Origin of the sequence: Saccharospirillum salsuginis (assembly GCF_014651855.1) — a bacterium.
GTDB lineage: Bacteria > Pseudomonadota > Gammaproteobacteria > Pseudomonadales > Natronospirillaceae > Saccharospirillum > Saccharospirillum salsuginis.
Genome location: NZ_BMXR01000002.1, coordinates 411,867 through 469,095, shown reverse-complemented (window position 1 = coordinate 469,095; position 57,229 = coordinate 411,867). Strand labels below are relative to the sequence as shown.

The 57,229-nt window shown below is 61.3% G+C and carries 53 protein-coding genes (1 of these 53 running past the window's edge); 20 read left to right on the top strand and 33 right to left on the bottom strand.

Going from position 1 to position 57,229, the window contains the following annotated elements; all coding sequences use genetic code 11:
• Window positions 1-1,024, bottom strand: partial view of a 5-methyltetrahydropteroyltriglutamate--homocysteine S-methyltransferase gene (gene metE / locus IE111_RS05235; protein ID WP_189607441.1) — the beginning only. It extends 1,268 nt beyond the left edge of the window; 1,024 of the gene's 2,292 nt are visible here — the first part of the coding sequence; it begins with the start codon at window positions 1,022-1,024; the stop codon falls past the left edge of the window.
• A gap of 101 nt (window positions 1,025-1,125) precedes the next feature.
• Here metE and IE111_RS05230 point away from each other — a divergent pair, with 101 nt between their 5' ends.
• Complete coding sequence (locus tag IE111_RS05230; protein ID WP_189607440.1) at window positions 1,126-2,067, top strand: LysR family transcriptional regulator; 942 nt, start codon at window positions 1,126-1,128, stop codon at window positions 2,065-2,067.
• A gap of 6 nt (window positions 2,068-2,073) precedes the next feature.
• Here the strand turns inward: IE111_RS05230 and IE111_RS05225 are convergent, their stop codons facing one another.
• Both IE111_RS05225 and djlA read right to left on the bottom strand, forming a co-directional pair.
• Complete coding sequence (locus tag IE111_RS05225; protein ID WP_189607439.1) at window positions 2,074-3,435, bottom strand: leucyl aminopeptidase family protein; 1,362 nt, start codon at window positions 3,433-3,435, stop codon at window positions 2,074-2,076.
• Between the two features lie 140 nt (window positions 3,436-3,575).
• Window positions 3,576-4,373 (bottom strand): co-chaperone DjlA, encoded by a 798-nt coding sequence (gene djlA / locus IE111_RS05220; RefSeq protein WP_189607438.1) that lies wholly within the window; start codon window positions 4,371-4,373, stop codon window positions 3,576-3,578.
• A 143-nt stretch (window positions 4,374-4,516) separates the two neighbouring features.
• On the opposite strand from djlA, the gene IE111_RS05215 reads away from it, so the two are divergent.
• The 6 genes from IE111_RS05215 to IE111_RS05190 all read left to right on the top strand — a co-directional run bounded on the left by IE111_RS05215 (window position 4,517) and on the right by IE111_RS05190 (window position 12,172).
• Window positions 4,517-7,084, top strand: coding sequence for an LPS-assembly protein LptD (locus IE111_RS05215; RefSeq protein ID WP_189607437.1), 2,568 nt, complete (start codon window positions 4,517-4,519; stop codon window positions 7,082-7,084).
• A 447-nt stretch (window positions 7,085-7,531) separates the two neighbouring features.
• Window positions 7,532-8,752, top strand: coding sequence for a peptidylprolyl isomerase (locus tag IE111_RS05210; RefSeq protein WP_189607436.1), 1,221 nt, complete (start codon window positions 7,532-7,534; stop codon window positions 8,750-8,752).
• Between the two features lie 2 nt (window positions 8,753-8,754).
• Window positions 8,755-9,741, top strand: a complete 987-nt coding sequence (gene pdxA, locus IE111_RS05205; RefSeq protein WP_189607631.1) for a 4-hydroxythreonine-4-phosphate dehydrogenase PdxA — start codon at window positions 8,755-8,757, stop codon at window positions 9,739-9,741.
• On the top strand, window positions 9,734-10,528 hold the full coding sequence (rsmA, locus tag IE111_RS05200; RefSeq protein ID WP_229805232.1) for a 16S rRNA (adenine(1518)-N(6)/adenine(1519)-N(6))-dimethyltransferase RsmA: 795 nt from the start codon (window positions 9,734-9,736) through the stop codon (window positions 10,526-10,528). Before pdxA ends, rsmA begins: the two co-directional genes overlap by 8 nt.
• The gene (locus IE111_RS05195; protein WP_189607435.1) at window positions 10,525-11,349 is read left to right on the top strand and encodes a symmetrical bis(5'-nucleosyl)-tetraphosphatase; all 825 of its coding nucleotides are present in this window, start codon (window positions 10,525-10,527) and stop codon (window positions 11,347-11,349) included. Before rsmA ends, IE111_RS05195 begins: the two co-directional genes overlap by 4 nt.
• A gap of 76 nt (window positions 11,350-11,425) precedes the next feature.
• Complete coding sequence (locus tag IE111_RS05190; protein WP_189607434.1) at window positions 11,426-12,172, top strand: substrate-binding periplasmic protein; 747 nt, start codon at window positions 11,426-11,428, stop codon at window positions 12,170-12,172.
• Window positions 12,173-12,341: 169 nt separating this feature from the next.
• Here the strand turns inward: IE111_RS05190 and IE111_RS05185 are convergent, their stop codons facing one another.
• On the bottom strand, window positions 12,342-13,580 hold the full coding sequence (locus IE111_RS05185) for a flagellar assembly protein T N-terminal domain-containing protein (RefSeq protein ID WP_189607433.1): 1,239 nt from the start codon (window positions 13,578-13,580) through the stop codon (window positions 12,342-12,344).
• A 36-nt stretch (window positions 13,581-13,616) separates the two neighbouring features.
• Window positions 13,617-14,225, bottom strand: a complete 609-nt coding sequence (locus tag IE111_RS05180; RefSeq protein ID WP_189607432.1) for an LPP20 family lipoprotein — start codon at window positions 14,223-14,225, stop codon at window positions 13,617-13,619.
• Window positions 14,226-14,772: 547 nt separating this feature from the next.
• Between IE111_RS05180 and traF (IE111_RS05175) the strand changes: the two genes are divergently transcribed.
• The 7 genes from traF (IE111_RS05175) (at window position 14,773) to IE111_RS05145 (ending at window position 23,818) form a co-directional block, all read left to right on the top strand.
• Complete coding sequence (gene traF / locus IE111_RS05175) at window positions 14,773-16,218, top strand: conjugal transfer protein TraF (RefSeq protein WP_189607431.1); 1,446 nt, start codon at window positions 14,773-14,775, stop codon at window positions 16,216-16,218.
• Window positions 16,219-16,244: 26 nt separating this feature from the next.
• Window positions 16,245-17,858, top strand: a complete 1,614-nt coding sequence (locus tag IE111_RS05170; RefSeq protein ID WP_189607430.1) for a hypothetical protein — start codon at window positions 16,245-16,247, stop codon at window positions 17,856-17,858.
• 185 nt (window positions 17,859-18,043) lie between these two features.
• Window positions 18,044-19,825 carry a conjugal transfer protein TraF gene (gene traF / locus IE111_RS05165; protein WP_189607429.1) on the top strand — a complete coding sequence of 594 codons (1,782 nt, stop codon included), beginning with the start codon at window positions 18,044-18,046 and terminating at the stop codon, window positions 19,823-19,825.
• A gap of 156 nt (window positions 19,826-19,981) precedes the next feature.
• A complete protein-coding gene (locus IE111_RS05160) occupies window positions 19,982-21,217 on the top strand; it encodes a multifunctional CCA addition/repair protein (protein WP_189607428.1) in 1,236 nt (411 codons plus the stop codon).
• Window positions 21,199-21,960, top strand: coding sequence for a pteridine reductase (locus tag IE111_RS05155; protein WP_189607427.1), 762 nt, complete (start codon window positions 21,199-21,201; stop codon window positions 21,958-21,960). Before IE111_RS05160 ends, IE111_RS05155 begins: the two co-directional genes overlap by 19 nt.
• A gap of 230 nt (window positions 21,961-22,190) precedes the next feature.
• On the top strand, window positions 22,191-22,508 hold the full coding sequence (locus IE111_RS05150; RefSeq protein ID WP_229805230.1) for a helix-turn-helix domain-containing protein: 318 nt from the start codon (window positions 22,191-22,193) through the stop codon (window positions 22,506-22,508).
• On the top strand, window positions 22,505-23,818 hold the full coding sequence (locus tag IE111_RS05145) for a type II toxin-antitoxin system HipA family toxin (RefSeq protein WP_189607425.1): 1,314 nt from the start codon (window positions 22,505-22,507) through the stop codon (window positions 23,816-23,818). Before IE111_RS05150 ends, IE111_RS05145 begins: the two co-directional genes overlap by 4 nt.
• 297 nt (window positions 23,819-24,115) lie before the next feature.
• On the opposite strand, the gene IE111_RS05140 is transcribed toward IE111_RS05145, so the two are convergent.
• The 6 genes from IE111_RS05140 to IE111_RS05115 form a co-directional block, all read right to left on the bottom strand.
• Window positions 24,116-24,799, bottom strand: a complete 684-nt coding sequence (locus IE111_RS05140; protein WP_189607424.1) for a KilA-N domain-containing protein — start codon at window positions 24,797-24,799, stop codon at window positions 24,116-24,118.
• 399 nt (window positions 24,800-25,198) lie between these two features.
• Entirely contained in the window at window positions 25,199-26,206 is a 1,008-nt protein-coding gene (locus IE111_RS05135) for a nucleotidyl transferase AbiEii/AbiGii toxin family protein (protein WP_189607423.1), read from the bottom strand.
• The gene (locus tag IE111_RS05130) at window positions 26,199-26,804 is read right to left on the bottom strand and encodes a DUF6088 family protein (RefSeq protein WP_189607422.1); all 606 of its coding nucleotides are present in this window, start codon (window positions 26,802-26,804) and stop codon (window positions 26,199-26,201) included. The genes IE111_RS05135 and IE111_RS05130 overlap by 8 nt, the downstream gene beginning before the upstream one ends.
• 197 nt (window positions 26,805-27,001) lie before the next feature.
• Entirely contained in the window at window positions 27,002-28,105 is a 1,104-nt protein-coding gene (locus IE111_RS05125) for a tRNA-queuosine alpha-mannosyltransferase domain-containing protein (RefSeq protein WP_189607421.1), read from the bottom strand.
• Window positions 28,106-28,109: 4 nt separating this feature from the next.
• Window positions 28,110-28,742: a flavin prenyltransferase UbiX gene (locus IE111_RS05120; protein ID WP_189607420.1), complete on the bottom strand. Its 633-nt coding sequence runs from the start codon at window positions 28,740-28,742 to the stop codon at window positions 28,110-28,112.
• Complete coding sequence (locus IE111_RS05115) at window positions 28,739-29,608, bottom strand: acyl-CoA thioesterase (RefSeq protein ID WP_189607419.1); 870 nt, start codon at window positions 29,606-29,608, stop codon at window positions 28,739-28,741. The genes IE111_RS05120 and IE111_RS05115 overlap by 4 nt, the downstream gene beginning before the upstream one ends.
• Window positions 29,609-29,841: 233 nt before the next feature.
• On the opposite strand from IE111_RS05115, the gene IE111_RS05110 reads away from it, so the two are divergent.
• Complete coding sequence (locus IE111_RS05110) at window positions 29,842-30,435, top strand: hypothetical protein (protein WP_189607418.1); 594 nt, start codon at window positions 29,842-29,844, stop codon at window positions 30,433-30,435.
• Window positions 30,436-30,441: 6 nt separating this feature from the next.
• On the opposite strand, the gene IE111_RS05105 is transcribed toward IE111_RS05110, so the two are convergent.
• Complete coding sequence (locus IE111_RS05105; protein ID WP_189607417.1) at window positions 30,442-31,065, bottom strand: alpha-ketoglutarate-dependent dioxygenase AlkB family protein; 624 nt, start codon at window positions 31,063-31,065, stop codon at window positions 30,442-30,444.
• Between IE111_RS05105 and IE111_RS05100 the strand changes: the two genes are divergently transcribed.
• On the top strand, window positions 31,064-31,387 hold the full coding sequence (locus IE111_RS05100; RefSeq protein ID WP_189607416.1) for a hypothetical protein: 324 nt from the start codon (window positions 31,064-31,066) through the stop codon (window positions 31,385-31,387). The genes IE111_RS05105 and IE111_RS05100 overlap by 2 nt on opposite strands.
• 5 nt (window positions 31,388-31,392) lie before the next feature.
• On the opposite strand, the gene IE111_RS05095 is transcribed toward IE111_RS05100, so the two are convergent.
• Together IE111_RS05095 and IE111_RS05090 are read right to left on the bottom strand one after the other, a co-directional pair.
• Window positions 31,393-31,995 carry a DUF305 domain-containing protein gene (locus tag IE111_RS05095; RefSeq protein WP_189607415.1) on the bottom strand — a complete coding sequence of 201 codons (603 nt, stop codon included), beginning with the start codon at window positions 31,993-31,995 and terminating at the stop codon, window positions 31,393-31,395.
• Window positions 31,996-32,081: 86 nt separating this feature from the next.
• A complete protein-coding gene (locus IE111_RS05090; protein WP_189607414.1) occupies window positions 32,082-33,005 on the bottom strand; it encodes a LysR substrate-binding domain-containing protein in 924 nt (307 codons plus the stop codon).
• A 134-nt stretch (window positions 33,006-33,139) separates the two neighbouring features.
• Here IE111_RS05090 and IE111_RS05085 point away from each other — a divergent pair, with 134 nt between their 5' ends.
• Entirely contained in the window at window positions 33,140-34,591 is a 1,452-nt protein-coding gene (locus IE111_RS05085) for an aspartate ammonia-lyase (RefSeq protein ID WP_189607413.1), read from the top strand.
• On the opposite strand, the gene IE111_RS05080 is transcribed toward IE111_RS05085, so the two are convergent.
• Window positions 34,569-35,819 carry an FAD-dependent oxidoreductase gene (locus IE111_RS05080; RefSeq protein ID WP_189607412.1) on the bottom strand — a complete coding sequence of 417 codons (1,251 nt, stop codon included), beginning with the start codon at window positions 35,817-35,819 and terminating at the stop codon, window positions 34,569-34,571. The genes IE111_RS05085 and IE111_RS05080 overlap by 23 nt on opposite strands.
• 163 nt (window positions 35,820-35,982) lie before the next feature.
• Between IE111_RS05080 and nhaR the strand changes: the two genes are divergently transcribed.
• From nhaR to IE111_RS05065, 3 genes are all read left to right on the top strand, one after another.
• Entirely contained in the window at window positions 35,983-36,897 is a 915-nt protein-coding gene (gene nhaR, locus IE111_RS05075; RefSeq protein WP_189607411.1) for a transcriptional activator NhaR, read from the top strand.
• Window positions 36,894-37,370, top strand: a complete 477-nt coding sequence (locus IE111_RS05070; protein WP_189607410.1) for a phosphate-starvation-inducible PsiE family protein — start codon at window positions 36,894-36,896, stop codon at window positions 37,368-37,370. The genes nhaR and IE111_RS05070 overlap by 4 nt, the downstream gene beginning before the upstream one ends.
• 81 nt (window positions 37,371-37,451) lie before the next feature.
• Entirely contained in the window at window positions 37,452-37,994 is a 543-nt protein-coding gene (locus IE111_RS05065) for a DUF2058 domain-containing protein (protein WP_189607409.1), read from the top strand.
• Window positions 37,995-38,164: 170 nt separating this feature from the next.
• Here the strand turns inward: IE111_RS05065 and IE111_RS05060 are convergent, their stop codons facing one another.
• From IE111_RS05060 to nirD, 18 genes are all read right to left on the bottom strand, one after another.
• On the bottom strand, window positions 38,165-39,799 hold the full coding sequence (locus IE111_RS05060; protein WP_189607408.1) for a thiamine pyrophosphate-binding protein: 1,635 nt from the start codon (window positions 39,797-39,799) through the stop codon (window positions 38,165-38,167).
• Between the two features lie 22 nt (window positions 39,800-39,821).
• Window positions 39,822-41,288, bottom strand: coding sequence for an aldehyde dehydrogenase (locus IE111_RS05055; protein WP_189607407.1), 1,467 nt, complete (start codon window positions 41,286-41,288; stop codon window positions 39,822-39,824).
• A gap of 16 nt (window positions 41,289-41,304) precedes the next feature.
• Complete coding sequence (locus IE111_RS05050) at window positions 41,305-42,099, bottom strand: aspartate dehydrogenase (RefSeq protein WP_189607406.1); 795 nt, start codon at window positions 42,097-42,099, stop codon at window positions 41,305-41,307.
• A 202-nt stretch (window positions 42,100-42,301) separates the two neighbouring features.
• Window positions 42,302-43,096, bottom strand: coding sequence for an SDR family oxidoreductase (locus tag IE111_RS05045; RefSeq protein ID WP_189607405.1), 795 nt, complete (start codon window positions 43,094-43,096; stop codon window positions 42,302-42,304).
• A gap of 12 nt (window positions 43,097-43,108) precedes the next feature.
• Window positions 43,109-43,912: an alpha/beta fold hydrolase gene (locus tag IE111_RS05040; RefSeq protein ID WP_189607404.1), complete on the bottom strand. Its 804-nt coding sequence runs from the start codon at window positions 43,910-43,912 to the stop codon at window positions 43,109-43,111.
• A gap of 8 nt (window positions 43,913-43,920) precedes the next feature.
• Window positions 43,921-44,442 carry a cupin domain-containing protein gene (locus IE111_RS05035; protein WP_189607403.1) on the bottom strand — a complete coding sequence of 174 codons (522 nt, stop codon included), beginning with the start codon at window positions 44,440-44,442 and terminating at the stop codon, window positions 43,921-43,923.
• 54 nt (window positions 44,443-44,496) lie between these two features.
• On the bottom strand, window positions 44,497-45,426 hold the full coding sequence (locus IE111_RS05030) for a VOC family protein (RefSeq protein WP_189607402.1): 930 nt from the start codon (window positions 45,424-45,426) through the stop codon (window positions 44,497-44,499).
• Window positions 45,427-45,547: 121 nt separating this feature from the next.
• Window positions 45,548-46,354, bottom strand: a complete 807-nt coding sequence (locus IE111_RS05025) for an IclR family transcriptional regulator (RefSeq protein WP_189607401.1) — start codon at window positions 46,352-46,354, stop codon at window positions 45,548-45,550.
• 844 nt (window positions 46,355-47,198) lie between these two features.
• Complete coding sequence (locus IE111_RS05020) at window positions 47,199-48,773, bottom strand: sulfatase family protein (protein ID WP_189607400.1); 1,575 nt, start codon at window positions 48,771-48,773, stop codon at window positions 47,199-47,201.
• Between the two features lie 24 nt (window positions 48,774-48,797).
• Window positions 48,798-50,117 carry a TRAP transporter large permease gene (locus IE111_RS05015; RefSeq protein ID WP_229805228.1) on the bottom strand — a complete coding sequence of 440 codons (1,320 nt, stop codon included), beginning with the start codon at window positions 50,115-50,117 and terminating at the stop codon, window positions 48,798-48,800.
• A 42-nt stretch (window positions 50,118-50,159) separates the two neighbouring features.
• Window positions 50,160-50,672, bottom strand: coding sequence for a TRAP transporter small permease (locus tag IE111_RS05010; RefSeq protein WP_189607399.1), 513 nt, complete (start codon window positions 50,670-50,672; stop codon window positions 50,160-50,162).
• Window positions 50,673-50,742: 70 nt separating this feature from the next.
• A complete protein-coding gene (dctP, locus tag IE111_RS05005; RefSeq protein ID WP_189607398.1) occupies window positions 50,743-51,720 on the bottom strand; it encodes a TRAP transporter substrate-binding protein DctP in 978 nt (325 codons plus the stop codon).
• Window positions 51,721-51,763: 43 nt separating this feature from the next.
• Complete coding sequence (locus IE111_RS05000) at window positions 51,764-52,891, bottom strand: FAD-dependent monooxygenase (protein WP_189607397.1); 1,128 nt, start codon at window positions 52,889-52,891, stop codon at window positions 51,764-51,766.
• A gap of 436 nt (window positions 52,892-53,327) precedes the next feature.
• Window positions 53,328-54,536, bottom strand: a complete 1,209-nt coding sequence (locus IE111_RS04995; protein WP_189607396.1) for an NAD(P)/FAD-dependent oxidoreductase — start codon at window positions 54,534-54,536, stop codon at window positions 53,328-53,330.
• A 36-nt stretch (window positions 54,537-54,572) separates the two neighbouring features.
• Window positions 54,573-55,328: an SDR family oxidoreductase gene (locus IE111_RS04990; RefSeq protein ID WP_189607395.1), complete on the bottom strand. Its 756-nt coding sequence runs from the start codon at window positions 55,326-55,328 to the stop codon at window positions 54,573-54,575.
• A complete protein-coding gene (locus tag IE111_RS04985; RefSeq protein ID WP_189607394.1) occupies window positions 55,321-56,358 on the bottom strand; it encodes a Rieske 2Fe-2S domain-containing protein in 1,038 nt (345 codons plus the stop codon). Before IE111_RS04985 ends, IE111_RS04990 begins: the two co-directional genes overlap by 8 nt.
• Before the next feature lie 12 nt (window positions 56,359-56,370).
• A complete protein-coding gene (locus tag IE111_RS04980) occupies window positions 56,371-56,676 on the bottom strand; it encodes a recombinase-like helix-turn-helix domain-containing protein (protein WP_189607393.1) in 306 nt (101 codons plus the stop codon).
• A 5-nt stretch (window positions 56,677-56,681) separates the two neighbouring features.
• A complete protein-coding gene (gene nirD, locus IE111_RS04975; protein WP_189607392.1) occupies window positions 56,682-56,999 on the bottom strand; it encodes a nitrite reductase small subunit NirD in 318 nt (105 codons plus the stop codon).
• Window positions 57,000-57,229 lie beyond the last annotated feature (230 nt).

Genomic DNA, 57,229 nt, shown 5'->3' with positions numbered 1-57,229 from the left:
CCCCGTCCAGTTCCGTTTCCTGATTCAGGTCGACCGGTACGTGCAACAAGGAACAGGACGGCGCCACCCAGAGGCGGTCCCCCATCTTGGCCTTAATCGGTTCCAGGGTCGCCAGGGCCGCATCCAGATCGGTGCGCCAGATGTTGCGTCCGTTGATCAGGCCGACCGACAGCACCTTGTGCGACGGCAGCCAGTCCGCGACCTGAATCAGCTCATCGGGCGCACTGACCGCATCGATGTGGATACCGGCTACGGGCAATTCGCAGGTCAGGGTGATGTTGTCTTCCAGCGCCCCGAAATAGGTCGCCAGCAGCAGCTTGACCGGCGTCGCCTTGAGCCGGTGGTACGCTTGCTCATAGGCCGATTTCCAGGCTTGCGGCAGGTCCAGCACCAGAGCCGGTTCGTCGATCTGGACCCAGTCGACACCCAGATCGGCCAGGCGATTCAACTGCTCGGCGTAGGCGTCCAGCAAGGGTTCCAGCAGCGTCAGGCGATCGAAATCGCCGACCGGCCGGGCCAGCCACAGCCAGGTAAGCGGGCCGAGCAACACCGGTTTGGGCGTGAAACCGGCCTGTTTCGCCTCGGTGACCTGCTCTTCCAGATCGGTACGGGCCAGCTCGAAGCGCTGATCGGCGGACAGTTCCGGGACCAGATAGTGGTAGTTGGTGTCGAACCACTTGGTCATGGTGCAGGCGGCAGCCGATGGTCCGCTGGGGGCACGGCCCCGGGCCATGCGGAAATAGGTATCGAGATCGACATCGCCGCCGGCCCAGTCGAACCGTTCGGGCACAACGCCGAGTCGGGCGGATGCGTCCAGCACCTGGTCGTAATAGGTGAAGTCGCCGACGGTCACGACGTCCAGACCGGCCTCGGCCTGTTGCTGCCAGTATTTGAGGCGCAGGGTACGCGCCGTCTCTTCAAGCGCCTGCTTTGATGTCTCGCCGTTCCAGTAGGATTCCAGGGCGAACTTCAGTTCGCGGCGGGCGCCGATGCGCGGAAACCCGAGGGTGTGGGCCAATGTCATGTGAATCTCCCTGTGAGTGATGACTTGGCGAAACAGTGTGCGCGCGGCTAGTATTCAATGCTATCTCATGTTTCTCACACTTTTTACAAGCGAAATTCATAATGTTTCTTGAGCGTCGTCATCTGCAAAGTCTTCAGGCCATCCAGGAGGCCGGCAATCTGGCCCGGGCGGCCGAACGCCTGCACATCACCCAGTCCGCCCTCTCCCACCAGATCAAGACACTGGAACACTATTTCGACGTGCCGCTGTTCCTGCGCCACACCAAACCGATTCGGCTGTCACCGGCCGGGCTCAAGCTGGTGCAACTGGCGGGTCAGGTGCTGCCGCGCATGGCCGGGGTCGAGGACGAACTGAGCCGCATGGCGTCCGGTGAGATCGGCCGGCTGTACATTGCCATCGAATGCCACGCCTGCTTCGACTGGCTGATGCCGGTACTGGAACGGTTCAAGGCCGACTGGCCGGCGGTGGAAATCGACATCCGCCTGGGTCTCAGCTTCGATTCGATGACCGCTCTGCGCGCTGGCGAGCTGGACCTGGTGATCTCCTCCGACCCGTTCGAGGCCAGCGACCTGCAGTTCCGCCCGCTGTTCGACTACGAAGGGCGCCTGGTCATGGCGAAGGATCATCCATTGGCTGAACGCGACTTTGTCGACCCCGAGGATCTGCGCGAGGAGTTATTGATCACTTACCCGGTATCCCGCGACCGGCTGGACGTGTTCAAGCATTTTCTGACACCGGCGGGTGTGGAACCCAGGGCGATCCGACAGTCGGAGTTGACTGCGGTGATCCTGCTGTTGGTGGCCAGCGGTCGGGGTCTGTCAGCACTGCCGGACTGGGTGCTGCGCTATTCGCAGCAACCGACGTCGTTGACCTCGCGGCCGTTGGGGGAAAACGGGATGAAAGGGACCTTGTACGCCGCCATACGTAGCGTTGATGAGGCGTCGCCGTATTTGAACGAGTTTGTGGCGTTGGCGGGGGAGTTTGGGCCCGGGGGTGGTGAAGGTGCCCCCGGTTCCAATGTTGGATTACGCCCTTCGGGCTAATCCAACCTACGCATACCGCGCCTCCAACATCGCCAACACGGCCCGCACACCGAAGGCTTCACCGCCCACCGGCCGGCCCGGCAATGCCCGCTGGTTCCACGCCATGATGTCGAAATGCACCCAGGGGCTGTTGTCGACGAAGCGTTTCAGATACAGGCCGGCGGTAATGGCTCCGCCAAACGGCGACACCGGACAATTGACCAGATCCGCAATATCGCTCTTCAACATGTCCTCATACTGCTCGAACAAGGGCAACTGCCACACCGGGTCCTGACTGGCCTTGCCGCCTTCAACCAATTCCCGGGCCACGTCGTCCTGATCACAGAAAAACCCGGGCAACTCGGTGCCGAGCGCCACCCGGGCGGCACCGGTCAGGGTGGCGAAGTCGACGATCAGCTCCGGATTCTCGGTATCGGCCTCGGCCAGGGCGTCGCACAGCACCAGCCGGCCTTCGGCGTCGGTGTTGTCGACCTCGACGGTCAAGCCCTTGCGCGTGGTCAGCACATCGCCCGGACGGAAGGCATTACCGGCGACGGCGTTTTCCACGGCCGGGATCAGTACCCGCAGTTGAATGGGCAGGTTCAGCGCCATGATCATCTGCGCCAGACCGAGCACGTGAGCCGCACCGCCCATGTCCTTCTTCATCAGCCGCATGTTGCTGGCCGGTTTCAGGTCCAGGCCGCCGCTGTCGAAACAGACGCCTTTACCCACCAGGGTGATTTTCGGGTGGTTTTCATCCCCCCAGCGCAAGTCCAACAGACGCGGGGCATGGACCGAGGCGCGGCCGACCGCGTGAATGGTCGGGTAGTTCCGGGTGAGCAAGTCCTCACCGACGATCTCGGTGAATTCGGCACCGAAGGTCTTGGCCAGGTCCGCCATCCGTTCGGACAGGTGCTCGGGCATCATGTCGGCGGCGGGCGTATTGACCAGATCGCGCACCAGGGCGACGCCGTCCGCCAGCTTGCGCACCCGCTCGACCTGCGCCGGGCTGTCGATCACCAGGGTCGCCTCAACCGGCTCCGCTTTCTTGTAGCGGTCGAACCGGTAAGCGCCCAGCAGCCAGCTCAAGGCGGCCCGCTCACGCGCTTCGGAATCGATGTCGAGATGATAGCGACCGGCCGGCAGCTTGTTGACCACATCGCCGAGCAGCCAGGCGTCCCGCAGGGACTTCACGCCCACCACCACCGCGGACAAGCCATCGTCACCCGGCACCAGAGCGTGCCCTTTACCTTTGAAGCCGCTGGCGTTCAGCCAGCGAACGCGCTCGGCCGGTTGCTCGGCCAGCCAGGTTTCAAATTGGTCGGTTTCGATCAGGATGAGAGGCGTGCCGTCCTGTCCGGCCTGGAGTAACTCAGTGGAAATGGGCATGATGTGTCTCGTTATTCGTATTCATGGAACTTCCATGAATAGCGACGAATCCCGGGGTTTCAAGACACAGGTCTCTAACGTAGGTTGGATCGGTCCGACGCTTCGGTAGGCCCGCAGGGCCGTAATCCAACACATACACCCTACCCGGTTTTCCGCTCCCGCTTGATCAATTCGTAGGCTTCCTGAATCTCCTGCGTCTTTTCCTTGGCGATCGACATCATTTCCTCCGGCAGCCCCTTGGCGACGAGCTTGTCCGGGTGGTGCTGGTTCATCAGTCGCCGGTAGGCTTTCTTCAGATCGGCCTCGCTGGCGGACGATTCCACACCCAGCACCTTATACGCCTGCTCCAGGCTCGGTCCGCGCGCCCGTGTGGCGCCGCCGCTCCGGGCAAACTGCATCTGCGCCCGAATGCGCTGGTTAATCAGCTCGAATTGCAGCTTGTTGATGCCAAGCGCCTTGCAGATCAACTGAATCACCCGCTGTTCGCTGGCGCTCAGTTCGCCATCGGCGTAAGCCGTCTGCAACTGGATTTCGAGGAATATCTGCGCCAGGGAGGTGCGCCGGCCGATCACTTCATGCAGCTCGTCGAGCATCGGCATGATGTCGTATTCCGGCGTCTTGCCTTCGTTGAACAACCGCATGGCTTCGAGCCGCTGGGTTTCATCCAGGCCCATGCGCGACATGATGTGACGGGCGACTTCAATCTCCGACTCGCTGATCCGGCCATCGGCCTTGGCCAGCTTACCCATCACCCGGAACGTGGCCTGGAAGAAAACGGTCTGCAACACACCGCGGCGGGCCCCGCGTACGAATCTTTCGGCCTGGCCACCCTGTACCCGGTCAAATGCATTGCCCAACAGCACGCCCAGCGCCAGGCCGACCACGCCGCCCGTGTAAAGCCCGATCGCACCGCCGACTACTTTGCCAAACCACCGCACGGCTGTTGTCCTCCGTCGAACACCGATGTAAAAGGTCCGTCAGCTTACCCCGAAGGACCCGCTTTGCCTACCGCCCCGGTCTGTCGTGCCCTCATCCTTTCCGGTATCATGCCGCTTCCTTGTTTGGCCAGTCTTCGGGGCACATGCCGATATCCAACCGTCCAACCCTGCCGTCGTTCCGGGCCTTGCTGCTGGCAGCCTGTGTACCGTCCGTGGTCACGGCCGAGGACAATCCCGTGTTGGAAGACTGGCGGCCGTTCGAGGCACTGCCCGCCAGCGAACAGGTCGGCATCGCGCCATATTGTCCGGGCGGTTTCGTCGACCCGCTCAAGCTCGATCCCACTGTAGACCCGAACCTGCCGAATGAGCAAAGCCCGATCACCTTCCTGTTCGACTACAGCCGGGAGATCTCCGAAGACGGCGCGGCCCTGGTCGGCAACGTCAGCGCCCGCCAGAACACCTTCCGCGCTCAGGCCGATGAATTCATCTACGAACGACCCAGCAACAGCGGCGAACTGCTGGGCCATGTCCGGCTGCGCACCATCGGCATCCTGGTCACCGGCGAGGAAGCCGACCTCAATTTCGACGACCAGACCTCGACCGTCGACAACGCCCATTTCGCCCTGCACGAACAGGACATGCACGGCTCGGCCCGGACCTTGTACCGCAGTGGCGGCAACTACCTCGAAGGCCAAAGCGCCTCCTTTACCCGCTGCATGCCGCAGGACCCGCAATGGCAGATCCGCGCCGCCTCCTTCGAGGTCGACCGAGACACCGGCATCGCCAAAGCCTGGCACGCCCGCTTCGAAATCAAGTCGATTCCCGTATTCTACTTCCCCTATGTGTCGTTTCCGATCGACGACCGTCGCCGCAGCGGCTTTTTGACCGCCACCTACGGCCTCGGCGAAGGCCCGAGCTTCAGTGAACTGGCGGTGCCCTACTATTTTAATCTGGCGCCCAATTTCGACGACACCCTGACGCTGCACTACTTCTCGGATCTCGGCTGGCTGGCCCGCAACGAATTCCGCTTCCTGACCGAAAACCACAACGGCATCTCGGACATCGACTGGCAATTGCGCAACGACGCCGAACTCCAGGACGAGACCGCGAACGCCGAGGACGTCCAGCGCTGGGCCGTGCGCCACCGGCAAAACGGCCAACTGACCGACAGCACGAGCTACAACCTCGATACCCGCTGGGTCAGCGACATTCAGTACGACCAGAATTTCAACAACGGCGGCGACCCGGTCGAAGACCAGAAACTGAACCTGGGGCTTATCCAGCAGGTGCCCACGGGCACGGTGCGGGTCAACACCAAGGCCACGACCCCGGTGCAGGACAGCGAATCCAAATTCCACACCGCTTCGGTCAACGCCTCCACCCGCATCGGTCAGTTCTCGCCGTCGATTCTCGGGGAATGGCAGGAACCGAAGGACGACACCGTCACCGCCGCCCAGCACGGCCTCAAACGACTGCCCGAGGCCAGCCTGCGCTACCAACCACTCGGTTTGCCCGGCTCGCTCACGTTCAACAACACCCTGACCTACAGCCGCTTCACCCGTGAACTGGATGAAGAACGGCTCGATGCCCTGACCGGCAACCAGGTCACCTACGCCACCACCACGCATCGTTACTACGCCAATGCCGGCCTGTCCTATCCGTTCGACGTCGAATGGGGTTACCTGCGCCCGGAAATCGAAGGCATCTACTGGGCCTACGACCGCATCAACGAACTCGACCCCAATTTCAGCTTCGAGGACGAGGACTTTCAGAAAAGCCCGGACGCCGAGGCCTGGCGCTTCACCACCGACAGCCGCATGATCCTGGAACGGCCCTATGCCACGGCCGACGGCCTGGTCGTCCACTCGCTCGAACCCCGGCTGCATTACACCTACACGCCCTACGTCGACCAGGACCACCTGCCCGACCTCAACACCAGCGCCGTGGACAACGACTTCAAGCTGTTTACCAAGAGCCGCTTCAGTGGCCTCGACCGCGTCGGCGACATGAACCGGGTCAGCGCCGCCCTCGACACCCGGCTGCGGGATCGGGAAAGCGGCAGCGAAATCGTCTTTCTGGGGGTCAGCAAGGGCCTGAAACTGAGCCAGGAACGCGTCACCGAGGGAGACGCCGAAGAGATCGACCCGGATTTCGTACCCGAATACAGCCCCAATTACCTCGACGCCCGCTGGACACCGGAACGCCACCTCCAGATCAACGCCTCGGCCCAATGGGAACACCGTACCTGGGACCTGGACGGCTACTCGCTGGATGTGACCCTGCTGCCGCCGAATCGCAGTTTCCTGCGCGTCGGCATTACCGGCGATAATCTGACCGAGGGCGAAGGTACCCAGAGCCTGGCGGTCTCGACTTATTGGCCCTTGCGTGAAAACCTGGCGGTCATTGGTTACGCTAACTGGGAAAAGCCGTTGGAGGATGGCGTTGAAACGGACGATTTCCGTTACACGGATCTGGTGTACGGCCTAGACTATGACAGTTGTTGCTGGAATGTACGTTTGGTGGGGTTCAACAGCGTTCCGGACGAGGATGACGAGGAAACCACCGAAACCGGCTTGTTCGCCAGCCGCACCGACAGTGGCATCAAGTTCGAATTCACCCTCAAGGGCCTCGGCGGCAGTACCGGTACCGTCGAATCCCTGCTGGACGAGAAAGTGCCCGGGTATCGGGGGCGGTTGTTTACTTACCGTTGATGGTTTGATTGGTTGCCCGGGTTGGCCACGGCACGGTTTAATTGAGTGCCTGGAATACGTGTCAGGAGCCGGGGTAGCTTATCCAGGGTCGCTGTGAATACCTCCCTGTAAGCTAGACCGCAGCATCCATGCTGCGGACTCCCCTGGATAAGCTACCCCGGCCCCTGACACTCGAACCTCAGCCAAAATCATGACAATCCAACTGGAACCTGTAGGGTGGGCACTGCCCACCATCCTTGAGATACAAACACGGGAAACAATGATCGTCCGGTGGGATAATTCAACGTCAACTTATTCTTCCATGGTAGGCAGTGCCCACCCTACTGGAAAAGTGATCTGATGCGACCCCGCACGACAGTGTCGGGGGCCACAACCACAAAATAGGATTAAGCCGCCCTGGACAAACCACAGTAGAACCCAGGGCCTAAAAACTCAGGAGCAATCACCTTGCGAATATTGAGAACGTGCGCAATCACCCTTGGACTGGCATTCGCGACTGTCATCCAAACCCAGGCGGCCGAGCTGCTGGATCGGATCGTGGCCGTGGCCAATGAGGATGTGGTAACGGCGCGGGAACTGAGTCAGCGGTTGCAGCAGATCCGTCGACAGTATCAAAGCAACCCACAGGTGTTGCCGCCGGACGAGGTGCTGCGCGAGCAGGTGCTGGATGCGTTGATTCAGGAACGGCTGCAACTGCAATTGGCCGAGCAGATGAATCTGAACATCACCGACAGCCAGGTGAACGATGCCGTTCGCCGGCTCGCCCAGCAGCAGAACATGAGCATCGAACAGTTCGTGACCGCCGTTCAGCAAAGCGGTCAGGATTATCAGACCGTGCGCGAGCAGATCCGGCAGGAGCTGACCATCAGCCAGGTTCGGCGTCAGCATGTGGGGCGCAGCATTAATGTGACCGAGGGCGAGGTCGAGCGGTATTTGAAGACACTGGCCGGCCAGTCGTTGCAGGAGGCGGAATTCGAATTGGTGTATCGGCGGTTCAGCGTCGATGAGCGTGCCGAAGCGGAAGCCTTGAAGGCCGAGCTGGATGCCGGCGCGGATCTCTCGCGGGAGCCGGAGGCGCGCAACCTGGGCCTGCGGACCGTGGACAACCTGCCCAGCGTGTTCCGCACCGTGGTGCCGGTTCTGGAACTGGGCGAGGCGGTGTTGATCGAACAGGGCGACGCCTTGCACATGGCGCAACTGGTCGACAAGAAAGAGCGCAAAGCGGTGCAAGTGACGCAATACAAGGTCCGGCATATTCTCGTGAAACCGGACGTGCTGCTCAATGAACAACAGACGCAGGCCCTGCTCGACGACCTGCGCAACCAGATCCAAACCGGTGCCAGCATGGCGGAACTGGCCAATCAATTCACCGACGATCTCAGCAGCAAGGGGGACGGCGGCGATCTGGGCTGGCGCCAGCCCGACGAATTCGTATCGGCCTTTGCCCGCATGGTGCGCGAAATCCCGGAAGGCGAGGTCAGCCCGGTGTTCGAGTCCCAGTTCGGTTTCCACATTTTGCGTGTCGAGGGCGAGCGGACTCAGGACGTGGGCCTGGATGTGCTGCGCCAGCAAGTCCGCCAGACGTTGTCGGAGCGTAAATACGAAGAGTCGTTACAGCGTTGGCTGGTGGAACTGCGCGCCCAGAGCTTCGTGGAGGTTCGGTTGTGACTATGCCCCTGGCCGTAACTCCCGGCGAACCGGCCGGCATCGGCCCGGACCTGGTGTTGAAACAGGCCATGAACGCGCTGGATCGACCGATGTTCGCCATCGCCGATCCCGACCTGCTGCGCGACCGGGCCCGCCAATTGGAATTGTCCGTCGAGATCGCCGAAATCGCCGATCCCGACCACCTGACGGCTCATACAGCGGGCGTTTTGCCGGTTTGGCCGGTCAAACTGCGGGCTCCAAGCGAGGCCGGGAAACTGGACCCGGCCAACGCACCCTACGTGCTGGACACCCTGGATGCCGCGATCGATCTGGCCCTGAACCACCGGGCGGCGCTGGTCACCGGCCCGGTCCACAAGGGTGTGATCAATGAGGCCGGCATCCCCTTCACCGGTCACACCGAATATCTGGAACAGAAAAGCGGCGTCGAACAGGTGGTGATGATGCTCGCCACCGAAGGGTTGCGTGTCGCTCTGGTGACCACCCATCTGCCGTTGGCCGACGTGCCCGCGGCGATCACCCCCGAACGGCTGAAACGGGTGACGGCCGTGCTGCACGCCTCGCTGCAGCGGGATTTCGGCTGCGCCGAACCGCATATTCTGGTCGCCGGGCTGAACCCTCACGCCGGTGAAGGCGGTCACCTTGGCCGCGAGGAAATCGAGGTCATCGAACCGGCGCTTGCCGAATTGCGGGCGCTGGGCTGGGATCTGGAAGGCCCGCTGCCGGCCGATACGCTGTTTCAGCCGCATTATCTGGACCGCGCCGACGCCGTGCTCGCCATGTATCACGACCAGGGCCTGCCCGTATTGAAATACAAAGGCTTCGGCGCGGCGGTCAACATTACACTGGGCTTGCCCTTTATCCGCACGTCGGTCGATCACGGCACCGCGCTGGATCTGGCCGGCACCGGTCGCGCCAGCGACACGTCCCTGGGTGTGGCGCTGCGCACCGCCGCCGACATGGCGTTTTATCGGAGTACAACACATGCATAGAGCGCGCAAACGCTTTGGCCAGAATTTCCTGCACGACGCCGGCATCATCGATCGCATCGTGGGCAGTATCGCACCCAAACCGGGTCAGCATATGGTCGAGATCGGCCCCGGGCGCGGTGCGCTGACCGAACCGCTACTGGAAGCGACCGGCGGCGAGCTGGATGTGGTCGAACTGGACCGAGACCTGATCCCGATTCTGAAAACCCAGTTTTTCCGCCACGAGAACCTGCGCATCCACGAAGCCGACGCCCTGACCTTCGATTTCAACACCCTGGTCACCGACGACCGGCCGCTGCGTCTGGTGGGCAATCTGCCCTACAACATCTCGACGCCGTTGATGTTTCACCTGCTCGACTACTCGGACCACATCCACGACATGCACTTCATGCTGCAAAAGGAAGTGGTCCAGCGGCTCTGCGCCGCGCCCGGCGACAACGCCTACGGTCGCCTGGGCATCATGATCCAGTATTATTGCGAGGCCCGGTATCTGTTCACCGTCCCGCCCGGGGCTTTTGCGCCGCCACCCAAGGTCGAGTCGGCCATTGTGCGACTGAACCCGCGCACCACCATCGAATACCCGGCGGACGACCCGGACAAGCTGGCGGTTGTCGTTCGCACGGCATTCAATCAGCGCCGGAAGACGCTGCGCAACAACCTCAAACCGCTGATGTCGGCGGAGGCGATCGAATCCCTGGGTCTGAATCCGGGCGAACGGGCCGAGAACCTCAGTATTCGAGATTTTGTTATGCTGGCCAATCATCTCAGCCGTACGGAGTCCTCCGCATGACACTCTACGCCGTGGGCGACTTGCAAGGGTGCCGCGAGCCCCTGGAAATCCTGCTGGAGAGCGTCAAATTCGACCCCGCCCTGGATCAGCTCTGGCTGGCCGGAGATCTGGTCAATCGCGGCCACGACTCACTCGGCAGCCTGCGCCTGGTCCGTTCGATGGGTGCGTCAGCGCGCACCGTGCTTGGCAATCACGATCTGCACCTGGTCGCGTTGGCCCTGGCCGACGAGCCGTTGAAGAGCAACCCGGACCTCGATGCCGTGCTCGAGGCCCCTGATGGCCCCGAACTGATCGAATGGCTGCGTCACCAGCCGCTGCTGCTGCGCGACGAACAGCGCCGGGTGATCATGACCCATGCCGGGATTCCGCCCATCTGGAGCGATGAGGAGGCGATCGATCGGGCCTACGAACTGGAGTGCGTCCTGGCGGACCCGGACCGGTGCAAGACCTTCATCAACGCCATGTACGGCAACGAGCCGGAACGCTGGCGCAACGACCTGACCGGCATCGAACGCTGGCGCTACATCACCAACGCCTTCACCCGCATGCGCTTTTGCGGGCAGGACGGCCAACTGGAACTGAAAACAAAGACTGAAGCGGACAAGCCGCCCGAGGGCATGAAACCCTGGTTCGAATGGCCGGTGCAACGCAACCACACCCTGTTGTTCGGCCACTGGGCGGCGTTGATGGGCCGTACCGGCGACGACGATTTCGTCGCGCTCGATACCGGCTATGTCTGGAACAACTATCTGACCATGCTCAATGTCGACAGCGGCCTGAAACTGTTTTGCGATACGGCGGGGGTGGTCTTCAGTCAGTAATATTTACCGGGTGTGACTGTCACGGAAGGCCTTGCCCTTCTATACTGTTCAGACAAGCCATACGGTCTGTTGTCTCATGCCGAAACCGCGCCATCTCTGGGCTGCCCTGACATTGCTGTTCCCGCTGGTCACCGCGGCCGATCGACTGAACGTCGGTCTGGGCGAACTGGATTATCCCCCTTTTTACTTCGTCGAAGACGATGAACTGCGCGGTGCGGCGGTGGAGATCGCCGAACACGTGGCCGACTCCCTCGATTACGACCTGGAATACCACCGATTCCCCTGGGCCCGGGTGCAGTACTTCCTGCGCATCGGCCAGATCGACATGGTCATTCTCTATTTTAAAACAGAAGAGCGCGCCCGGGACGTCGTCTACACCGATGCTCCTCACCTGTTCGAGAGTTCCTACCTGGCCGTGCCCAAGCATCTGAACGTCGAATTCGACGGCGACCTGAGGGACCTGGCGGACTTCAGTTTCCTGGCCGTGCGCGGCTACTGGCACGGTGAACAGTTCGATCAGGCGGACTACCTGAACAAGATTCCGGTGAACAACGAGGCAGAACTGCTGAAATCACTGGCGACCCGCCGGAATTTCATCGGCGTGGGCAACAAGCCGGCTCTGTCGTTGTATGCGGAGGAACTGGGGGTGAGGGACAAGATTCGCTTCCTGACGCCACCGATCGATCGCGGACCGAACTACATCGCGTTTTCCAAGGCCCACCCCGATGCGGACACCTTGGCCGCCGAATTCACGGCGGCCCTGGAAGACTTCATGAAAACCGAGGATTACCGGGCCATTCTGGATAAATACAACTTTGACTGAACGGGAATCGAACCGCCTATCTTCCCAGGGGGAAGTAGGTTGGATCGGCCGGCGCTCCGGTAGCCGAAAGCCGTAATCCAACATCATGCCAATGGCGTTGGCCCAGCCAGAGCCACCATCGTTGGATTACGGCCCTTCGGACCTAATCCAAACTACGAAGCCATGCCTATTACCAGCCCATCACCAGATCGTCCATCTGTAAATTCAACCGCTCACTGCCGATCGACAACTCCGCGATCGCGAAATGCGGCTGCACCTGTTTCACCTCAGCCACCAGACGGGTATCGCTGATCTGCCAGAAGCCTTCGCCCTGGCGATCGAAATGCTGGCTGGTGCGGTAGACACTGAGAAAATCGCCGGGGCGCAGGCCGCTGGCGGCTCCGGTATCGACGAACAACCGCTTGCCGTCGACCTGGGTGATGGTCGCCATAAAAGGCTGGCATTGAATGGTCTGCTGGATGTCGCTCATGGCCTGGCGCATCAGCCGATCCACCTCCTGGCCGTAATCGGTCCCGAAGAACTTGCCGGTGGCGAAACCCACCCGGGCATTATTCCGTTCATTCCACAGACCATAGGTGCTGTAACGGCTCTGGAACACCAGGGCGCCGGAATAGCCGTCGTGAATGAAAACATCGAAGACAAAATGCCGGGTCCGCGATGCTTTGCTCAGGCCGACCTTTTCCAGCCAACCGTCCCAGCGGCGGGCACGGGGTGCGTCCGGGTTCTCCATGGCCATGTCCCGAATCACCCCGGAAATGACAAATTGCGCGCCCAGGCTTTTGGCGGCATCGACGGCGCTGGTCAGTGTCATGCGCGGCGACAGCTGGGTCGGCGCACTCAAGGGATTGTTCGGGTAGAGGGTCATGCCGTTGGCGTTCAGGGCACGCACACCCGCCATGCCACTCAGCCCATTGACCAGATAAGCCGCCAGTTCACGATCGACCGCGCCCAGGTGACCGAGCGTGGCCTGTTCGGGGTGTTCCATGGAAAACCCGGTGACGGCGACGGATTTGCGGTAGTGGTTGGCCATGACGTTGGCGCAGACCTGATCGCTGGCGACGCGGGCGGTGATGTCCACGGCGTAGAGATCACCCTCGCGGCCCTCGCTCATGATGTGGATGTCGCGCACCTGGGCGGCGCTGTTGACGCGCAGGTAGTCGACGGTCAGGTTGCCGTTTTCCATAACCTGGGTGGAATGCACCTGGGCGCTGACCTGCATGGAGGCGTTTTCGATCGCCTTGCGCAAGGCCCGCATCCGGGCGCTGTTCAGGTCGTCGTACTGGATTTCGGCTTCCCCCCGGGCGTCGACCCGGACCAGCTCATCGGTCGGTTCGGCCTGGGCGAGCCCGGCCCAGAGCCACAGCGTAATCAGCAGAATCGGCGTCCACGGCGATATCAGGCGTGCCATCTGGGTTCACTCCTTCCGGGTGTGTTCCGGACAGAATTATTCGATGAAATAGAGACCCGAGCCGTCCGAGGTATTCAGCCCCTGGTTACGCAACTGGCTGCGGGTGATGGCGTCGAGATCGTGCACCATTTCCGAGGCGCATTGGGTATTGCGACGCCCGTTGGACTGGTTGGCCAGGCAGTTGCGAAAGCCCTGATCGATGACCATTTCGACCATGGTTTCGTAGCTGCCGTCCGGCATTTGATCCTGGTAGACGACCTTGGCGCCGAGGATTCGGGCATCGACAAAAGCTTTGAACCGGTCGTTCTGGACGACGAGGTTTTCAACGGTCGAGCTGCCGACGATCTGGGTGCCGTAGACGCGTTCGGCCAAGGTTCGATAGGCGTCGAGCTTGGAAGCCCGCATGGCGATGAGGCGTTTCTGCACCTGGGTTAACCCCGTGGAGTTGGGGTTGATGGCGCCGTAGCCGGAAGCGCGCAGGACCATGGGCTCCATCGGGGGCAGTTTTTCGTTGATCTGCCGGACTTCGGAGACGATGGTGTCGATTTCTTCTTCGTCATTGCCAAAAGGCCAGAGGCTGCAGCCGCTGAGCAGGAAGGTCAGCACTAGGGTCGCCGTCAGGGACCGGCCGGACATCGGGTTCATAAGGGGGCTCCACTCATTCCTGAACAATCACGGGGTTTGATTCAGGTATCGGCATTTGGCGGTCGGACATTAGGACTATTTCGGGTCTGCCGCCGGTAGAAGACAGTGCCGGGAACCCGCGTCGAGTGGGTGGTAGGGGTATCCGGGGTCGCCATAAACCCATCCATGGGGGCTTGGCTTCGGCAGTCCCTGCCTCAGACACCCCCGGATACCCCCTCCACCCACTCGACGCTAGACTCATGGTCACCGCCCACCATGATTCCCCTCACCCAAACTGCCGAAAAAACCGTCATGTAGGGTGGGCACCGCCCACCATGATCGACCACTGCCCCCACCCCTATTGCCCAAAAAACAGCCAATAATCCGGCGATCAAACCACCCAAAACTGTGAACTGCATCAAATCCGCCAATAAATCAACTAATGTCCGGGTATAAATAACGATTTTCCGTGATTTACTTCACATTATTGACGACCCCTGACTATATTCATGGAGCAAAGCTGTCCGGTTCTTATGATTTCTCCCATCGACAGAGAGAGGTAGTCACGGTGATTCGCACATTCGCTCTGGGGTTGTCCGTCGTTTTCGGCACTGTTCTCGCCCTCCCCGCGTTCGCGGGCAATTTCAACTACATCGCTCCGGGTCCGGCCTCGTCGGTCGGTGCGATCAGTAATTCCGAAATCAGCACGTCGGGACGGTATAACCCCTCGGCGACCTTCGGCAGCACCAAATTCAGCCGCTTCCCGCTCCTGGATTTCACCGGCAACGTGCAAACGCGCGGCCTGGGTGAATTCAATACCGTGTTCGAGGACATGGGCGACCGGCTGGACAGCATCGACGCAACCTTTACCGCCTTTGAAGACGGCGACGCCACCGTGGGCGATGTGCTGGGGGAGATTAACGACCTGGAGTCGGCGCTGGATACCAACATTGCTCTACTGGCGGACAACTTCTATGCAAAGCCGGGCGCGATGGTGCACATGCCGTTCACACCGCTGGACCTGAATTTCCAGGAGACGGGCACCTTCAGTTTCGGGGTCTCCTCGCTGACTCAGGGCCGAATTTCCCTGTTGCACGACGAAATTGAGTTCGATGTGGACGCCCAGGCGATCACTGACGCCAACGACAACGATGAAGACCTGGAACCGACCGACTTTCTGCGCACGACCTCGTCGATCTACCTGAAGCAGGCTCAGGTGTTCAATCTGGATCTGGGCTATGCCCGTCAGCTGCCGCCGATCACTTTCCTGGACAACTTCGGCGTATCCGCCACCGCCGGTGCGCGCGGCACCCTGATCGCCCACAGCCTGCAAAAGCGGCTGTATCCGCTGAAAAGCCTGATCCAGGACGCCGACAGTGGCGACGACAGCCTGCAACAAACCATTCAGGACGATCTGACCTCGGCCTATAACAACTACAACTACGATGTGGCGCTGGACCTGGGCGTGACTCTGACCCGCGACAACACCCAACTGGGTTTCACGCTGTACAACGTGAACCGGCCGGTGATGGAGTACAACGTTCTCGGTGGCGCGTGCGGAGACTTGACGGACGACACCGAGCAAACCGAATGCTTCCACGCCGAACATTTCGCGTCCCTGGGTGACATGTCCCTTGCCGAGGAACACCGGGTGTACCCGCACCTGGGCATCGAAGCCAGCCAGTCCTGGTTGAACAACCGGTTGGTGCTGGCCTCTTCCCTCGACGTGACCCAAAAAACCGACCTCTTCGGCGAAGAAAGCCAGACCATGAACCTCGCTTTCCTGGCCCAGCCGACGCAATGGTACTGGCCACGGCTGCGCCTGGGCGTCGGCAAAGATTTCACCGACCTGGAAGCCACGCAACTGGGCTTCGGTCTGAGCTTCTTCAAAGTGTTCCAATTGGATTCTTCGCTCAATGCCGACCTGGGCGACCTGTTCAGCGACGACCTGACCGAACAGGGCAACGCCTTGCGGAGCGCTTCGGCGTCCGCCTCATTCAATATCGCCTTTTGATCGATCGACAGCCCCCTGGAGGTTTTATGATCAAGCCAATCACAACGCTCGCCGCCGCCATCGCCGCCGTCACCCTCGCCGGCTGCGATGTTCAACCGCAAGACGCCAGCGGTGAAGACACCCGCAAAGGCCTGAACGGCCTGGCCGTGGACGGCCGCGTCGCCGGCGGTAAAGTCTGGGCGGACATGAACAACAACAACAAGATCGACGACTTCGAGCCGTACGCCTACACCGACTCGGACGGTTACTACAGCTACAACCCGTTGACCAATACCAACTATTGCGCCCTGCCCGTCATCTCCGATGAGTACCAGCGCTACTGTCTGATCTATGGGTCCTCGCTCGATTCCATCGTCATTCGCATCAAGGGCGGCACCGACCTGTCCACCGGGGAACGGCTCAAGGGTGTGATGTCCATGGCGAGTTCCATATCGTCTTCCTCGGTACGCAGCAGCACGCCTCTGGTGCTCTCGCCGATCACCACCTTGCTGCAGGGTGCGAACTCGGACAACGACCGGACTTCCATACGCTCGGCACTGAGCATCACCAGCGATGCCGACCTGCGCCTGGATTTCTCCACCGCCAGTGACGAAAAAGCCAAAAAATTCCTGGCGAACTCGATTGCGGTTCAGACCATGATGGACGTGCTGACCTCCAGCACGGAAGTGACCGATACCGAGACCACCCAGATAAACCTGATCAATCGGATCGCCAGTCAGGTGGCCACCCAATCGATGGCACCGAACTCACTGCCGAGCGACAATATCGCCCAGATCGCTGAGGTCGTGAGCACAAACACCACCACCCAGACTTCGGTCGCCTCTCGCCTGGCGCAGCTGAACGCCGAAATCCAGAAAATCGAGACTGCTGTCAATACAGATGCTGTGAACGCTCAGATCAAGGCGTCGGAAGTCATCAGTCAGCTGATCAAGAAAGAAACGTCCAACACCGATACCGATGCGGTCAAGAAAGTGCTGGACAGCGGCATTAACAATTTGTCTTCCAGCCTGACAACCAACCTGAACGATTCAACGGTCGAGTTCGACATCGCGTCCATTACCAACACCCTGGTGGATGCAGGCAACGATGCGGTTACCAACGAAACCGACTTCGACAGCACCAAGGTCGATTCGGCGGTCGAGGATTCCAAACTGGCCAGCGATACCACCTGGGGTGGTAACTGGTTCGTGATGAGAGCTACCGCGGAAGATTCCGACGAGCTCGCCGCCGGCAGTTACATCGCCATCCACCTGAGCGGGAATGCGGATTCAAACAGCGGTAGCATTGGCACCTGTGTCAATGTGTCGCCGAGCCTCGATGAAGGCGAAGCGGCCGATCCTGAAGAAGTCTTCGAAAACGAGTACATCGGTGGCCGTTGGACCAAGATCAACAACGGTATGGTTTCGCTGACATTCAACTACGAAGGCCAGGAATTCGAAGGCACGATGAAAGCCAAAGTCGCCACTGCGGAGTCCGGCGAATACGCAGGCAACCGGTTGTACCGATTCTCCTCCGAAATCGATGGCGCCACCGAACAGGGCGACCTGGTTCTGGATGTGAACGCAGTTTCAAACCTGGCGAATGTCGGCAAACCCGGCTCCGCCAGCGACTGCGAAACCAAGGTAAATTCCACTATTTAAGACCGGGCCGCGACAATCGAACAACAACGCCGTAAGCTTGTCAGGGCTGCCCTCGGGCAGCCCTTTTTTTACGGGTAATATTCAATTAAAAGTTGCGACCTGTTATTTTACCGCTACTTTACTATACGAATGGGGCCGAAATGCGCCTCGCCATGTTGTAACCCTATTACTAGCAGGACCTGTTGATGAATCGATCACTGCTGGCTCTCGCCATTCTCGCCGCCGGTACCGCCTCCGCCACACCTTTTACTGGAAACGACACCCGCTCCAACGCCATGGGGAATACCGGGGTTGCCTCCTCGCCGTCCTATGCGGCGGGTCAATTCAATCCAGCACTGTTGGCGGCCTCACCCGATAACGTGAATTTTGGGTTAACGTTGCCTTCGGCAAAAGTCTATATCGACGACTCGCTTGGCCTAATCGAGCATGGTCGCGATTTTTATGATTCAACTTATGAAGATTTTGAAAACAGCGCCGACGCCGCCACTGAACTGAACATCGCAATCACCGGGAGTGACACCGAACTCCCGTTAACCGACGTCATTGAACTAATCACGGCTCCAGACCCGACGCCGAATGACGGTAACTATGATCCGGAAGCCGGGAACATTGCCAACATTCAGACTGCAATCCAAAATATTCAGAACACTCCAAATGGGCAATCACCCGATCAGGCCGATATTGATGCATTGAACAACAACTCGGACGAACTGGTAACCAATAGCGCCACTCTGGATAGTAAAATTAACGTCGTTAATTCTACATCGGTCACTATGAACACCACGTTCGGGAACATGCGCACTCAATTGCCCGGCTTCAATGACAAGCCGCTGATGGCCGGTCTGGACCTCGGCGCCGCGTTCGCGCTACCGCGTACCGGCCTTGGCCTTGGGCTGTCCATCAACAACTCTACCGTTGCCGGATTTTCGGTGGATGTGGTCGACAGCGATCTGACTTTACTGGGCCAAGCACTGGATGACCTGGAAGGCGTCAGCGCCGAAGCGACGGATGCCTCCGGCGAACTGGTGACTCTGTCCGGTGATACTCAGTCACTGACCACCGTCATTGCCAATCAGCCCGACCCGAATGACTATACGGGGGGCGAAACCAACCCCCAGTATCAAAGCGACTTGCAGGACTGGGCAAACGATTTGGATGCGGCGGCACAGACTGTTGACAATCAGTCAACCGTGGTTGAAACCGAACTGAACGATGTGACCAACTACAACGGTAATTTCTTCACCAACGGCACTTTCAATGAGCCCGATCCGCAAGACCTGGAGACCAGTGTCGAGATTGTCGGTGCCAACATCGCCGAAGTTGGAATATCCGTAGCCCGAGAATTCGAATACATGGGCGAAACCTTTGCAGCAGGCGTAACACCGAAATTGCAGTCCATCACTGTATTTGAAGACACTATTCTGCTGTCCAATGCCGAGAACGAATTTGGTGAAGACGTCGCTACATATATCGAGTCCAATCGTACCGACTACTTCACCGGCAATATCGACGTAGGGGTCGCCAAAGACTGGCCTGATGTCCTGCGTGGCAATGTCCGCGCCGGCTTGGTCATCAAGGACCTGATTCCCCAAACCTTTGAAACCAAATCCGGCGCCGAACTGAGCATCGGCCCGAAAATGCGGATAGGTGGGGCACATATGACGCGCTGGTCCACATTGTCGGTGGATCTGGACATTACCGAGAACGACCCGCTGAAATACGGCGTACCCACCCGCTACCTGGGCCTGGGCGGCGAATTCAACGCCTGGAACTGGTTAAAGCTGCGCGCCGGTTATCGCAATAACCTGAGCGTGTCGGATAGCCATGTCATCAGCACCGGCTTCGGTATCACGCCATTCGGTGTCGGACTGGATCTGTCCGGCTGGTTCAAGCCCAAGTCATTCGATGATTGGGACCAGATGATACAGGACGCCGGGGTTGTCGCTCAGTTTTCCATGGAGTTTTAAGGAAGCCTGTCCCTCTCCAAGATGTCTGACTACCTGCCCCTCTCCCGCTGGGAGAGTGGGCTGGTTTGATGGCGCTCTCCCGAACAGAGCCTTCGATTGTGTCCTTTCGCCCCGGCTCTCCTCTACAATAGCCCCACATTCTGACTTTCGATTGCCATGCAAATCTATCTCGTAGGTGGGGCTGTGCGCGACGAACTGCTGGACCTGCCGGTTAAGGACCGCGACTGGGTCGTCGTCGGTGCCCGTCCCCAGGAGCTTCTGGATCTCGGCTACAGCCAGGTCGGCGCGGATTTTCCCGTCTTCCTCCACCCCGAGACCAAGGACGAATACGCTCTGGCCCGCACAGAGCGTAAATCCGGACACGGCTACACCGGTTTCGAGGTGCGTTTTTCGCCCGACGTGACGCTCGAGGACGACCTGCTGCGTCGCGACCTCACTATCAACGCCATGGCCAAGGATGAACACGACCGGATTGTCGATCCATTCGGCGGTCTGAACGACCTGCGGGACAAAACCCTGCGCCATGTCTCCCCGGCTTTCCGGGAAGATCCGCTGCGCGTGCTCCGGGTGGCCCGCTTCGCTGCCCGCTTTGAACACCTCGGTTTCAGCGTGGCTGAGGAAACCATGGCGCTGATGCGCGAGATGGTCGACAGCGGTGAACTGGCATACCTGGTGCCGGAGCGCGTCTGGCAGGAGATGTCCCGCGCCCTGCTGGAACCGGACCCGGATGTGTTTATCGCGGTGCTGCGCCAATGCGGCGCATTGAAGGTCATCTTCCCCGAGCTCGACGCCCTGTTCGGCGTACCGCAACCGATGCGCTGGCACCCGGAGATAGACACAGGAGTCCACACCCTCAAGGCCCTGCGCATCGCCACCGAGTTGAGCGACAGCCTCGAGGTGCGCTTCGCCGTGCTGTGCCACGATCTCGGTAAGGGCATGACGGACCCGGAACGATGGCCCTCCCATCACGGCCACGAGGGAATGGGGGCCGATCTGATCAAGCGTCTGGCGCCCGAACGGCGCTGGCCGAACAAAGCGGCGCAGCTCGCCGAGCAGGTGGCCCGGTACCACACGCATTGCCACGGCATCCGCAAACTGAAAGCCAGCACCATCGTCAAGACGTTGGGCCAGCTGGGCGCTCTGCGCCAGCGCAAACCGTTCGAACAGTTCCTGCTCGCGTGCGAGGCCGACGCGCGCGGGCGATCCGGTCTGGAACGGAACGCGTATCCTCAAGCCGATCGGTTTCGGGAGTGCCTGGACGCCTGCGAGTCCGTCAAACCGGCCGATCTTATGGCTCAGGGATTTGAAGGCGCCCAACTGGGCGACGCCCTGCACCGCGAACGCATCAATGCCGTTAAAAAGGTCATCGCCCAATGGTCGAACTCAGCCTGAACCTCCGCGACACCGACGTCGCACCCGTCGTCTTCATCACCGGCGGCGCCCGCCGCCTGGGCGCCCAGACCGCCCGCACCTTTCACCAGGCCGGCTATCGGGTGGTGATTCACTATCGCAACAGCGGGGTAGATGCCGAGGCGCTAGTGTCGGACCTGAACGAGCAACGGCCGGACTCAGCCAAGAGCGTTCAGTCCACACTGGAAGACCTGAGCGAGATTAATGCCTGCGCCGAAAACGCCCGACAAGCCTTCGGCCGCATCGATGTACTGATCAACAACGCTTCGGCCTTCTTTCCGACCCCCTGGGGGGAAATCGACAGCCAGGCCATGCGCACCCTGCTGCACAGCAACCTCGAACTGCCCATCTACCTGATCCAGGCGCTCGCCGATGAGCTGCGGGAACGCGAGGGCGCCATCATCAACCTGGTGGACATCCATGCCCTGCGCCCGCTGGCCGGGCACGTCGCCTACACCGCCGCTAAAGCCGGCCTGATCAGCGCCACCCGCAGCGCAGCGCTGGACCTGGCACCCAAGGTGCGCGCCAACGCCATCGCCCCCGGCGCCATTCTGGCCCCGGAACACGAAGGCGAGGCCGTCGAACAGGGGTTGATCGAACAGACGCCGCTGGCGCGGATGGGCACACCGGAAGACATCGCCAAAACCGCACTGTTCCTGGCAAATTCACCGTTCATTACCGGGCAGGTTCTGGCCGTGGATGGGGGGAGGTCGCTGCGGCAGTAACAAAGCCACCTATTGTCGGAATAGGAGCCCATAGTAGTTACCTACCATAATGATTGAAAAATACATCTTAATTAACCGCTGCAGTTGATTATGATCTATTTTTTAATCTTTACATAGAAACTAAGAATTCCTTCTTGCTCAAACTTAAAGATCCGATATTATATCTTAATCTTGCAATAACACTTTTAAGGATTAATAAATATATCTTTATGGGGCATATCAAAGAGTCCATGACCGATGACGCCATTGCCGTGGAACTGGGCCAACGCCTGGCCCAAGCCCGGCTGGAGCAGAACCGGACCCAACAGGAACTCGCCGAACATCTGGGCATCAACCGGATGAGCTACAACCGGCTGGAACGAGGTCAGGGCAAGGTGATCACTTTGATCGCGGCCCTCAGGGCTTTGGGAAAGCTCGATCAACTGGACGCCTTCCTGCCGAACGAGCCGTTCAGCCCCATGGAAGCACTTAAGATGGGTCGGCCTCACCGCATGAGGGCACGACCCAAGGATAAGACAGACACGAGGGACAAAGGAGCCGACTGGTGAAGGACATCGCGGAAGTGCGATTGTGGGGCGAACAAGTAGGCGCCCTGCTATACAACGAAGACAATGGCGTAACAACATTTGAATATGCCCGCGACTGGATCGCGAACGGTGTATCGGTTTCGCCGGTGCATCTGCCCAACCGGCCGGGACGCTTCACCTTTCCCGGCCTTCCCCATGAAACGCTCAAGGGCCTGCCCGGCGCCTACGCCGATACCTTGCCGGACGACTTCGGCAACGCGGTCATCGATGCCTGGCTGGTACGCAACGGCCTGGACAAGGCGGATTTCAACCCGCTGGACCGTCTTCTGTACACCGGCACACGTGGCATGGGCGCCCTAGAATATCATCCCGTCCTGTCAAATCGCCAAAGCCAGGCGGTCGTTGACGTGCATATCGATCTGTTGGTGGAACTCGCACAGCGGGTGCTGGACCATCGTGCGGGGCTGAAGGTCTCACTGGATGGCAATGGCGATCACCGGGATGCCATGACCGAGATATTCCAAGTTGGCACCTCCGCCGGAGGAGCCCGTCCAAAAGCCGTTATCGCCGTCAACGAGGACCGGACCCGAGTGCTTTCCGGACAAAAAGACGCACCTTCTGGTTTTCACCATTACCTGCTCAAATTCGACGGGGTTCGCGAACGCTCGAATACCAGCGAAGTGTTCGGCGACCCTCAAGGGTATGGCCGGATGGAATACGCCTATTATCTGATGGCCGTGGAAGCGGGCATCACCATGATGCCCAGCGAACTGTTGATCGAGGGCGATCGCGCCCACTTCATGACAAAACGCTTCGACCGGGACGGAAACCGCAAGCGCCACTATCAGTCGCTGTGCGCCATAGATCACGCTGACTATAAAAAACCCGGGCTATACAGCTATGAACAGCTATTCAGCGTGGCACGACAATTGAGACTGCCAAGAGCCGACGCGGTCGAAATCTACCGGCGCATGATTTTCAACGTCATATCCCGAAACCAGGACGACCATACCAAGAATTTCGGCTTCGTATTGGATTCACCCAATGCGGGATGGCGACTGGCGCCGGCATTCGATGTCGCGTTCAGCTACAAACCCGACTCCTACTGGGTGGACTCTCACCAAATGACCCTGAACGGCAAACGCGAAGACTTTACCCGCGAGGACTTGCTGACCGTGGCCGAGCAGGTACGTGGCCTGCGTGATGAAGCACCACAATTGATCGAACAGTGCATAAATGCCGTCGGCCGTTGGCGGGAATTCGCGGAAACCGCCTCGGTCGATACCGATCTGGCCGAATGGATTCAGCAGAATCTTCGCTTAAGGCTTTAAGCAGGAGTGGCAAGGGCTAGGCGGTTAGAGCGAGAACATCTTTTTCTGGATCATGACACATTTCCCGCCACATAAAGGCCAACATATTGAGATAGCTCGGGGACGGGCGACCTCCAATCCCGGTGCCTCAGTGATTCCAGTTTCGGGTGGACGTCCGCCCTGTACTGTTCAAGCTCCTCGTCAGTTAATACCGGTTCCACCATAACTAAATCTCACTCATACAATCCGATTCGCCGATACTGGTTTTACGGTTAACACAGTTCCAGTCGGCTGACCAGTGTTGGAACCGGTGTACGATCAACCGGATTTTGGCTCTCGGGCTTCCGGCCTCGCCATCCAGGCCACGGCGGCCCGGCTCACCCAGTCGCAGAACACCATTTCACAATACGGCACCCCGGGGTGATTCAGATCGCCGTTCACGAACCGGAACAGGCAATGCTTCAGGGCCGTTTCGGCTTCATGAGGGCTCTTTCGGGCCAGTTGCCGCGTTTGCTCGAAGAATTCCCGTCCCATGGCGGCGGCTTCCTCCGCCGACATCTTTGTTCTGCGATCGAATTCCCACCAACCGGCGTCGCCGGGGCGGTTATCGTCCCAACGCAGATCGCGAACGAACTCGAGGTCGTACAGATCGTCGGGAGCCAATTCCGGGTTGTTCAGATTCAGAGTGGAAGCAAACGCGCGCAACACGGCCAGGGCGAATTCCGGACCGATCCAGAGGGCGTAGGCATGCACCAGTTCCTTACAGGCAAACGGGCGCTGAATGTCTTCCAGGTCTTCCCGGGCGGGATAATAGCGAATAGGGATGAAGTCGGGGCCTTCTTGAATGGCGAGGTCGTCCAATACGCCCTGGGCGCGTGAGGTGTCGAGGAATCGGCCGGGATGGTCGTGGCGGTCGCCGCCAGCGGCGCAGTGAAGGTCGTGCAGGGAATAACGGTTGTCCTTGGTGCGAATCGACCAGGACAAAACGGTCAGGTCGGTCATGATGGAAACTCCTGTGTGTGTATTTGGGTTCCACCACCCTCCGTCAAAAGGGTGAGCGGAACCACGCGGGTTGACGGACCGGACACACAGGCACCCGGCGCATCCGAAGATGCCCCGCATGGCCCGCCCATAAAGCAGGCACAGCCATGCTCCGGACACAAAAAAACCGCTCATCGCGGCGGTTGTGTCCGCCTGTGTGTTTCGGGCCGTCAAACCCGGCGGCCGATTTTGCGGCCGCACCTAAAGAATAAGCCTATGCCTTTTCCTGTCAACCGATAAGGAGCCATCCCAGTGTTCAGGAACATCATTACTGCGTGGCTAAAGGAGCTCTAGTGGCTCCGATGCGATTTCACATGCGAAATCTGGAGAAGCTTGTTGAAGTTGGAATCCCGCCGATCGTCACCAGGAATTGATATCCCTTTCTAATATGCGGATCGATTCCACGATTTCGTCAAAGGAGGGGGGTGTCCGGTACATCATGCCAGCGTCGATCATCTTCTCATAGTCGGTGCGAAGTCCATTAAGGGTAATATCCTCAGGGATCAGCCTCAGCCGGCTTTCAAGACAGGCGTCGTAGTTGGCATAGCTCGCCCTGAAAAACGCCTTTTTATGGCGTACGACGTCCTCGAGCAGATCGCGGTTCCGGGCGGCAGCCTGACCGGAGACATGCTGATTCAGCATCACCAGATCATACCAGTGCCGAGAAAGCCGTTCGGCGTTTTCCTTCAATTGTCCTCGATTGCACTCTACGTGGATCAAGGTCACTTTTTCCCAGAAAGTCCGCTCGGGTGAGAGTACTACTACTTCGCTGGAAGGATAATCGAGCTCAGCCGTCAACTCTGCCACATAGGGAGCAATGCCATGACGCTCGTTGGGATCAATCACATTGCGACCACCCAACTCGATCAAGACCTGAGTTTTGAGGTAGTCATCGGCTTCCTCGGTAACGGAGGGAAAGCTCACCCAGATCTTTTCCCCAGTCTCGTCGACCTCGACGCTGTAGTGCTCGTTTGCTGGTAGTTCGGACAATTCAGCACGGAGGTAGGGGAGGACGGTGTCGTAGGCGTATTCCCTGACGTATTCCTTGAGGCGATCGCTAAACCTCTTGATCTGGCTATTGCTGGTACTATCGGAAAAAGGGTCAAAATCATCCTCGAAGCACCGGTAGTCGAGGGTGATATCGACATCCTCAGAAAAGCGATCGATGATGCCGTAGACTTTGGACAGGGAGGTACCACCCTTAAAGGCCATGGGGTGGGCATTAGGCATGGTAAAGAGGGCCTGCAATGTCCAACAGACCCAAATATCTTTCTCCAATACCGTTGCCTGGCGACCCAGTTCCGCGGCTGCCGTCTGCAGTATGTCTTTCCGATCCGCTGCCGGCAGTTCCAGGAAGGCTTCAGCCATGTGCTTCTCCTTGGGCATAGTGTTCAATCGCACCGGCCATCCAGGCCGGCATCTTGGATGTGCGCAACTCCTCGAACTCTTTCCTGCTCAAGCCTTCCTGGATGCGTTGGATTACCTCATCATCGACGCCGTCTTTGCCCAGATACCAGAGGGCCGAGAGGGCCAACCCCGGCTTTTTGCCGGCATGTTGCAGCTTCCGATGACTGGTCGTGTGCATGAACTTGACCTTGAGGTTGCCGATTCGGATCTCCCGGCTTGGGCCACTGGTGTAGTACACCGGGGTGGTGGGCATCTGGGTGCTCAGTTTGAAGCGACGCGCCGCTTCCGCACCGTGGACCTGCACGGTCTCGCCGTGATCTTTGGCGATTACCTCGATGACGCGGGACACATCAGGCATCACGTTGTGGATGAAGCGGCTTTTCTTGGGGCGCACAAAAACCCCGCGCGCAACACGCTGGATGACGCCGTCCTTGACCAGGCGAGAGAGCGCCTTGTCGACGGCCGAGCGTGAGCCAAGCTTGAGGAAGCATGTGTTTGTAAACGGCTCCCCTCGCTTCATACTCAGTAACCGTCGCTTAATGCTTTCAGTCACAGACATCGTTATCCTCTCTCCACAATGTCAGAAAAAGTAGCACTTTTTCTGACAAAATGAAAGGCCGTCCCGCTTCCGTACTCGAGGACAGTCACGCTCCTCGGACATTAGCCATTGCCTCGGGCTCGCCCGTGCAGTTTTGGGTTGGCACTTTCGTGGGTCGCGCACGGCGTGCGCTCCTACAGGGGAGATGCTCATCGTCATCAGGGCTGAGAGAGGCTCATAGAGGCGATGAAGGTCATTTTGTCCCGGTAGCTGTCCGCCAGTTCCCGCCACAAAGGTATCCGCCCTCGAACCGGCGCCGGCTGGGCTTCCCCCTCAAGCAGTGCCGTTAACACCATGACCAGGTCATCCACGTCTTGCGCGGCATCTTTCTCGGAACCGGGATAAAAAGATGCGCCGGGCAAGCATTCAGGATAAGCCAGTCGATTCGGCACCACGACCGTGGCTCCGGCCTGGGCCAGTTCCAGCATCGACAGGCCCTGGAAGTCATGAATGGCGGTGGAGACGCCGATGCCGGCGCGCCCCAGCCAATCCCGATAGGCCTCCTTGGAGACTTCACCCCACTGCACCACCCGCTCGGCTAAGACATCCCTCATCTCATCGAACTCGGCGCTGCGCCCACCGCCGTAGCCCAGCATGGCGAGGCGGAACGGTGTGCCCTGCTCTTTCAGTCGGACCAGGGCACGCAGAAAGCGTTCGGGTTGTTTGTCCCATTCCCAGCGGTGGTTCCAGACGATCAGGTCGGCTTCTTTCGGCTGATGTTTCAGTTCCGCCAGTGCATCGGTCAACGGGACGGGCAGTACGTCCGACAGACGCTGGAGACGGTCGAGCGGTTGACCGGGCAGAGGTTCCGGAAAGCGTTTGAGGAGCTTTTGGGCCCCGCGAAAAAAGGTATCGCGGTTGAAGTGGGTGTTGAAGCTGATCCAGTCCGCCGAGAGCAGGTTGACGATGCTCTGAAACTGCCAGTCGGTCTGGTGCGACGCCTGCTGGCGGTCGGACAACGGGTAGGCAAACTGGTTTTCGTGGCAATAAACCCAGACCGGAACGTCGCGAAGGGCCGGACATTGGGCCTTGAGGGTGCCGACATCGACCAGGCAGGTGGCAACGACGAGGTCGTATTGCTGTTTGAAATCCGAATCGCTCGCCAGCGCCCAGAGCCAGCCGGCCGCCCGGATGCGCCAACTGAAGTGGCGGGCCGGTTGGGTCTTCAGCGTCCAGTCGACGTCGGGAAAGGCGGCCATCAAGCCGTCGCACCAGTAGGCATGGCTGGCGGCGTGGTAGGGGCTGAGCAGCAAGACCTTCATGGATTCAGTCGGTGGCCTGCCCGCTGGCACCGCCATATCCCCAGGGCGGCAGCAGGTCCTGCGGTATGCGGGCGGTTTTCAGGACGCGGGCGACAACGAAATCGACCATGTCGGCCACGGTTTCCGGACGGTTGTAAAAGCCGGGGCTGGCCGGAATGATGTGCGCGCCGGCCTGTTTGAGGGTCAGCATGTTGCGCAGGTGAATTTCGCTGTACGGCGTCTCGCGCGGTACCAGAATCAGGGTGCCGCCCTCTTTCATCACCACGTCGGCGCCGCGTTCGATCAGATTGTCGCACTGGCCGGTGGCGACCGAGGCCAGGGTGCCGGTGGAACAGGGGCAGATGATCATCGTCTCCGGCGCGCCGGAGCCGCTGGCGACCGGGCTCATCCAGTCCTCGCGGCCGGCGATGATCAGTTCGCCTTTCTGGCTGAGCCGGTCGCGCAGGTAATCGTGCAGTTTTTCATGCTGGGCGGGCCAAGGTGTACCGGTCTCGATGGCGGCCACCATCAGGGCGGCCTTTGACACCAGCAGATGGACTTCGAAATCGGCGTCCAGCAGGCATTGCAACAGACGCTCGGCGTAGGGCGTACCGGACGCTCCGGTGATGCCCAGAGTGATGCGTTGGCGCTGTGTCATTGGTTGTCCCCGGCGTAGCGGATCAGGCCTTCCTGCGAGGTGCTGGCCACCAGCCGTCCACTGCGATCGAATATCTCGCCGCGCACGAAGCCCCGGGCGCCGCTGGCGCTCGGGCTGTCGGCGACATACAACAGCCAGTCGTCCAGTTTGAACGGGCGGTGGAACCAGATGGCGTGGTCGAGGCTTGCGATGGACAGGCCGGGTTTCATCAGGGAGATGCCGTGCGGCATCAACGCGGTTTCCAGGAAGCCGTAGTCCGTGGTGTAAGCCAGCATGCTCTGGTGAATCAGCGGGTCATCCGGCAGGTTACCGTTGGCGCGGATCCACATGTGTCGTTTGGCGATGCCATGGCGCGGCCGGAAGGGGTTTTGCGCCTCGACGATGCGGTATTCGATCGGCCGCTCGGCCGTGAACAGGTCGCGGACCCGCTCGGGAATCTCGTCGGAATGGTCACGGTAGAGTTTCAGCTCGGGTTCCAGCAGCTCCGGCCCGGGTACGTTGGGCATCGCGTCCTGGTGCTCCAGGCCGCTCTCTTCTTTCTGGAACGAAGCCGTCATCGCCAGGATGGGCTTGCCGAACTGGCTGGCGATGACCCGGCGTACGCTGAACGAGCGGCCATCGCGGATGACCTCGACTTCGTATTCGATAGGGTGTTTGGCGTCGCCCGGACGCAGGAAATAGGAATGCAGGGAATGCGGTACACGGCTGTCGAGCGTCTGAATGGCTGCCGACAGCGCCTGGCCGATCACCTGGCCACCGAACACCTTGGGGTAGCCCAGGTCCTGCGACAGGCCCCGATAGCGCAGCTGACCGATCGGCTCCAGTTTCAACAGCTCGATCAAACGTTCGACGACGACATTTGCCATTCGGATTCCTCCGCAGTAACTTAGAGTGTAGACGGTGTCACAGATTCAGCGTCAGAAAACCGGCGCGCCTGTTTTTTCTGTGACAATAGTGATAATAAACGTTCTTTCTTTGACGCTCACAGGGACATAACGCTGTACGAACCTGAACCGGCCTCACAGTATATCAACTGAGACCGGCTTATGGCTCGCTTGTCCGTCTATAGTAGATTAAGCGACTAGCCGAGGGTGCCGTGATGAGTCACGCAGCAGAAAAACAACACAACGCCGACCTGGAATGGAGCCTCGACTCCATCGGAGAGCGGCAGCGCGCGATCGAATTCGTAAAGTGCTTTGAAAGCCGCCTCTGTGTCTATTCGCCGTCCGTCGAACAGTTCTACACCAACTACACGCTGCATTTCCCCAGCCAGGAAAACAGCAAGATGGTGGTGCTGCCCAATCCGTACGCCTTTCACGATACCTTCCACGGCGTCGACGCCAGCGCGGTACGCGATACCGGCTTCCACATCGTTCCGGGCGAGCTGCTGGGCAAAACGGGCTTTTACGTCATCGTCAAATACCGCAACCGGGACGTCAAACCGGTGCCGATGCCGCTCAAGCAGGCACTGAAGAAAATGATCCGCACCCGGCATTCGGAGGATCCTTTCCTGCCGATCCTGGTAAAAGGCGATTTGCGGGAATTCAACGCCACCATGCCCTGCCTGCATTTGCATCGAGTCAAACTGGCAGACCTGCCGCGCCGGTCGGATTTCGAAAAGAAGAGCATCGGTAACGCGATTCTGGATAAATTGACCGACCTGTATCATGAGGTTGAGCGGCTGGGGGTTTGACCTAGCTTATCGGGTTGGTCGCGCAGGGGCCTGCGCTCCTACAGGTTCCTGCCGAATGGTTCTGAAGGTCAGGTTGATTCTGTCTTCGGCTTTGGCCCGTTTGGGCACGGAATGCTGCCAGTGGTGTTGCAGTGGGCCGCCCATGATCAATAAATCCCCCTCGCCAAGGGCGACCGTGATCGTCTGCTGACGGTCTTCGTTGCGTCGCAATCGAAAATCCCGCCGGGCGCCCAGTGACAGGCTGGCGACGACGGGGTTATCACCCAGTTCCGGCTCGTTGTCCGCGTGCCAGCCCATCTTGTCGTCACCGGTGCGATACCAGTTGGCCAGAACCGCGTTAAACGGCTCCCCGGCCTGCTCGCAGACCGCATCCACCAGTGGTTTGACCACGGCCGGCCAGCCTTTGGCCTCCAGGGTTTGGCCGCTGTACCGGTAACGAACCCCGGCCGCCCCGAACCAGGCTTCCAGCCGCGGAATCGGATGCTCCCGACCGAAGACCCGAACCCGGCTCTGTCGCCAATCGAGACCGTCGACCAGGGTTTGCAGCCACCACTGGGTGTCCGGGCACCAATTCCGGTACACTAGCAGCTTTCCGGTTTCGTCATTCAGTAAGGTGTCATAACCCGACATGTCTACATCCGCCGAAAGTGCCCAGCAGTGGCTGAACGAGAAACAGCCCGGCCAGGAAGAAGTGCGCGCCATCATCGAAAAGCTGGAACACCGCATCGCTCAACACGAGGGCGAAGAAGCCGATATTCAGGGCTCGGTCGATGCGCTGATCCTGCTGCAGGATCATCTGGAACAACGGGACGCCCCGCCCCCGCAGAGCGAGACACCCAATGCGAACCTCGACACCTCGGGCCTGATCCCCGAGGCCGATCCGATCGAGCTGGAGGATTCGGTCAAACGGGAAGCTTTCGAGGCGTTGAAGTCGAAGTTCAAGGACTTGTAACCCGCTCAGCGCAGTGTCCGCCAGTTCCGCAACTCGGCGATCTGCCGGGTGTGATCCCGCTTGATGTCCGAGGCCAATAGCCGTAACTGAGCATCAACACTGTGCTCCAGAGTGACATGCGTCAATGCGATGGCCGCTTCGTGGTACCACGTAAGAGTCGCGGCGGCGCTGCCTTCAAGATCGTCGTTGGACTGCAACTCATCGCGACGTTCCATCATGCGTTCGCGGACTCCCTCAAACGCAACGGTCACTGCGTCCGCGTCGTCGCCGGGCGTGGGGGCCGAAAAACGCTCCTGCCAGGCCTGAAGCGCTTCGATTTCGGTATCCACGTCGTCTTTCAGCATGTTGGCAACGCGCAACAGGCGGTCGTCGTCGGATTCATCCTTCAGCGTCTCCGCCATATCCACCGCTTCGAGATTGAGCGGGACCAGGAGCTGGGCGTAGTCATAGTTGGGGTCGCCGGTCAGCTCGTAGTCATACAAGGCGTTGAACATGGCTTGGCGGGCATTGAAGAGTGGGCCGGCGTCGTCGCCGGTTTCGGCCGATAACGAGCCAACCAGCATCAACAACGCGCCCAGAACGAACGGCATCCAGTGTCGGAGTGTCATGTAACGCTCCTGTCGGTAGTGGGTTTCCTAAAGGTGGACCACCGCCCAGTGTACCTGATCCAACTCCGATCTTCGCGATCACCACTTCACGAATTCAGCTCCCGGGGCGGAGACAACAACGCCCACACCTGGTCGATGGCCTGCTTTTCGATCAGCGAGCAACGATAGAGTCGAATCTCCAGCGGTAACCGATAGGCGTCGCCGGGACACACCACCAGTCGCCCTTCCTCCAGTTCCTGCTCCACCGTGATGCGTGGCAACCAGGCCACGCCAAACCCCGCCAATGCCATGCCCTTGAGACCGTCGGCGATGGCCATCTCGAACACCGTCTTGAACTGCAACTGCATGCCCTGGGCCTGCAGCATCGAACGCACCGACCGTTGCAGGGAGGCATCGCTGGTGTAGGCGAGCAACGGGATGGGCTCCGCTCCCTCTTCCGTTGAAAACGGAAACACCGGCTCGCCGTATTCATCCGGCGCGCACACCGGCACCAGTTCCGTCCGACCCAGTTGTATCGAGGGAAACACATCCGGGTCGAGCTGCATCGTCGCCTGGGGGTCGGCGTAGATCATCATTAGATCGGATTTGCCTTCCCGCAGCGCCAGAATCGCCTCGCCAATGTTCATCGCCAGCACACGCAGATTGAACTCCGGGCGGGTGCGGTAAAAGCGTTTCAGCCAGCGGGGCAGGAACCCCAGCCCCAGGGAATGCGCCACCACGACTTCCAGAATCTGCTTGTGCTGGGGCACCAGACCCCGGATCTGCTCCACCGATGAGTCCAGCTGGTCCAGCAGCTTGCGCGCGGTAATCAGGAACATGTCCCCTTCCGCCGTCAGACCGATCGGCGACGAGGACCGATCCACCAGGGTCACACCTATACAGGCTTCCAGGGCACGAATGCGGCGGCTGAACGCCGGCTGGGTGACGTGCCGGCGCTCGGCGGATTGGGAGAAACTGCGGGTGCTGGCCAGCATGAGGAAGTCTTCCAGCCATTTGACGTCCAGGTCCATACGATTCCCCGCCTCGAGATATGCATTTATTGCATAATGATGTCGGAAACGGCATTGGTCAAGCCACTGATCAAACCGTACTCTTGCCCTCGACAACCGCCTCAACCCGACAACCCCGAGAGACCAGAAAAACAATGACCACCGCCGCGACCGACCGGTTCGACAGCGCCACCGACACCCGACTGGAAACCGACTCCCTGGGCGAATACCCGTTACCGGCCGACGCCCTCTACGGCATCCACGCCGCGCGGGCTAATGACAACTTCCCGCTGACCGGCCACCCCCTGTCCCGCTACCCGGACCTGATCCGCGCCCTGGCCCAGGTCAAGCTGGCCGCGGCCGAGGCCAATCAGGGCCTGGGACTGATGTCCGAGCACAAGCTGACGGCCATTCAAAGCGCTGTTCAGGCATTGATGGCCGGCGACCATCACGATGCGTTTATCGTCGATGCCATCCAGGGCGGTGCCGGCACCTCGACCAACATGAACGCGAACGAGGTGATCGCCAACCTTGGCCTGCGGCGACTGGGTCATGCCCCGGGGGCGTACCCGCATCTGCATCCGATCAACGACGTCAACCAGTCCCAATCCACCAACGACACCTATCCGACGGCGGTCAAGCTGGCGGTGCTGACCCAGTCCGAGCCGCTGCTGGATGCCATGCACAAACTGCATAGCACCCTCATTCAAAAAAGCGACACCTTCGATCACATTCTGAAGATCGGGCGTACCCAGTTGCAGGAAGCGGTGCCGATGACGCTCGGCCAGGAATTCCGTGCCTTCGCCACGGCCATTAAGGAAGAGATGGAATCGGTACTCGGCAGCCAGCACGGTCTGCTCAAGGTGCACCTGGGCGGTACCGCCGTCGGGACGGGCATCAACTGCCCGGCCGAGTTCGGTGCGTTGGCGGTTCGCGCGCTGAACGACCGGACCGGACTGGATTTTCAGTTGGTGGACGACCGGATTTTCGCCACGTCGGACACCTCAGCCCTGGTGACGGTATCCAACGCCCTGAAGCGGCTTGCCATCGTGCTGAGCAAGATCAGCAACGACCTGCGACTGCTGTCCAGCGGCCCCCGGGCCGGGTTCGCCGAGATCCGTCTGCCCGCGCGCCAGGCCGGCTCCTCCATCATGCCCGGCAAGGTCAACCCGGTCATTCCCGAGGCGGTCAGCCAGGTCGCCTATCACGTTGTCGGCAACGACACCGCGGTCACCATGGCCGCCGAAAGCGCCCAGTTGCAGTTGAACGCCATGTTGCCCCTGGTCACCTACAAGGTGATGGACAGTCTGGCTGTGCTCACGTCGGCCCTGAACATGCTGACAGAGTTGTGCATCGACGGCATCGAAGCCAACGAAACACGCTGCCGTGATCATCTGGAGGCGTCGGCCGGGCTGGTCACCGCGCTGTGTCCGGTGATCGGCTACGACCGCGCCGCCCGCATCGTCAAACGCCAGCAACGCACCCGCGAGCCGCTGCTGGACGTGGTTCGGGCCGAATCCGGTTTGAGCGCCGAAGCGCTCGGGGACCTGCTGGATCCGGCCCTGCTGGTCCAGGCGCAGCCGATCAGGCCGCCCGCCCCCGGTTGACGGTGCGCGGATCGGTCATCAACTGCGCCTTCAGCCGGACCTCGGCTACGGCGCAGCCCAACTGGGCCTGGATGGACAACAGGTCCTGATAGGCCTGATGCAGGCTGGTGGTAACCTCGGACGCCGGTGTCAGGTGGAAACGCACGCAATCGCCATCCAGGCTGGTGCCTTCGGGCACACGCCGGCCTGCCTCGGTATCCACCAGAATGCCACGTGGTCGCAATATCATCCGCCCTTCGGACAACGCCGAGGAACCAAGCGACGGAATCAGTTGCCTCAACTGTTGCAGGCTTCCGTCCAGACCGTTGCCCGAGAAGGAGGCCAACGGCATCTTGCCACCCCGGGTCAGCGAGGGCACCGCCAGCCCCAGGCGCATCTGCCCCGGACGGTCCATGATCGGTTCGGCATAGGGCGCCGCTTTTGACGACTCGGGCCGGCGCAGACTGTGAACCCGTCCACGCACCAGGCGCTCGGTCTCGAACAGCGTTTCCGCCAACGGCACTTCGGCGATCGACCGACCCAGTCCCAGGCCGCGCGCCAGATCCAGACCGGAGAGCCCCGTAGCCGACACCAGATAGCGGGTGCGTATCTCACCGCTGGTCGTCAATACCTTATACCCTTGAGACAACGCCTCGACCCGAATCGCCCGAGTACCGTACTGCACATCGACCGTCTTGTCGTAGGTCGCCCGGGCGTTGTCGAGCATCGACTCGACCAGAGCGGATCGGTTCACGATGGTGTGCTGGGTGGTGGTGCCCATGGCCGCCATCGGTTCCGGTCGCCAGTGACCGTCGCCATCGAGTACCAGATAAGGTTCCAATTCGGCTATGTCGGCTTTTTCCCACCATTCCAGCAGCGGAAAGTGGGATTTGAATGCCTGGTAGCGCTCTTTCAGCCAGAGAATGTCCTCTTCCCCCTGCGCCACCACCATCTTGGGGTACTTGCCGATCAACGCCTGGGGTTCGGCCTGGCGCAAGGCATAGTTGACCACCATGGACGCCGAGCGATGCCATGCGCGTGCCTGTGACAGGCTGGCGAGCGTATCGATGTAGCCATACTGCAACCCTTCGCTGGTCCATTGACCGCCCAACTCGGCGGAACCCGTTGTCTGACGGGCGTCGATCAGCTTGATCGAGGACAGATCGGTGAACCGCGCCAATTGATACAACAGGGCGGCCCCGGCGGGCGTAGCGCCTATTATCAGAACGTCACAGTGATGTTTGCTCATGGACTAACCTCCTCCGTTGCGGCACAGCATGCCGACTTGACCGTGCCGGGAGAGGTCCCGGGCACTGGCGTCAAGACCTAGAGTACGGTTAGACTGACTACGAACAAGTCGAATTTAATTACCGAATAGATCGGTTTTTTCGAACTTTTGGAGGTCGGCCTCGATGCGGCACCTGAATTACAACCACCTGCTGTACTTCTGGACCGTGGCCAATGAGGGCAGTGTCGCCCGGGCCGCGGAGGCGCTCAGCCTCACGCCGCAGACCATCAGCGGCCAACTGAAGACCCTGGAGCAAAGCGCCGGCGGTGCCCTGTTCGAACGCGCCGGCCGGGGGCTGACCCTGACCGCCACCGGCCAGTTCGTCTACCAGTACGCCGACGAGATTTTCCGGCTGGGCGGTGAGCTGGCCCTGCGCCTGCGCGACCCGGGCCTGATGATTCCCAACCGGCTCAAGGTCGGTATGGTCAGTTCCATACCCAAACTGATCGCCTACCGCACGCTGGCCCCGGCCCTGACCGGTCCGGATGCGCCCCAGATGACCTGCCGGGAGGCCGACCTCAACAGCCTGCTGGCCGATCTCGCTCTGCACCGGCTCGATCTGGTCCTGTCGGATCAATCCATCCCCACGGGTTTGAACGTAAAAGCGTACAGCCACTTGTTGGGATACAGCGACATCAGTTGGGTCGGGTCACCGGTGATCGCCCGTCGGTATAGCCAGAATTTCCCACGATCGCTGGACGGCGCACCCTGCCTGTTGCCGACCTCATCCAGCGTCGTGCGGCGGCATCTCGATGACTGGTTCGAGCGACAGGGCATCCAGCCACGCATCGTGGCGGAATTCGATGACAGTGCCCTGATGAAAGCCGTCGGCGAGGCCGGGCACGCTCTCTACCCGGTGCCATCGGCTATTCTGACGGAAGTGTGGGATACTTATGGTGCCGAATCCGTGGGCCGTATTCGGGAGATACGCGAAACTTATTTCGCCATTACTCCGGAACGTAAACTGAAGCACCCCAAGGTCATCGAGATCACCGAAACCGCCCGGGACCGTCTGTTCAACAACAGGAATCGAACATGAAAGTCGACGACAACCAGATCCACGACGAGATACCGATCAAACACACCGACCCGCTGATCCGGTTTCTGCATCGGATCATTCGCCATTCGGTTCGCTTTCTGGCGGTTCTGATGGTCCTGGTTATCCTCTGGAGTATTGGCGACGTGGTCTATGTGCTCTACCAACGCCTGACCACTCCGCCGATGTTCCTGCTGGACATCAACGACATCTTTCAGACATTCGGTGCATTCATGGCGGTGTTGATCGCCATTGAGATCTTCATCAACATCCGGCTGTATCTCGGTACCAATGTCTTCCCCGTGCAGTTGGTCATCGCCACCGCTCTGATGGCCATCGCCCGAAAGGTGATCGTGCTCGACCTCGACAAGATCTCCGCCGACTATGTCTTCGCAATCGCGGCCGTGGTCCTCGCCCTGGGGCTCAGTTACTGGCTGATCACACGGGATCCTCAACCCAAGGAAGATGTGGAGTGACCGTTTCCCAAGGCTGGGTTCGGCCGGATGAGTGGCTTACAATGGTTCGCGAATCAACCCTTGATACATGAGCGACATTCCATGGCAAAGTCACTGGCCGACCAGTTGTTGAATGCGGGTCTGGTGGACAAGAAAAAAGTCAAGCAGGCCCAGCACGAGAAGAAAAAACAAGCGAAACAGGCCCAGAAAGGCCAAGCGCAACAGGAAGACACCCAGGCTCGGTTGCAACGCGAACGCGAGGAAAAGGCGGAGCGCGATCGTCAACTGAACAAGGAACGCCAGGAAGCCGAGGCCGCCAAGGCCAATCAGGCCCAACTGGAACAGATCATCTCCCAGGGCCAACTGACGGTGAAAGGCGAGGTCCGTTTCAATTTCACGGACCACCGGATCAAGAAGATCAAGCACCTGTACGTGAAGGATTCCATCCAGCAACAGCTGGCGTCCGGCAAACTGGCGATCTGCGCGCTGAAAGACGGCTACGCGGTCGTGCCCAAAGACATAGCCGCCAAGGTGGCCGAACGGGACGAAGCAGCCGTCGTGTTCCAGGCCGATCCGCAAGACAACCAACCGGATGAGGACGATCCGTACAAGGACTTCCAGATTCCGGATGATTTGATGTGGTAAGGACCGAGACTCTGACCTCGTAGGGTGGGACGGCCCGACGACTCGGCCGCCCACCATGGAAAGATATGGGTCTGGCAGAACAATCCACCGCCCCCATCATTGCCAATGGACAATTGTTCAATAGGACCGAAAGCGAATGGTGGGCGGTGCCCACCCTACGGGAATCCACATCAATACAGCTTCTTCTGCGGCGGGCCGGAGAATTTCAGCTCGCCGACCGAGTGCATGTCGACCTCGACCAGGGCCGGTCCGTCCAGTTGCACCGCCTGCGCCAGCACCGCATCGAACTGGTCCGCGTGCGTCACTTTCCAATGCGGTAACGCCATGGATTGCGCCAGAGTCTGGAAATCCGGCGTGTGCAGTTCGTTGAAATACTGACGACCTTCGAAATACTTGTTCTGAATCCCCCGCATCACGCCGTAGCCGCCGTCGTTCATCACCAGCAGCACCATGTCGAGGTTTTCCTGGGCCATGGTGGCCAACTCGCCGAGCCCCAGAGCAAGGCCGCCGTCACCGACCAGGGTCACGACCTTCTTCTTCGGTTGCGCCACCGCGCAGCCGATGCCCATCGACAGTCCCAGCCCGATGGCACCGGCCAGAGAGTGGATGTTGCCCAGCGGTTTTTCCGCCGGCAGCAAGCGGCTGCCCCAGGTGCTGCCGGAGACGGTGATGTCGCGCACGAACAGGCCGTCGGCCGGCAGGTGCTTGTGCACGGCGTCGGACAGTTGCGCGTAGGCGCCCACCTGGGTGCGCAGCGCTTCCTCGGCGCTCTGGACCGCCGTTGCGATGGCCGCGTCGAAGGTCGGGTCGGCCTGCCAGCGGCCTTCGAGCCGGTCGGCCAGGCGGCGCAGGGTGTCGCGACAGTCGCCGCAGTAGAAGTCGTCGATGCGGTAGTTGCGCTGGTGCGCCGCCGGGTTCAGGTCGATCTGCAACAAGGGGCGTGGCAGCGTCAGTGAATAGGTCCGGGTCTCGTTGCTGCGCAGGCGCGAGCCGGCAACCAGCATCAGATCACAGTCCGCGAGCAGGGCTTCGACCGATTCGGCGTTATGGAACGCCCGCAGACTGCGCGGATGGCTGTCGGGCAGAATGCCTCGACCGTGTGTCGTGGAAAGCACGGCCACGCCGAGGTCGGCCAGACGGCGCACTTCGGTTTCAGCCCCCAGGGCGCCGCCACCGACCCAGAGCACGGGACGGCGGGCGGTCTGGAGTTTATCCGCCAATTGGTCGAGCTGGTAGTCGGTGAGCACCGGGTTCGGCCGCCCCTGAACCGGGGCGGTCTCGACCCAGTCGATCTTGGCGGCCTGGATGTCGATCGGGATTTCCAGACTGACCGGCCCGCACGGCGCCGTCAGGGCATCCTGAAGCGCCCGGTGCAGCAAGGGCACGGCCTGTTCCGGCGTACAGACGCGGTAAGCGCTTTTCGAGCAGGCCGACAGGAAGCCCATCTGGTCGCGTGTTTCGTGAATGAAGCCGGCGTCGCGGTCGAGGTAGTCTTTCTCGACCTGACCGGTGATGTGCAGCAACGGTGTGCCAGCGTTCATCGCCTCCAGCATGGCGCCGACGGCGTTGCCGGCACCGGCACCGGTGCTGGTCAGGGCGACACCGATGGAGCCGACCCGGGTGTGGGCGTCGGCCATGGTGACCGACCCGGCTTCACCGCGCGCCGGTACGAAGCGGATTCGATCGCGCCGGCCCAGGGCGTCGGCGATGGGCAGGTTGTGAATGGAAATGACGCCGTAGACGGCCGTGACCGCGTAGGCTTCCAGAGTCCGGGCGATGGCTTCACCCACGGTGATCGTGCTCATATCGAAGTCCTCAAACAGTGGGTTAGCGGCTCCACCCGATGGGCGCGCTGTCCAGCCCCAGGTAGATGCTCTTCTGTTGCATGTAGGCCTGAATGCCCTGGCGTCCTTTTTCGCGGCCGAGACCGCTCTCCTTGTACCCGCCGAACGGCGTGGCGATGGAGAATTTCTTGTAGGTGTTGATCCAGACCGTGCCGGCCTCGAGCTTGCGCGCCAGGTGCCAGGCGCGACGGTAGTCGGCGGTCCAGATGCCGGAGGCCAGGCCGTAGACGCTGTCGTTGGCTTGCGCGATCAGGTCGGCTTCATCGCGGTATGGCAGCACCACCAGCACCGGCCCGAAGATTTCCTCGCGGCAGACCGCGCTGTCCGGTTTCAGGCCGTCGATGACGGTGGGCAGGTAGTAGCTGCCGCTCACCAGCGCCGGATCGGAGGGTGCCTGACCGCCGGTCAGGATGCGCGCACCCTCGGCACGGGCCTGGTCGACATAGGCGGCGACGCTGTCGCGATGCGCCTCGCTGATCAGCGGACCGATGTGAACCCCATCTGTTTCGGGGTGGCCGACGCGCAGATCCCGAGTCACGGCCAGCAACCGTTCCAGCACGGCGTCGTACTGGCTTTCGTGAATGAACAGACGCGAACCGGCGATGCAGGCCTGGCCACCGGAACTGAAGATGCCGTAGACCACGCCGCGTACGGCCTGCTCCAGATCGGCGTCTTCGCAGATGATGGTCGGTGACTTGCCGCCCAGTTCCAGCGAGGCGCCGATCAGTTTGTCGGCGGCGATGTGCGCCAGGTGGCGGCCGGTCGAGGTGCCGCCGGTGAAGGAGATCTTGCGCACGCGCGGGTCGCGCACCAGTGCATCGCCGATGATCCGGCCACGACCGGGCAGCACGCTCAGCAGCCCCTTGGGCAGACCGGCCTCTTCAAACAGTTCGGCCAGTTTCAGCGCCGCCAGCGGGGTGGCTTCGGCCGGTTTCAGGATGACGGCGTTACCGCCGGCCAGCGCCGGGGCGATTTTCTGCATTTCGCTGGCAATGGGCGAGTTCCAGGGGGTGATCGCGGCGATGACGCCCAGCGGTTCGTAGGTGCTGAAGGTCATGAAGTCGGCGTTGCGCTGGGTCGGCAATTCACCTTCCAGGGTCTCGCAGGCGGCGGCCACGTAACGGGCGGTACCGGCAGCGCTGGCGACCAGGGCGCGGGTTTCGGCCAGCGGTTTGCCGTTGTCCCGCGTCTGCAGCCGGGCCAGTTCTTCCTGGCGGGCCATGATCAGATCGCTGACCCGGTACAGGACCTCGGCGCGTTGATGTGGCTGGCGGTCGGCCCAGTCCGGCGTGCGCCAGGCGGCGTCGGCCGCAGAGATGGCGTCTTCGACGTCGTCGAGGCTGGCGGCGGGGAATTCGGCGTTGACGGAGCCGTCGGCCGGGAAGCGGGAGACGGTGGTGTCGCCCCGTCCCAATCGCCATTCGCCGCCGATGAAGATCTTCTGTGTCATGGCTGTCTCCTCCCGGTCAGATGACGACCGGATCCAGCAGCTGGCGGCAGGCCCGGACCACGGACAGAGCCGCCAGCATGGAGGTTTTGGGGTTGTTGTCGAGCGGTCGGCCGTTCAGTTCGACGCGGAATTCGCCGAAGCGGCCGACAGCGTGGATGCGGTGGCTGTTGCGCTCGGTGTGGGGGTCGACCCAGAGCTTCACTTGGGTTTTTTCCATGCCGAGACCGGATAACGCGACCGTGGCGGCGACGTTGGCGTTGGCCGGGAAGCGTCGGGCGGCCTCGCCGGCGCTGCCTTCGAAGAAGACGGTGGGCTCGGTGACGGTGGCGAGGTCGATCAGGTCTTCGGCCGGGGAGCCTTTCCAGCTGCGCGGTGCCTTGCGGGCTTCGTAGGTGACGGCGGTGAGGCCGCCTTCGCGGGCGGAGGCGAGGCCGTCCATGCCGGCGACGGCACCGGAGAGGATGTGCAGGCGGCCGCCACCGGTGCGGGCGGCGTCAACGAGGCGCTGGTAGAGGGCGTTGTCGGTCAGGGCGCCAACGGAGACGACGGCGAGGGTCCAGCCGCGCTGCAGGACGGCTTCGCCGTGTTGGGCGAGGCCGGGGTGGCCGGCGCATTCGACGACGAGGTCGGGTTGGCCGCTGCATTGGTCGATGGCGGTGAGGACGCGGGTGGTGTTGCCCAGTTCGGCCTGGGTGTCGCTCTGGGCGGCTTCGGGCAGCACCAGCCAGTCGAGTGTTACGCCGTCGGGCAGCAGGCGGTGGACTTCACGGCCCATGGCGCCGTAGCCGATCATCAAAATTCGTTGACTCATACCTTGTTCTCGATGCTGTGGTTGGTCGATGTTCCGGTTGGCTTTGGTGCCAGAACCCGCGCCGGCTACCGGGTAGACCCTGTCGGGGTCGCCGTGAACCCATCCATGGGGGCTTGACGGCCGCCGTCCGGGCGGCCGACATCCCCGACAGGGTCTACCCGGCATCCGTCGCTAGCCTTCAGTGGAATCCACCAAAATGGCTTCATATATGTCGGTTGAAGCCGCCTGAAACGTCCAGGGCGGCTCCGGTGGTAAACGACGCCAGTGGCGAGGCCAGGAACACCAAGGCTCGCGCCGGTTCTTCGGGTTTGCCGAGGCGTTTCATCGGGACGCCGCGGTCTTCGGCGATTCGGGCGGTCCAGTCTTCCCAGCTCAGATCGCGGTCTTCGCGGTTTTCGTAGCGCCGGCGCCATTGGCCGGATTCGACGACGCCAAGCAGGATGGAGTTCACGCGGATGCCTTCGTCGACGAGGGTGTCGGCCAGTGAGTGGGTCATGTTCAGCAGGGCGGCCCGGGCGGCGGAGGTGGCGATCATGTAGGGCTCGGGCTGGACGGCGAGCAGGGAGTTGACGCAGGTCAGTGAGCCGATGTCGGACGCGGCCAGGTGGGGGCGAAAGGCGTCCAGGGGGTTGATGACGCCGAACAGTTTGAGGTTGGCTTCGCCCAGCCAGCGTTCCTGTGGGGTGTCGTCGTAGCGGGCCATGAAGCCCTGGCCGGCGTTAGCGATGAGCATGTCGGCGCGGCCGAGTCCGGTTTCCACGGCGCTGGCGAAGGCGCGGCAGGAGTCGGCGTCGAGGACGTCGCAGGGGCGGGCCAGGAGGTCGGCGTCGGGAAATTCGGTTTTAAGCTGACGTTCGGCGTCGGCGAGGCGTTCTTCGTTGCGTCCACAGAAGGCGACCCGGGCGCCGGAGGCGAGCAGCAGCCGGACGGTTTCGAGGCCGATGCCGGATGAGCCGCCGGTGACGACGGCGATGCGGTTCTCAACCATAAAACTCATGGCGGTGTCCTCTCAGTCGTTGGGCAGACCGCGCACGAAGCCGTCGAGGGCTTGGGCGAAGGCCTGGGGTTGGTCGATGTAGGCGGCGTGGCCGGCTTGGGGTATGCCCCGGTACGGTAGTTCGAGTGTCTCGGCTAGGGCCCGGACCGCGTCGGGTGTGGTGATGCGGTCTTCGTCGCCACACAGAATCTGAGCCGGCCGGGTCGGGGCCTGACGCCACCAGTCGACGAGGTCGTCGTTGGCGAGCAGCCAGTTGGACTGCTGGAAACCGCCGAGGTTCAGTCGGCGCATGCCCTGACGGACGAGGCCAAGCGCGCTGTCGGTCGGCTGGTCGCACAGCAGTCTCGGGGCGCGTTCGCCGGCGAAGCGTTCGTGGCCGAGCTCGGCCAGTTGCGGCCAGCGGCTGCGAAAGACCTGTTCGCGTAAGTCGATCGGTTCGTGCTTGTAGCCTCGGGCCGGGTCGGCCAGGACGACTCCGCGAACACGGTCCGGGTGGTTGGCGAGGTAGCCGCTGGCCATCAGCGCGCCGAGTGAGTGACCGACTAGGATGCAGTCGGTCACGTCGAGGGCGGTCAGCCATTCGTCCAACCGTCGGGCGTAGTCCGAGGCGTCGGGCCGGGCCTGGACCAGCGGCGTGGAGCGGCCGTATCCGGGGGCGTCCCAGGCGAGTAACCGGTAGCCGGGCAGGTGCCCGGCCAGCGGTTCCCAGGACGGGGCGCCGGAGCTGATGCCGTGCAACAGCACCAGCGTGGACCCCTGCCCGCTTTCGTGGTAGTCCTGGCGGCCGGTGCCGAGGTTGAGGCTGCGCGCGTCCATCGTCGACCTCAGTTCCGCTTGACCTTGGACAGCGGGTGGTCGTCCGGGTAGGTCGGGATCTGCGGCTTGGGCGTACCCAGCATGACGCACATCAGCGACTCTTCCTCGCCGTGGTTCAACAGGCCGCGATAGATGCCCGGCGGGATGGAGACGACGTCGCGCTCTTCCAGTACGGTTTCGGTGTAGTTGTCGCCGTCTTTCAGGAACAGGGTGATGCTGCCCTTGAGTACGAAGAAAACTTCTTCCACGTCGTCGTGGACGTGTAGCGGGCCTTCGCATTTGGACGGCAAGACCATGGTCGAGAAGGTGAAGTGCTCGGCCGGGATGGTGTTCGCGTCGGAGGCGACGCCGGTGGCGCCGGTGCCGATGTAGCGCATCTGGGCGCGACGGTATTTCGGGTCGAAATCGGCCTGGAACTTGAGCGCGTTCCAGTCGTATTTGCGGCCCTTGAAGCGGGCGATGCGGGATTCGATCCAGTCGGCGAAGGACTGGTCGGCCGGTTTGGTCCAGGTATCGAACTGTTCACTCATGGCTCGTTCCCCTTTGGGTTGGTCCGGCGAAGCCGGGGATTGTCTGGTTTGCTGTTAGGCGTCTTGTTTTTTCTGGCGGCGGGTGTCGGCGTCGATGCCGCCTTCCACCGCCCATTCGGTAAAGGATTCCAGCGAGTGCTGCATGGCCCGCGCCTGCCAGTTCTCTGTCAGGTAGTCTTCGTTGGTGTAATACTCGAACGCCCCGCCGAGCGGGCTGTTGACGTACCAGAAGTAGGCCGAAGACACCGGGTGACGCCCCGGGCCGATGAAGGTGGACCACTGGTTGCGCGTCATGGCGATGCCGCCGCCGATGACCTCGTGGATGTCGCGCACAGTGAAGGCGACGTGGTTCAGGCCGTGGCCACGATGGGGCAGCTTGAGCAGGAAGAGGTTGTGGTGACCGCCGCGCGCGTTCATGCGCAGGAAGACACCGCGGTCGATGTAGCGGTCGGAGACGACGAAGCCAAGCTTCTCGCGGTAAAAGGTCTCGATGGTCTCCAGATCGTCGACGAAGAAGACGGCGTGACCGATGGACACCGGCTCGGCCTGATCGTAGACCGGGCTGGGTTCGTCGACCCGGCGCATGTCGCCGTATTGATTGATCGGCGGCACGCGCAGTTCGACCGGCTTGAGATGGCTGATCTCGACGCGCAGCGTCAGGCCGTTCGGGTCGCGACATTCAACGGCATCGCCGAGGTCGGTGAAGCCGGGTTCATCGCGCAACCGGTCGCGGTAGACGGCCAGGTTATCGGCGTCGGCCACGCCCCAGACCATACGGCGCAGCGTCGAGCCGGCTTCGAAGGCCTCGGGCAGGGATGGGTCGTCAATGCGACGAATGCGCAATTCCGCGCCATTCTGGGCGGCAAATACCGCTTGAGAGTCATCCTCACGGACGGGAGAGAGCCCGAAGTCCCGCGCGAAGCGTTTGCCCGCGTCCAGGTCCTCGGCGCCAAATTCCAGTGCTTCGATGCCCACTATGCTCATGTCGACCTCCGTCGGGGGACGCATGGCACAGGGGCGCCCCACCGCTAGTTGGGTGTAAGTCGTTCTCGCTGACGCCACCGACTGCGGTGGCGCCTTGTCTCAGTCATCCAGGCCCGCAACGTCAGGGTCTGGCCTTCAATACCGGTGCATTGCCGCGATATCCCATCAGGCCGGATATGGTCTCGGCGGCCTCGCCCACCAGGGCGCGCAACCGATCCCGATCCTCCGGCGGTATTTCATGAACCGGCACCATGATGCTCACCACGGCCTCGACTTCAGCGTCGTGGTTGAACAGCGGGTAGACGATCGAGGAAATGCCGAACTGGAAGTAGGATTCCCCGATGACATAACCGCGTTGCCGATCCTCCTGCACGAGGTTCCACAACGCCTCGCGCGTCCCGGGCGAGCCCGGGCTGTTATCCGGCAGGTCGTCCTGCGGATAGAGTTCGTCGAATGCCTCCCGCGTCAGACCGGTCAGCAACATGCGTCCGAGCGAGGTGCGGTGCACCGGCAACCGCGTCCCGACGCTCACCCGGCGGATGGTGGCGTTGGCCGCGCTGACCCGGGCGACGTAGATGACATCCTGCCCGTCGCGTATGGCGATGTGACTGGAACAGCCGGTGCTGTCCCGCAGTTGTTCAATCACCGGCTGACCGACCTGAACTACGTCGAGCGAGGCGACGTATTCAAAGCCCAGCCGCAACACATTGACCCCCAGCGAGTACAACCCGGTGCTGGGATGACGCTGGATGAAACCCATGTATTCCAGCGTCTGGATGGCCCGATACACCGTCGCCTTGGGCACATCCACCTTGTTGCAGATGTCGGCGAAGCTCATTTCCCCGTGGTTGCGGCTGATTTCCATCAGAATGTTCAGCCCGCGTTCGAGCCCGGGTATGAGGTATTTTCGAGCGTCCTGTTCTGCCATCTTCAAATCCGCCTTTCGTTCGTGTGTCTGACTGGGGCGCCAGTCTGCGGGATTTCCCCCGCTTGGCAAGCACCCCGTGCACTCCCTGAACCTGCCTCTCTTCGCTTTATTAATATATGAAACTAACTTTTATATTTGATATTGAATACTATATATTAATTCGCGGTTGAGTCAAGTTTGTTGGTGCCTGTTTTTTGGTCCTTTGCCTGGGTTTGCAGTGGCCGGGTTGTATCTGTGCCCAGGTTCCCGCACCGGAGGCCGGGGGTGCCCTTTCAGGGCCGTCGTAAACCCGTCCATGGGGACTTAACTTCGGCATCCATGCCTCAGATATCCCTGAAAGGGCACCCCCGGCCCCCGCTGCTCGTATTCGTGCCTCCGTTGTACACAACCACACTTCAATTCCGTCTGATTGCCTAGCAGTTCTATGCCCAACTTTCCTTCTCCTACACCGATTCCTTCATTCAGTGGTTTAAGCATCCGGGCTCCAGCAATAATTGGCCGGCTGCCCTACCCCTGGATTGTTTTTCTACCAAGAGCTAGCAATGGGTGTTCGGTGCGCTAGCTCTCCACGCCCCAGCCGTAGGTGTCCGGCATGCTCCACCTCCAAATGCCAGCGATGGGCATCCGGGGTACTCTGGAGGGGACATCTGAGCCATGGATGGCGAAGTTAAGCGCCCATGGACGGGTTCACAGCGGTCCCCGGAAGAGTGCGCCGGATGCACATCGCGGGTTCCTGGCACTCAACTGCAAGAGCATGCCGGACACCCACGGCGGGTTCAGCCACCCAACCAAACCAGCGCACCGGCCACCCATCGCGGGTTCCTGGCAAAATACCAAACCAACCTCAGGCCCGGGCCGATGCCACCAACCGTTTGTCCCGCAGTTCAATCAGCCTCCTCAGCAACTGGTGTTCCAATGAAGCCCGGATATTGGCGAACCCCCGATCGTTCCAGAGGTTGTTCAACTCGTGCGGGTCCTCGACCAGGTTGTAGAGCTCACCATCGCCGTGATCCTCGAACAGACTGAGACGCCAGCTCTGGGTCACCAGCGTGAAAATGCCACTGTCCGCATCCGCATCGGCGAACACCTCGATACCCGGATCCTCGATCAGGACCGACGCCGCCGGCGACGACTGATCCAGAAAATTCTGCCCCTGCATCCCCACAGGAACGCGCAACCCCGCGTGTTGCAGAATCGTCGGTGCCAGGTCGATGGCGCTGGCCAGCCGCGTGCAACACTGACCCGCGCGTTCCGCGTTAGTCGGGTCGCGCCAGATGAACGGCACACGCGTGACGCTCTGGAAATGCAGACCGAGTTTCAGCAGCGAGCCGTGGTCGCCCATGTAGTCACCATGGTCGGAGGTGTAGGCGACGACCGTATTGTCGTCCAGACCTTGAGCTTTCAGGCAGTCCATGACCGCACCGACGGCATCGTCGACCATGGCGATGGCGCCGTAGTTGCGGGCGATCAGGCGTCGGGTCTCGTCTTCGGTGACAGTGATTGGCCAGTGGCTGTCGCGATTGGCCTGGCCCCAGATGTACGGGGTCAGCGCGCGTGGCGGCAAGCCCTTGATGCCGTCCACGGGATGGTGGAACGACGCCGGCAGTTGAACATCGGCCGGGTCGTACAGGTCCCAGTAGCGTCCCGGAGGCGTGAACGGGTGATGCGGGTCCGGGAAGGAGACGATGAGCACGAAGGGCGCGTCGTCGCTTTGCCGCTGGAGGAAGTCACAGGCCTGCTCCTGCACGTAGCGCGTCGGGTAGAGTTCTTCCGGCACGGCCGTGCGCCAGCTTTGTACCGTCGGGTGATCGTCCGGCAGGGCGTTATCCGGGCCGCGCAGGCTCTCCGGGTTCGGGTGTCGGTCGCGCAGCCAGGCGGTGTAGTGGCCCTCGACCTGGTCGCCGTGACCAATGCACAGGCGGACGTGGTCGAAGCCGTAGTACGGCAGCGGGGTCTCCCGGTGCGGATCCTCGGCCCAGCGCTGGCGCACTTCGCAGTCATAACCGGGGCCGGTGCGCTGGCGCCTGAGGCTGTGTTTCACGCCCTCGGCCAGCGGCTGCCCTTCCCCCTGTTGCCGCCGTTCGGGGGCGGGAATGGCGGTGACGTTCTGAAAATGCGCCTTGCCGATGTAACCGGTGCGGTACCCGTTCTCACGCAGTACATCGGCGAAGGTGATGCTGTCGAGGTCGAGCGGAATGCCGTTCTGGCGGACGCCGTTGACCGAAGGCATCTGCCCGGTGAACAGGGCCGCGCGGTTGGGCTGACAGATGGGGTTGGCGACGTAGAAGCGCTTGAAGCGGAGGCCGCCGGCGGCCAGGGCGTCGATGTTCGGGGTGCGCAGGACGTCATTGCCGTAACAGCCGAGGTGGTCGGCCCGTTGCTGGTCGGTCATGAAGATGACGTAGTTCGGTCGGGGCATGACAAGGCTCCTGCGCGGTTCGGGTCAGTCGAACATCAGGCTGACGGGCCAGGTGACGATTTCCGGGAACACAAACACCAATGCGATGGCCAGGAAATCGCAGATCAGAAACGGCACGGCGGCGCTGTAGATATTGGCCATGGTCGTGCCCTTCGGCGCGACGGCGCGCATGACGAACAGGCCCGCGCCCAGCGGTGGCGAGGTGGAGCCGGTTTCTATGGCGATCAGGAACAGCACGGCGAACCAGAGCGGGTCGAACCCGAACTCGATGACCACCGGTACGAAGATCGGCAGCGTGATCAGCATGATCGGCAATGGGCCCATGAACATGCCCAGGATGATGATGGAAAACACCATGGCCAGGACGATCATCTTCGGGCTGACCGGCAGGTTCATCACCATATCCATCATGCCGTAGGTGGCGCCGGTAAAAGCGAGCAACTGGGTGAAGGCGATGGCCATGGCGACGATCAACAGGATCATCACCGAGATCATCGAACTCTCGAACAGGGACTCGCTGAACAACTTGATCGACAACCGGCGTTTGAACAGCGCCAGCAATACGGTGGCGACCGCGCCGGAAGCGGCGGCCTCGGTCGGCGTGGCGATGCCGAGGAAGATGAAACCGACCACGGCGAAGACGATGATGCCGATCGGCAAGATGTGGCGTGCGGTGGCGATCAGGCGTTCGCTCATCGGCGCCTTCTCGACATCGAACGAGGGCGCGACGTCCGGGTCGACGGTGCAACGGCCCAGGATGTAGAGCGCGTACAGCACGGCCATCAGCAGGCCGGGCAGAATGATGGCGATCAGCAAACGGCCGATCGGCAGTTCGGCGACCACACCGAGCACCACGGCCAGCGCACTGGGCGGGATCATGATGGCCAGACCCGCCGAGCCCAGAATCGGGCCGAGCGTCATCGGCTTTTTATAGCCGCGTTTTTGCATCTCCGGTACCAGGCTGGAGCCGAGCAAGGCGATCGAGCCCATGCTGTTGCCGGTGAGCGTGGAAAACAGCACGCCGCCGCCGACGGCCATGAAGGCGAGCCGGCCGCGCAGACGCCCGAACCATTTGTCGAGCGCGTCCATGACATCGTTGGCGATGCCGGACCGGAACATCACCTCGCCCATGATCATGAACATGGCGATGGGCACCAGGGTGAAACTGGTCAGCGCGCCGGTGGTGTTGATCACCAGTTGCTCGATGCCGGAAATACCACCGAGAAAGACGAAAGCGCCGACCAGGTTCACCGCCAGAAAGGCGAAGGCCACCGGCATCCCCAGAACCATCAGGATCAGCAGTGAACCGAGCAGCAAGGACAGGGTCTGCCACCACTCCATCATAGTTTTACCCTCCGCAGGCCGAACGCGAGACGATGCATAGCATTAGCCGCGCAGACTTTTGATGGCCTGGTCAATGAATTGAACGGTCATCAGACCCATGCCGATCGGGAACACAATCGTCAGCCAATAGCTCTTCGGCGCCAGCAGGCTGGCTTCACGGGTACCGAACTGGAACTGATCCCACGCGACGGCCGTGCCATACCAGGTCAGCACGCCGCAGATCAGAGCGGCCAACAGACTCATGACGAAAGCCAGGCGCGAGCGCCAGGGTTCGCCGAGGGCGTCGGTGAGCAGGTCGATGGCGACGTGGCGTTGCTTTTCCAGCATGTAAGGCGCGCCGAGGAAGGTCATGTACAGCAGCGAATAACTGCTGATCTCGATGACCCAGATCTGCGACTTGCCCAGGAAAAACCGGGACAGGATCTCCAGGAACACGAAGCTGGTCGCGCACAGCAGCACCACGGCGGCGATGCAGGCCAGCGCAAAGTTGATGCGGCTGAACAAGCGCATCACGCCGTCGTACAGGCCGGTTTTCGGTTCGGAGAGTGCGGTCATGGTGACCTCCCGCGTTGAGTCGGAATCGGGCGCGGCCCGATCATCGGGCCGCTCCGGGGATAACGCCGCTTCAGTCAACGAGCATGGCCTTCAGTTCGGCGGCCAGCGCCGGGTCGATCTTGGTTTCCAGATCGGCCCAGGCCTGCTCGATGGCGATGTCCAGATAGGCTTCGGCGTCCGCGTCGGACAGACGGATTTCCTGGAAGCCGGCGTTGGCCACTTCCTGGTTACCGGCTTCGATGACCGGATCCCAACCCTTGTCGAGTTCCGGCGCCAGCTCTTCGCGCAGGTAGGCCTGCACACGCTGTTGCAGATCGTCCGGCAGTCGGCTCCACTTTCGCGGGTTGACGATGACGTTGAACCCGGCGCGGTAGATCGGCGGCGTGATGTAGTAGTTCACCACGTCTTCGAACTGCTCGGCCCAGCCCAGGTTGCCCTGCACAAAGCCATCGATCACACCGCGTTCCATGGCGGTGTAGATTTCACCAATCGGCAACACCAGCGGCTGCGCGCCCAGGCCCTTGACGAACGGCAGCACGGCCGGCCAGACGCGGATGCGCTTGCCTTCCAGGTCGGTGTAGTTGTCGACCGGCTCTTTCAGGAAGATGAAGAAGTTGACGTCCGACGCCGGAATCTCGCCGAGGTAGACCAGCCCGCGTTCGTCGTGGATCTCGGTCATGCGGTCGTAGTAGCCGGTGGCGTAAATCTCTTCATAGCTCTTCAGCGAGATGTTGGAGGACGGTGAAGACGGTACCAACCCTGAATAATAACTCGGGCTCATCAACGCCATGTCCATGGCGCCGTTGCGCACCGCGTCGGCCATGCGGAACGGGTCCATGACTTCGGGGCCGCCGCGCCAGTTGAGTTCCAGTTCGCCTTCGAACTCTTTGTTCATCGCCTCGATGAAGCGGTGGAACCCGTCGGACACGGCAGCGGTTTTCGGGGTGAAGGAAACGACGTTCATGCGAATCTCGTCCGCCAGGACAGCGGTGGTCGCGACAGTCGCGGACAGAGCCAGGGCCAGTTTGGCCAGTGTTTGCTTGATCATCTTTCGGTCCTCTCGGCGTTTGTTCTTATTGATGCATTGAAGGTCAGGCGACGGCGACTTGCCAGGCGTCGTAGCCATACACCCAGTCGGCGTTTCCTTCGGATTTGAGCCAGTTATTGGCGCGCGAGCCTCGTTGAACCTCGGCGGTTCGCTCCCTGCGCGCGAATTCGTAATGGGCCAGAGCGGCCGTCAGTCCGTCGGGACCGACGCCTTCCAGGCAGCGCGACAGCACCACGGCGTCCTCGATGGCCATGCAGGCGCCCTGCGCCATGAACGGCACCATCGGATGGGCCGCGTCGCCCAGCAGCGTGACCCCGTCTTTAGACCAGTGGTCCATCGGTTCGCGCACATAGAGGGCGGATTTGGTGACGCTGTCACAGGCGGCCAGCAGTTGCTGGACGTCCGGGTGAAAGTCTTTGTAGACCCGGCGTAGTTCGTCGACGTCGCCGGGCAGCGTCCAGGATTCCTCGCGCCAGTCGTCCTGGGGTGTGGTGGCGAAGATGAACACCTCTTTGCCCCGGGTCAGCGGGAAGACCACGACCTGAACGTCCGGGGTGGGTCCCCACCACTTGGTGAAAGCGTCGAGGTTGGGCACATCGACCTTGTCGCGCGGGATGACCGCCCGGTAGGACACCAAACCGGTGAACTCGGGATGGTCTTCCCCGAACACGGAGGTGCGCACGGCGGAATGGATGCCGTCGCCGCCGATGACCAGATCGACGGTCTCGCTCGTACCGTCCTCGAATTCGATGCGCGGGCGAGCTTCATCGGTCACCACCCGGCTGGCTTTGGCGCCGAGGCGAATGGCGCGGTCGGGCAACCGGTTTTCCAGCGCCTTGAGCAGATCGCCGCGATGGATGGTCAACTGGGGCGCGCCGTATTTGGCTTCCGCCGCTTCACTCATCGGCAGGCGGGAGGTTTCCTCACCGGTGTCCCAGGTGCGGCTGATGCGATGGGTCGGCCGGGCGGCCGTCTCGCGCAGCACCTCGCCGACGCCGAGCCGGTCCAGCGCGCGCACGGCGTTGGGAGTCAGGTTCACGTCCGCGCCGATGCGCAGAAACTGCTTGGCTTGCTCGAATACCGTGACGTCGTGCCCCTGGGCGCGCAGGGCGATCGCGGCACACAAACCGCCGACGCCTCCGCCACAAATTCCGATGGTCAACTTGTTCATTGCTTCAACCCACGCTTGCTGTTGTTGTCCGAGGCCGGGCCCGAATGTGAACCGCCCGGCGGCTATAATGTGTGCGTTAGTTTTATATATGAAACTAAGTTTATTATTTGATTAAACTCAATGTATGCCGATGGATCCGGGTTGTCAATCGCCTCGGGTGAGATTTTGTAACCCCGGAGAGGTAGGAGCGCACGGCGCCGAGTACGGACCATGTGCTCCTACCGGTTATTCGTTCCCGGGGCTTGGACCTGTAGGAGCGCAGGCCCCTGCGCGACCTTTATGTCGTGGCACGGTCCGGTCGCGCACAGCGTGCGCTCCTACGGGTTACTCGTTCCCGGGCTTGGACCTGTAGGAGCGCAGGCCTCTGCGCGACCTCCATGTTGTGGCACTGTCCGGTCGCGCACGTCGCCGAGTGCGGAACATGCGCTCCCACCGGTTATTTAAGCGACATCAGATTGAAATCGGGGTCGGCCAGTTGATCGGGATCCAACTCCCGCCCGGCGGCCAGCCAGCGCTTGCCCAGCTTAATCGCCCGGGGCTGATTGAACGCCACCAGTTGCGACAGCCGTCGCTCCGGCGTCAGGTAGAAGTACACCGGCCCGGTCTTGTCGTCACGCACGACGCACTGACTGCCGTCCTCGGCGATGCCGAGAATCTGGATATTGGCCCCATGCTGGTCGGACCAGAGCCAGGCCGGTTCGTCATAGTGGGCGTCCTGGCCAAGCAGCGCCCGGGCCACGACCATCGACTGGTTCTGCGCATAGGCCCAGGACTGCAGACAGAGCCCAAGGTGCGGATGCTGGGCGATGTCCCCGGCCGCGAAAATGTCCGGATCGGACGTCCGGCCCCGGTCGTCGACGACCACACCCTGCTGGATGTCCAGACCAGCCTGCCGCGCCAGATCGAGGTTGAACTCGACACCGGCCCCGACGATGGCCAGATCGAACGGGCCGTCGGTTCGACTGCCGGTGGTGACCAACAGTTGCTCATCGGCGTTCTCGCTGAGGTCAATGGGTCCGGTGTCGAGCCGGACGGTGACGCCGGCGTCGACATGCAACCGGCGCAAGGCATCGGATACCTCTGAGCCAACGCTGCGTCCGCAGAGGCGGGGCTGCAGCTCATAGACGGTGACCTTGAGCCCCAGCTTGCGGGCGCTGGCCGCCACTTCCAAGCCGATCCAGCCTCCGCCGACGACGGCCAGTTGCCGCGCCGAGCCCAGGCGCTCTTTCAGCCGCTGGGCGTCCTGCCAGTTGCGCAGCGTCAGCACGCCGGTCATGTTGGCCCAGCGCGGCACCGGGACGCGCGGCCTGGCGCCGGTGGCCAGCACCAGCTTGTCGTAGGTCAGGGTGTCGCCGTTGTCGAGGGTCAGCTCATGGGTGTCCGCGTTCAACCTGACGGCGCGATTGGGCCGGCGCCAGTCGATCGCCAGGTCATTGACCTCGCTCTCGGGAAACAGTCGCGGTAATTCGGCACCGTCGGTCAGTGCCGCTTTCGACAGCGGCGGGCGTTCATAGAAATCGTGTGGTTCGTCGGCAACGACGGTCAGGTGGCCGGTGTAGCCTTCGCGGCGCAGGGTCTTGCAGACCCAGCCGCCAGCCTGTCCGCCGCCGACCACGACGATGTGTTCGGGGGTGGTATCGGTCATCGGTTCTCTCCCGCCGGGCTTGCTCCCGGCCCGTCACTAGCGACTGACAAAGCCGCCGTTGATCGGTATCAGTTGGCCGGTCACGAACCTGGCCCAGTCCGACAGCAGGTAAAGCACCGTGCCGTCGATGTCGTCCGGCTGTTGTTCCCGTTTCAGGGCGCGCCCGTCGCGATAGGTCCGATAGCGCTCTTCCGGCACGTATTCGGTGGCCTCGCAATGAGTCAGACCCGGGGCGATGGCATTGGCGGTGATCGATTGTTCGCCCAGCTCACGCGCCATGGACCGTGTCATCGAGATCACCGCGCCCTTGCTGGCGACATAGGCCATCAGGCGCGGTGCGCCCCACAGGGCGGTGTCCGAAGCGACGTTCACGACACGGCCGTTACCGGATTGAGCCAGTAACGGCACGGCCGCCTGAGTGGTCAACCAGACGCCGCGAACATTCACGGTCATCACCTTGTCCCAGAGATCCAGGTCGTATTCCATCATCGTCTTGCCGCCCACATTCGTGGCGATGGCGGCGTTGTTGACCAGCCCGTCCAGCGCCCCGCCCTCGGCGATGCGGGAGAAGCCCTCGGTAATGGACTCCGGATCGCCCTGGTCGACGCGATACGCTTCGACTGGAACGCCCTGCTCTGTCAGCTCGGCGGCCGTACGCTGCAGTTCCTCGTCCAGAATGTCGGTGATCACCAGCCGTGCGCCCTCGCGCGCGGCGGATTCGGCGATGCTGCGCCCCAGCCCCCGGGCCGCCCCAGTCACCAGAATGCGCTTGCCGGCCAGCATCTCAGCCATGAGCGGCCTCCTGGCGCTTGGCCAGTTGCTGCTTGGCGGCCTTCAGCAACACCCGACGCAGCCGGGACAAGCCGACGTCGTGCTGATAAAGGTTTTCGTGGTGTCGGGCATCCGGCGCCAGGCTTTCAAGAATGACGCGATCCTGCTCCAGCACGTCCCAATGCAGACCTTCCAGCTTGCTGCGGTAGAGGAAACGCCAGGCCTGGCGCTGCCAGCCCTCGACCTTGCGGATGCGCCAGAAGAACACGCGGCAATGGTCTGCGTCTTCCGGCACCACCATGCCGACGATCCAGAACGGGCCACCCGGACCGAATTTCTGCTGGTAGGGAATGGATAACCGCAGCCAAAGCGTGCCGCTGTTGCCATATTCGACCCAGTCGAAGTTCACGCCGGCCTGTTCGGTCTTTTTGAAAATGAAGCCCTGCTCGGTCGGCACCAGCGTCATTTCCGCCTGGCGGTCGCCTTCGGCCATGGAATGCGAGTCCGAGTGCAGGTAGGTGCCGTGCATCGGGTCCATGACGTTGTCGATGGCGTATTGATAGTTGCACCGCCAGGTCGCGGTGCAGAGGAAATGGCTGAAGGTTTCGCCATCGGTCAGCTGTTCCGGAAGTTCCAGCTCGGCCGGTTCTTCGTCCGGCGTGGTGCCGAACCAGACGAAAATGGCACCCTGGGCTTCCTGAACGTGATAGCGGCGCACACAATCCTGCCCCACCATCGGGCTGTTGCTGATCGCCGGTACGTCACAGACGGTGCCGTTGCCGTTCACTTCCACGCCGTGGTACCAGCAGGCCAGGCGATCGCCCAGGTTCCAGCCCTTGGAAAGACGCGCCCCCCGGTGCGGGCACCGGTCTTCCACGGCATGCACCTGGCCTTCATGATCACGCCACAGGACGATATTCTCGCCCAGCCGGGTCAGGCCAAGCGGGTTACTGCCCAGTTCCCAACTGGCGGCGACCGGGTACCAGAGCGAACGCAGGCCGCGGTCGAGGTACTGTTCCGGATTTTGTGCGGTTTCAACGATGGTCGACATGGCAACGCCTCCTCACTGGCCCAGAACGGCCAGCTCCTGCAGAACACTGTTGTCCGTCCAGGCATTACCCTGACGGTCCTTGAATTCGATCCGGTTGAGGCCGGCGACCACCTGGTCCAGCTCGGTCGCGCCGTCTTCGAACACGCTTTCCAGCGCTTCGACCAGGGCGAGCTCGAAGGCTTCCGGCTCGTGGTCGCGGTTCTGCCAGACGCGGTTGTCGAAACCGCCCGGTTGTTCGATGCGGCCCTGGCCGGGTTCGGTGGCCGGGATGATGCGTTCCCACTGTTTCAGTTGGGGGTTGTAGTTCAGCTGTGACATGGTGATCAGGCCTCGCTGTTCAGTTGCAGTTGGACGTCGTCCTCGATGATGCGGACCGGGTAGACGTGCAGGTCGCGGTCGGCCGGCTCGCGCAGGCACTGGCCGGTTTTGATGTCGAACACGGCTTCGTGCAGAGGGCACTCGACCTGGCCGTCTTCGACGAAACCCTGGGACAGCAGGGCGTAGGCGTGGGGGCAGACGTCTTCGAGGGCGTAGTACTCGCCATCGATGCAGTAGACGCCGATTTCTTTTCCGTCGACCTTGGCGGAATAGGGGAAGTCTTCCTGGATGTCGTTCTTCTTACAGACGGTTTCCCAGCTCATGTCACCCTCCGATTCTTCTGACTGGCTGCGACTGACGCTTCAACTCATATATGGAACTTAGTTTGTTATTTGAAGCTCTCAGAGGGAGTATAACCACAGAGCATTCACTGTCAAATACTATATAGTATATTTCTCGGGTTCAATATTGGGTTCGGATGTTTGCCAGTGGTTCTGGATGAGGCTGGGTTTGCTACGGGTGGCGGGGTTGGCTTTGCTGCCAGTGGTTCGCG

Bases quoted from the DNA above. Each gene is read 5' to 3' on its own strand.
- IE111_RS05230 (WP_189607440.1), top strand. From the start codon at position 1,126: ATGTTTCTTGAGCGTCGTCATCTGCAAAGTCTTCAGGCCATCCAGGAG.
- IE111_RS05225 (WP_189607439.1), bottom strand. From the start codon at position 3,435: ATGCCCATTTCCACTGAGTTACTCCAGGCCGGACAGGACGGCACGCCT.
- IE111_RS05215 (WP_189607437.1), top strand. From the start codon at position 4,517: ATGCCGATATCCAACCGTCCAACCCTGCCGTCGTTCCGGGCCTTGCTG.
- pdxA (WP_189607631.1), top strand. From the start codon at position 8,755: ATGCCCCTGGCCGTAACTCCCGGCGAACCGGCCGGCATCGGCCCGGAC.
- rsmA (WP_229805232.1), top strand. From the start codon at position 9,734: ATGCATAGAGCGCGCAAACGCTTTGGCCAGAATTTCCTGCACGACGCC.
- IE111_RS05195 (WP_189607435.1), top strand. From the start codon at position 10,525: ATGACACTCTACGCCGTGGGCGACTTGCAAGGGTGCCGCGAGCCCCTG.
- IE111_RS05190 (WP_189607434.1), top strand. From the start codon at position 11,426: ATGCCGAAACCGCGCCATCTCTGGGCTGCCCTGACATTGCTGTTCCCG.
- IE111_RS05185 (WP_189607433.1), bottom strand. From the start codon at position 13,580: ATGGCACGCCTGATATCGCCGTGGACGCCGATTCTGCTGATTACGCTG.
- IE111_RS05180 (WP_189607432.1), bottom strand. From the start codon at position 14,225: ATGAACCCGATGTCCGGCCGGTCCCTGACGGCGACCCTAGTGCTGACC.
- IE111_RS05170 (WP_189607430.1), top strand. From the start codon at position 16,245: ATGATCAAGCCAATCACAACGCTCGCCGCCGCCATCGCCGCCGTCACC.
- traF (WP_189607429.1), top strand. From the start codon at position 18,044: ATGAATCGATCACTGCTGGCTCTCGCCATTCTCGCCGCCGGTACCGCC.
- IE111_RS05160 (WP_189607428.1), top strand. From the start codon at position 19,982: ATGCAAATCTATCTCGTAGGTGGGGCTGTGCGCGACGAACTGCTGGAC.
- IE111_RS05155 (WP_189607427.1), top strand. From the start codon at position 21,199: ATGGTCGAACTCAGCCTGAACCTCCGCGACACCGACGTCGCACCCGTC.
- IE111_RS05150 (WP_229805230.1), top strand. From the start codon at position 22,191: ATGACCGATGACGCCATTGCCGTGGAACTGGGCCAACGCCTGGCCCAA.
- IE111_RS05140 (WP_189607424.1), bottom strand. From the start codon at position 24,799: ATGACCGACCTGACCGTTTTGTCCTGGTCGATTCGCACCAAGGACAAC.
- IE111_RS05135 (WP_189607423.1), bottom strand. From the start codon at position 26,206: ATGGCTGAAGCCTTCCTGGAACTGCCGGCAGCGGATCGGAAAGACATA.
- IE111_RS05130 (WP_189607422.1), bottom strand. From the start codon at position 26,804: ATGTCTGTGACTGAAAGCATTAAGCGACGGTTACTGAGTATGAAGCGA.
- IE111_RS05125 (WP_189607421.1), bottom strand. From the start codon at position 28,105: ATGAAGGTCTTGCTGCTCAGCCCCTACCACGCCGCCAGCCATGCCTAC.
- IE111_RS05120 (WP_189607420.1), bottom strand. From the start codon at position 28,742: ATGACACAGCGCCAACGCATCACTCTGGGCATCACCGGAGCGTCCGGT.
- IE111_RS05115 (WP_189607419.1), bottom strand. From the start codon at position 29,608: ATGGCAAATGTCGTCGTCGAACGTTTGATCGAGCTGTTGAAACTGGAG.
- IE111_RS05110 (WP_189607418.1), top strand. From the start codon at position 29,842: ATGAGTCACGCAGCAGAAAAACAACACAACGCCGACCTGGAATGGAGC.
- IE111_RS05100 (WP_189607416.1), top strand. From the start codon at position 31,064: ATGTCTACATCCGCCGAAAGTGCCCAGCAGTGGCTGAACGAGAAACAG.
- IE111_RS05105 (WP_189607417.1), bottom strand. From the start codon at position 31,065: ATGTCGGGTTATGACACCTTACTGAATGACGAAACCGGAAAGCTGCTA.
- IE111_RS05095 (WP_189607415.1), bottom strand. From the start codon at position 31,995: ATGACACTCCGACACTGGATGCCGTTCGTTCTGGGCGCGTTGTTGATG.
- IE111_RS05090 (WP_189607414.1), bottom strand. From the start codon at position 33,005: ATGGACCTGGACGTCAAATGGCTGGAAGACTTCCTCATGCTGGCCAGC.
- IE111_RS05085 (WP_189607413.1), top strand. From the start codon at position 33,140: ATGACCACCGCCGCGACCGACCGGTTCGACAGCGCCACCGACACCCGA.
- IE111_RS05080 (WP_189607412.1), bottom strand. From the start codon at position 35,819: ATGAGCAAACATCACTGTGACGTTCTGATAATAGGCGCTACGCCCGCC.
- nhaR (WP_189607411.1), top strand. From the start codon at position 35,983: ATGCGGCACCTGAATTACAACCACCTGCTGTACTTCTGGACCGTGGCC.
- IE111_RS05070 (WP_189607410.1), top strand. From the start codon at position 36,894: ATGAAAGTCGACGACAACCAGATCCACGACGAGATACCGATCAAACAC.
- IE111_RS05065 (WP_189607409.1), top strand. From the start codon at position 37,452: ATGGCAAAGTCACTGGCCGACCAGTTGTTGAATGCGGGTCTGGTGGAC.
- IE111_RS05060 (WP_189607408.1), bottom strand. From the start codon at position 39,799: ATGAGCACGATCACCGTGGGTGAAGCCATCGCCCGGACTCTGGAAGCC.
- IE111_RS05055 (WP_189607407.1), bottom strand. From the start codon at position 41,288: ATGACACAGAAGATCTTCATCGGCGGCGAATGGCGATTGGGACGGGGC.
- IE111_RS05050 (WP_189607406.1), bottom strand. From the start codon at position 42,099: ATGAGTCAACGAATTTTGATGATCGGCTACGGCGCCATGGGCCGTGAA.
- IE111_RS05045 (WP_189607405.1), bottom strand. From the start codon at position 43,096: ATGAGTTTTATGGTTGAGAACCGCATCGCCGTCGTCACCGGCGGCTCA.
- IE111_RS05040 (WP_189607404.1), bottom strand. From the start codon at position 43,912: ATGGACGCGCGCAGCCTCAACCTCGGCACCGGCCGCCAGGACTACCAC.
- IE111_RS05035 (WP_189607403.1), bottom strand. From the start codon at position 44,442: ATGAGTGAACAGTTCGATACCTGGACCAAACCGGCCGACCAGTCCTTC.
- IE111_RS05030 (WP_189607402.1), bottom strand. From the start codon at position 45,426: ATGAGCATAGTGGGCATCGAAGCACTGGAATTTGGCGCCGAGGACCTG.
- IE111_RS05025 (WP_189607401.1), bottom strand. From the start codon at position 46,354: ATGGCAGAACAGGACGCTCGAAAATACCTCATACCCGGGCTCGAACGC.
- IE111_RS05020 (WP_189607400.1), bottom strand. From the start codon at position 48,773: ATGCCCCGACCGAACTACGTCATCTTCATGACCGACCAGCAACGGGCC.
- IE111_RS05015 (WP_229805228.1), bottom strand. From the start codon at position 50,117: ATGATGGAGTGGTGGCAGACCCTGTCCTTGCTGCTCGGTTCACTGCTG.
- IE111_RS05010 (WP_189607399.1), bottom strand. From the start codon at position 50,672: ATGACCGCACTCTCCGAACCGAAAACCGGCCTGTACGACGGCGTGATG.
- dctP (WP_189607398.1), bottom strand. From the start codon at position 51,720: ATGATCAAGCAAACACTGGCCAAACTGGCCCTGGCTCTGTCCGCGACT.
- IE111_RS05000 (WP_189607397.1), bottom strand. From the start codon at position 52,891: ATGAACAAGTTGACCATCGGAATTTGTGGCGGAGGCGTCGGCGGTTTG.
- IE111_RS04995 (WP_189607396.1), bottom strand. From the start codon at position 54,536: ATGACCGATACCACCCCCGAACACATCGTCGTGGTCGGCGGCGGACAG.
- IE111_RS04990 (WP_189607395.1), bottom strand. From the start codon at position 55,328: ATGGCTGAGATGCTGGCCGGCAAGCGCATTCTGGTGACTGGGGCGGCC.
- IE111_RS04985 (WP_189607394.1), bottom strand. From the start codon at position 56,358: ATGTCGACCATCGTTGAAACCGCACAAAATCCGGAACAGTACCTCGAC.
- IE111_RS04980 (WP_189607393.1), bottom strand. From the start codon at position 56,676: ATGTCACAGCTGAACTACAACCCCCAACTGAAACAGTGGGAACGCATC.
- nirD (WP_189607392.1), bottom strand. From the start codon at position 56,999: ATGAGCTGGGAAACCGTCTGTAAGAAGAACGACATCCAGGAAGACTTC.